Source organism: Streptomyces afghaniensis, from assembly GCF_044327915.1.
Lineage (GTDB): Bacteria > Actinomycetota > Actinomycetes > Streptomycetales > Streptomycetaceae > Streptomyces > Streptomyces afghaniensis.
On the sequence record NZ_JBIRGJ010000006.1, the window covers coordinates 1 to 56703 of the forward strand.

Below are 56703 nucleotides of genomic sequence, written 5' to 3' on the forward strand. Positions count from 1 at the left end.
GGAAGCTAAGCCTTACAGCGCCGATGGTACTGCAGGGGGGACCCTGTGGGAGAGTAGGACGCCGCCGAACAATTATTGGGAAAACCCCCGCATCTTCGGATGCGGGGGTTTTCTGCGTTTAGGGTCGAGCCATGCGCTATGACCTCGTGATCTTCGACAACGACGGTGTCCTCGTCGACAGTGAGCCCATCTCCAACCGGCTCCTGGCCGCCTATCTGACCGAGCTCGGGCACCCCACGTCGTACGAGGACTCCTTGCGTGACTACATGGGCGCCGCCATGCACCGTGTCCACGACCTCGTCGCGGAGCGGACCGGGCGGCGGCTGCCGGTGGACTTCGACGACGTGTTCCACGCTCGGGTCTTCGCGGCCTTCGAGCGCGACTTGAAGCCGGTCGCCGGCGTCGAGGAGGTCCTGCAGAAGCTCGCCGCCGACTCGGTGCCGTACTGCGTGGCGTCGTCCGGGAGCCATGAGCGGATCCGGGTGGGGCACCGGACGACCGGGCTCGACCGGTGGTTCGACGAGGGGCGGATCTTCAGCTCGGAGGATGTGGGGAGGGGGAAGCCGGCTCCCGATCTGTTCCTGTACGCGGCCGAGCGGATGGGGGTCGCGCCGGAGCGGTGTGTGGTCATCGAGGACAGTCCGCTGGGGGTACGGGCGGCGATCGCGGCGGGGATGGACGTGTACGGCTTCACCGCCATGACGCCGATGGAGAGGCTGGCCGGGGCCGGGCGGCTCTTCTCCGACGTGAGGGAACTGACCGAGCTGCTCATGTGAGGTCGTAGAAGCTGAGCCGAATTCATCTTTGGCTGGATCTACCCATGGGTAAGTCTGGGCCCTACGCTCGCGGCCATGACTGATGTGCTGCGGCGCGGCAGGGGCTCGTTGGCGTTCAGCTTCTTGGTGCAGGGGGTCGCCTTCGCTCTGCTCGTGACGCGGATTCCGGCCATCCAGGACCGGTACGGGGTCTCCGACGCGTTGCTGCCGGCGTTCCTGGCCGCTGTGCCGATCCTGGCCGGGGTCGGGAGCGTGACCACCGAGCGGCTGGTGAAGCGGGTGCGGCCGAGCCGGCTGCTGCGCTGGTCCCAACCCGTGGTGCTGCTGGCGCTGCTCGGGGTCGGGGCCGGGGAGCGGATGGTGGAACTGGGCGTCGCGCTCGCGGCGTTCGGGCTGGCCGTCGGGGTGCTGGACGCGTCGATGAACATGCTCGGGGTGAGCCTGCAGCGGTCGTACGGGCGCAGCATCATGCTCAGTTTCCACGCGGCCTACAGCCTGGGCGGGATCGTGGGGGCCTCGCTGGCGTGGGTGGGGGCGCACTGGGATCTGGCGTTGTGGGTGTCCTATCTGCCGGTCGTGGCGGTGCTGCTGCCGGCTGTGCTGGTGGGGAGCCGGTGGTACGTCGACGACGGGGATGCGGCGCCGGCGGTGGAGGAGAAGGCGGCAGGTGAGGGTCAGGCCGTCGTGTTCAAGTGGCTGCTGCCGTTGTGTCTGGTGATGACCGTCGCGTACATCGGGGACTCCACGGTGTCCAACTGGAGTGCGAAGTACCTCCAGGACGTGCTGGGGAGCTCGGAGCAGATGGCGACCGTGCCGTACAACGTGTACATGGTGACCACGCTGCTGGGGAGGGCGATCGGGGATCTCGGGGTGCGGCGGTTCGGGGCCGTCGCCGTCGTACGGGGCGGTGCGCTGGTGGCGGCGGGTGGGTTCGCCGTGGTGGCGGGGGCGCCCGGGGCGTGGGTGGGGATGCTGGGGTTCACTCTGCTGGGGCTCGGGTTGTGTGTGCTGGTGCCGCAGACGTTCGCGGCGGCCGGGCGGTTGTTCCCCGGCGCTTCGGACGCTGCCGTGGCGCGGCTGAATGTCTTCAACTATGTGGGGTTTTTGATCGGTTCGCCGTTGGTCGGTGCGCTCGGGGACGTGTGGAGCTATCGCGGGGCCATGCTCGTGCCGATGGTGTTGGTGCTGGTGACGCTGGTGTACGCCCGGTCGTTCGCTGCTCAACCGGACCGATACGGTGGCGGGCATGAGCGGCCGCGCACAGCTGATGTGGGACGAGGCAGTAACGGGCTATGACTTCGGTCCGGGGCATCCGATGGACCCGGTCCGGCTCGCCCTGACCCGGACACTGGTCGATGCCTTCGGGCTGGACCGTGAGGTGGAGGTGGTCGCCGCCAAGGCGGCCGGGGAGTCGACGCTGCGGCTCGTCCACCGGCAGGACTACATCGAGGCGGTGAAGGCCGCGTCGGCGGATCCGGGGGCGGCGGACCAGTCGTACGGGCTGGGGACGATGGACGATCCGGCCTTCGCCGGGATGCACGAGGTGTCTGCGCTGATCGCCGGGCAGTCGGTGGGGGCCGCGGAGGCCGTGTGGCGCGGCCAGGCGCTGCACGCGGTGAACTTCGCGGGCGGGCTGCACCACGCGATGCCGGGCGGCGCCTCCGGGTTCTGCGTCTACAACGACGCGTCGCTGGCGATCGCCCGGCTGCTGGAGCTGGGGGCCGAGCGGGTGGCCTACATCGACGTCGACGTGCATCACGGGGACGGCGTGCAGGCGGCGTTCTGGGAGGACCCGCGGGTGCTGACGATCTCGCTGCACGAGCATCCGCGGACGCTGTTCCCGCAGACCGGGTGGCCGGAGGAGACGGGCGCCGACAGCGCGGAGGGCTCTGCGGTGAACGTGGCGCTGCCGGCCGGGACGGGGGACGCGGGCTGGCTGCGGGCGTTCCACGCGGTCGTGCCGGAGCTGATCGCCGACTTCCGGCCGCAGGTGCTGGTGACGCAGCATGGGGCCGACACGCACTTCGAGGATCCGCTGGCGCACCTGGCGGTGTCGCTGGACGCGCAGCGGGCGGTGCAGGTGGCCTGTCACGACTTGGCGCACGAGTACGCCGACGGGCGGTGGGTGGCGCTGGGCGGGGGCGGCTACGCCGTGGTGGACGTCGTACCGCGGTCGTGGACGCATCTGGTCGGGATCGCGGCGGGCCGGGCCGTGGCGCCCGAGGCGATGATTCCCGAGGGCTGGCGGCAGGAAGTGTTCGCGAGGACGCGGCAGTTGGCTCCGGCGCGGATGACGGACGGGCGCTGGCCGGTGGCCTTCCCCGGCTGGGAGGAGGGCTACGACCCCGCGGACCGGCTGGACCAGGCGGTGCTGGCGGCTCGGCGGGCGGTGTTCCCGCTGCGGGGGCTGCTGGCCTGACCGGGGCCAGTGGGCACGGGTGCCTGCTAGGCCGAGTGTGCGGTGTTCGCCCGTTCTCGGGACACGTGGGACCCTTGTCGCGCACGATCTCCTCGTGCTGACCCCCGAAGCCCTTCGTGCGCACCTGGTGGGCGCACGCCTCGCCGGGACCGTGGCCACGCCTCGTGAGGAGAGCCTGCGGAGTTACCGGCTGTTCGCCGCCCGGGACCCACGGGTGCTCCTCGGGCTCGATCCCGAGGGGGCCTGGCGTCAGCGGGATGTGCTCGAGCTGATGGCGGACAGGTGTGGGGTTTCGGCCGATTCCCGATGGACTTCCGGCCAGGACGTGATCGATCCGGAGCGCACCCTGGCCGCGTTGGACGCCTTCGCGGAGCGCCTCGCCGAGATCGCCCGGCGCGGCGCACCCGTGCTCCTCGGCACCGGGCACCCTCACCGGCTGCTCGGTTTCTACGCCGCTCTGGCAGACGCGCTGTCGGCGGCGGGGTGTGCCGTCCTCACCCCGGCGCAGGGTCGTCGTGTCGACATAACGACCCGGTTCGGCCTACGCACGTACAACCTCGACTACGTACGAGGAGTCGCGCTGGTGCGGGGACCCGGCACGGAACGCCCCGGTTGTGAGCCCGGCGCACATACGCACTCACCTCTCCCGGTTCGTACCGTGTTGACCGCTGCCGCGGAGGCCGGCGGGCCCCTTCCCGAGCTGGTCATCGGGGACCACGGGTGGGTCTGCGGGGCAGGTCAGCTGGGGTTCGAGGCCATCGGGGCGGCCGATACGGACGATCCCGCCCCGTTCGTCGGTGAGGCGGAGGGGTCCGTCTCCGTCGTCGTTCCACTTGATGACGGTGTGCGGTCTGATTACTACCTGCCGCTTACCCGCTACGTACTCAATCGGGCGTGTCTGTCACAGTAGGCCGCCGATGGGTGCACCTCTTCCCCACTCGCATCACCCGCCCCTACATTGGGGAGTGAGCACGCAGCGACGAAGAGTCACCGGAAGGGGAAGCCGGTGGCCGTCGAGTGCGGAAGGTTCAGGTGTGTCATGGCTGCAGCTGGCGAGAGGCCTCTGAACGAGGTTCAGTTCCTTACCGTGGCGGAAGTCGCCTCGGTGATGCGAGTGTCGAAGATGACCGTGTACCGGTTGGTGCACAGCGGTCATCTGCCCGCGATCCGTGTGGGGCGGTCCTTCCGCGTCCCGGAGCAAGCGGTTCACGAGTACCTCCGCGAGAGTTACGTGGGGGTGGAAACCGCCTGACGGCTGGGGCGGGGTGGTCCCTCACAGGGCACTCGGGATCACCCTGGCCTCCTCGATTACGACCTCAGCGCTCGGGCGGGTAGGCTAGCCCCTCGTAGGTCGTGTGGGCCCATGGCGCCCAAACAACCGAGTGATGAGAAGTGAGCGAGGGTAGTCGTGGGCTCTGTTATCAAGAAGCGGCGCAAGCGGATGGCCAAGAAGAAGCACCGCAAGCTGCTCAAGCGCACGCGCGTTCAGCGTCGCAACAAGAAGTAAGTTCGCGACGCGGACGCCGCGAGAGCGTTGCTGTGGCCCCCCACCCACCGGTGGGGGGCCACACGTGTTCCGGCTCCTGCGTCCGGCTGCTTGTCGTCACTTCGCGCATCGGGCGGTCATCACAGCGCAACACCGAACCGCTAAGTTTGCCTCACGGGGGAACGCGGCGGGGCAAGAGGTTTTCTGGAAGGAAGGCGCGGATCTTGGGCAAGGTCGTGCTCGTGACCGGTGTGGCCCGCCAGCTGGGGGGCCGGTTCGTCCGGCGCATCCAGCGTGACCCCGAGGTGGACCGGGTCGTCGCCGTGGACGCGGTGCCGCCCGAGCACCATCTGGGCGGCGCGGACTTCGTCCAGGCCGACATCCGGCAGCCCGGAATCGCGCGGGTGCTCGCCGAGACGGGCGCCGACACGATCGTCCACCTGGACGTGACGGGCACGCCGCTGGGCAGCGGCAACCGGGCCTCCCTGAAGGAGACCAACGTCATCGGCACCATGCAGCTGCTCGGTGCCTGCCAGAAGTCCCCGAGCGTGCGGCGGCTGGTCGTGAAGTCCAGCACGAACGTCTACGGGTCGGCGCCCCGCGACCCGGCCGTCTTCACCGAGACGACCCCGCCCAAGTCCCTGCCCAGCGGCGGCTTCGCCAAGGACACGGTGGAGGTCGAGGGCTATGTCCGCGGCTTCGCGCGCCGCCGGCCCGACGTGGCGGTGTGCGTGCTGCGGTTCGCCAACATCCTGGGCCCGACCGCGGACACCCCGCTCGCCTCGTACTTCGCGCTGCCGGTCCTGCCGACCGTGTTCGGCTACGACCCGCGGCTTCAGTTCGTGCACGAGGAGGACGTGATCGAGGTGCTGCGGATCGCCTCGCACGAGCCGCGGCGGGGCACGCTCAACAGCGGCACCTTCAACATCGCCGGTGACGGCGTGCTGCTGCTCTCGCAGTGCTCCCGGCGCCTCGGGCGCCCCACCGTGCCGCTGCTGCTGCCGGCCGTCACCTGGGCGGGCTCGCTGGTGCGTACGCTGGGGATGACGGACTTCTCGCCCGAGCAGATCAGGCTGCTCACCCACGGCCGGGTCGTGGCCACGGGCCAGATGCGCGAGACGCTGGGATTCCAGCCCAAGTACACGACCGCGGAGACGTTCGCGGACTTCGCACGCAGCCAAGGTCCCGGACTTCTTCCGCCGGAGGCCCTCGCGGGGGCCGTCGACCGGATCGCCGCGCTGCCCCTCGCGGGCGGCGGCCACCCCCCGACGCAGAGCGCCAACTGAGGAGCGCATCAACGATGGCGGATGCCAAGGTCATTCCGTTCGACGACGACCGGTCCCGCGGGGGCGCCGTGCAGCGTCCGCAGCGGCGCAGGAGTGCCGGGAACCGTCGCCCGGGCACGGATTCCGTGCCGGTACGTGAGGTGCAGCCCCTGCCCACCAGGGCTGTTCCGCAGGATGATGTTCCTGTGACACCTGAGGAACAACAGCCGGAGGGGTCCCAGGGCGGCGAGGGCGGCCTGGAGCGGCGTATCGCGGGCGGCCTGGCCTTCCTGCGCCGCCGCCTCACCGGGGACTACGAGGTCGACGACTTCGGCTACGACGAGGAGCTCACCGACCAGGTCCTGATGTCCCTGCTGCGCCCGCTGTACGAGAAGTACTTCCGGGTCGAGGTGAAGGGCATCGAGAACATCCCGTCCGAGGGCGGCGCCCTGATCGTCGCCAACCACTCCGGGACGTTGCCGATGGACGGCCTGATGATGCAGGTCGCCGTGCACGACAACCACCCGGCCGGCCGGCATCTGCGGCTGCTCGCCGCCGACCTGGTGTTCATGCTGCCGGTGGTCAACGAGCTGGCCCGCAAGCTCGGTCACACCCTGGCCTGCGCCGAGGACGCGTCCCGGCTGCTGGAGCAGGGCGAGCTGGTCGGGGTGATGCCGGAGGGCTTCAAGGGCCTCGGCAAGCCCTTCGCGGACCGCTACAAACTCCAGCGCTTCGGCCGCGGCGGCTTCGTCTCGACGGCCCTGCGCGCCGGTACGCCGATCGTGCCCTGCTCGATCGTGGGGGCCGAGGAGATCTACCCGATGATCGGCAACGCCAAGACGGTCGCGCGGCTGCTGGGTTTCCCGTACTTCCCGATCACGCCGACGTTCCCGTGGCTCGGGCCGCTCGGGGCGGTTCCGCTGCCGACCAAGTGGACGATCCAGTTCGGCGAACCGATCCCCACGGACGGCTATCCGCCGGAGGCGGCCGAGGACCCGATGCTGATGTTCAACCTGACCGACCAGGTCCGGGAGCAGATCCAGCACACGCTGTACAAGCTGCTGGTGCAGCGCCGGTCGGTCTTCTTCTGAGGCACGCGCACCACTGAGGCGGGGCCTACGACGATGGGGGCGCCCCGCATACGAGGGCGCCCCCACTGTCGAACCGCCGGCTAGTCGGCGTCCTCGCTGTCGATGCCCAGCTCGGGCAGTAGGTCGGGCAGGAGCGGCGGGAGCGTCACGTCCGGCTTGGGGACGGACGGGACGCCTTCCGTCGACGGCGAGGTGCTCGCGTCGCTGGACTGCCGCGGCGGGTCGAGCAGGCCGCCGGTGTTGCCGCCGAGCAGGCCGTCCTTGTCGCTGCCGGCCGAGTGGCTGGGGCTGCCGCTGCCGCTGCTGCCCTTGTCGGAGTGGCCGCGGCCGCTGTCGCTGGGCCGGGCCGACCGGTCGGTGGCCGAGGAGCCGCTGGAGGCCGACTCGGAGGCGCCCTGCCGATTGCCGTCGCCGCCGCCGCTCCGGGTCGGGGGCTCGGGCAGCAGGGACCGCAGCGGGGCGACGTCCTGCTCTATGGCGTCGAACACCGACGACACCTGGTCGCTGACGTCCCCGAGCTGGACGGGGAGCTTCTCGCGCAGTTCGCCCCAGGCCTCGCGGTGGGAGCGGGAGAAGGCGGACAGGGCCTTGATGGGCTCCAGGGAGCCCGGGTCGCGCTCGTACGCCTCGCTCAGCAGCCGGTGGCCTTCCGACGCGTCGTGCCGCATGCCGGACAGGGCGCGGCGGATCTCGCCCAGGGACTCGTGGTCGAGCGGGCCGCTGCGGCCCCGCTCCATCAGGCGGCGGGCTTCGCTGAGCCGGGTGGAGGCGTGGTCGAGATAGACCCGGCCGCGCTCGTCGACGCCGTCGGCGAGGCCGAGCTTGACGTCCTCGATGCCGCGCTTGAGGCCGTAGAGCGAGTCGCCTGGCAGGGCGTCGGAGCTGGCGGCGGCGACGCCGCCGAGGGCGCTCGCGGCCACGCCCACGCTGAGCCCGCCCGCGGTGAGGCCCTTGGCGAGGCGGGAACGGGGCCGGAACTTCTTCAGTGGGCTCGCTCGGTGGGCGCCATGGGCCCGGGGGGAGCGCTGCTCGGGGACAGCGCCGTCCGTCGCCCCGCCGCCCGCGCTGCCCTCCTGGAGCATGGCCTCGAACGCGGCCACCAGCTGGGCCCGCTGGACGACCTTGACCTCCGGGTCAAGCTCCGGCTTGGGCAGCGCGTCGAGACCGGAGGCGAGCGCCAGCAGGCGTGCCTGTTCGGTCGGCTCCGCAGCGGCCGGTGCCGGTGCCGGTCCTTCGGACTGCTCGGCCGCCGTGCCCTGCTCGGACTGCTCCTGAAGGGCCTGGGCGAAGGCGTTCGCCCGCCGGTGCGCCGATACGTTCGCGATCACTGGCGGCACCTCCTCTCGTCATGACGGTCGACTCCCCAGGGGGTCCTGAGGGTTGCACACCCTGACCACGACCACACGATCGGGTGATCGGAGCCGGTCAGGGGGTGACCACAGGGAGCCTGCATCCCGCACAACGAGCGGCGCGGCACTTGGGTTACGGACGCCGGATGATCGGATGCCGAAGTCAACGGAGCGTCACGGAACGTGAGTTGGCCGTCGCCGAGTGTGCGGCCGCGTCAGCGGGCGTCTTCCGGGAGGAGCCGGGCGAGCGTGCGGACGGCCCGGTACTGGAGGGTCTTGATGGCGCCCTCGTTCTTGCCCATGACACGGGCGGTCTCGGCGACGGAGAGGCCCTGGAGGAAGCGGAGCGTCACGCACTCCTGCTGCTGGGGGTTGAGCCGCCGTACGGCGTCGAGCAGGGCGGCGTTGGAGAGGGACTCCAGGACGGAGTCCTCGGGGGAGCGCTCGACCTCGTTGGCGTCGAGCATCTCGCCGGTGGTGACTTCGAGGCGGAAGCGGCTGGACTTGAAGTGGTCCGCGACGAGGTTCCGGGCGATGGTGACCAGCCAGGCGCCGAAGTCACGGCCCTGCCAGGTGAACGTGCCGATGCGGCGCAGGGCCCGCAGAAAGGTCTCGCTGGTGAGGTCCTCGGCGGTCGCCTTTCCCCCGACCCGGTAGTAGATGTACCGGTAGACGGTGTCGCTGTATTGGTCGTAGAGACGGCCGAAGGCGTCGGCCTCGCCGGCCTGGGCGCGCTCCACGAGGTCCATCATGCGGGCGCTGTCGCTGTCCGCCGCCGGCCGTCGGGCGGTGGCCGCGCCGGACGGGCGCCCTCGTCTGCCGACCGCGGCGCTGCCGTCGGCCAGTGCATAGCACGGGCCTACGGGCGCGGCGGTGGCGAATGCGGGGCCGGCGTACGCGGTGGGGACGAAGCCGCGCAACAGGTCGAGGACCGTTGCGCGCAGCGTAGCCAGGCCCGAGGCGTCAACCCCGACGTGTGGGTACACGGGACTCCCAGAGGCAGAGCTTCCATCACGTGCAGTGCGGGACCTTTCACCCGTCGTAGCGACGGAGGGGTACCGGATTGCGTCTGAGGAGAATAACGCTTCGTACAGGCCCTGCTACACCGAGTTGCTCAAATCATCGGTTACGTCGCTTCCGTAACCGATTGACGCCGCATCAAGTGCCAGAGAGTGAACGGTTGTTGATCGGAAAGGTTCGGATTGAGGCTGGGTCCAGGGCGTGTTGTGGCCGTGTCCAGCCAAGAGGACTGGATGCGAGGTTGTGGGGGTACGCCAGTTGGATTTACGGGGCTTGTCATCCCGTAAACGAAGGTGTCCCGGATTGATCGGTCGCCTGCCCGGCCGGTCGTCAGCGGCGACGGCGGTGCAGGGCGATGGCCGCCGCCGTGCCGCCGGCCACCGCGCCCACGCCGGCCGCGGCCGGGATGCCGACCTTGGCCGCCTTGCGGCCGGTGCGGTAGTCGCGCAGGCGCCAGTCCAGGTCGCGGGCGTGCTTGCGCAGCTTGGAGTCCGGGTTGATGGCGTAGGGATGGCCGACCAGGGACAGCATCGGGATGTCGTTGTGCGAGTCGCTGTAGGCGGCGCAGCGGGTCAGGTCCAGGCCCTCGGCCGCGGCCAGGGCGCGGACCGCCTCGGCCTTCGCGGGGCCGTGCAGCGGTTCGCCGACCAGCTTGCCCGTGTAGACGCCGTCGACGGACTCGGCGACCGTGCCCAGGGCGCCGGTCAGGCCCAGGCGGCGGGCGATGACCTGGGCGATCTCGACGGGGGCCGCCGTGACGAGCCAGACCTTCTGGCCCGCGTCCAGGTGGGCCTGGGCCAGGGCGCGGGTGCCGGGCCAGATGCGCTCGGCCATGTACTCGTCGTAGATCTCCTCGCCGATCGACTGGAGCTCGGCGACGCGGTGACCCTTGACGATCGACAGGGCCGAGTCGCGGGCCTCCTGCATGTGTTCGGGGTCCTCGACCCCGGCCAGCCGGAACCACGCCTGCTGCCAGGCGAACCGGGCGAGTTCCCGTGTCTCGAAGAACTTCCGTTTGTACAGGCCCCGGCCGAAGTGGAAGAGGGCGGCGCCCTGCATGACGGTGTTGTCCAGGTCGAAGAAGGCGGCGGCCCGGTCGTCGCCGTGGACCGGGAACTGCGGTTCCTCGGTGGTGCCGGCGGCCTCTTGTGAGGACTTGCGGGCAGCCTCCGCCGAGGCCTCGCCTGCCAAAACGCTCCGCGCCGTGGCAGAGCGCCTACGGGGAGTGAGCCATCCGAGAGCGGCCATGGCGTGAGCATAGCCAGTTTGTTCGGGGTTTCCGGAGTCGAGAGGTTTGGAGCCTGTGAACTCTCGGCAAGCGTGTCGTTAAAGAGGTCGTTCCGGACGGACGTGGCCGGCGCGTCGCCGGTGCTTTCGTGAGGGTTCCCCTCGTTCACGGGCGCGCGACAATGGCCGACATGAGTCCCCTCTTTCGTCGCAGGCCCCCTCGGGACCGGCTCGTCACCCTGATCCGCAAGCCCGGCTGTCATCTGTGTGATGACGCACAGGTCGTTGTGGAGAAGGTGTGCGGTGATCTGGGAGTCCCCTGGGAGGCGAAGGACATCACCGAGGATCGGGAACTGCACGACCAGTACTGGGAGCAGATCCCGGTCGTACTGGTGGACGGCAGGCAGCACACGTTCTGGCGCGTCGGTGAGGACCGCCTGCGCAAGGCGCTGACCGACTGATCCCGCTGATCCCGCCAGGTCCGGCAACTGACCGAGCAGTCCAAAGAGGGCCGCCAGGTCGCTTAGGATCGTCGGTGGCTGGTCTCGGGGGCGGGATACACAGAGGAGAGTGTGCGGTTTTGCCCCCAGAAGTAAAGGAACGGTGGTGCGTATGCGCCGGTTCCCCACGAGTGCGCCGGGGGTGCGTGAGCCCGGTCACGTTGGGCGGGCAAAACGGACACCATCTTTGTGCACGCGTTCACAAAGACATAGCCTGCTTTCGACGGGGCGGTCATGTAGGGACGTATGACCGCCTACAGCCCCGCTCTACCCGCAGGAGCACCGTGGCAACTGGCCGAACTCACCGACCGGCGACCCGCAGCCGAGGGATTCCCGAGGCCACCGTCGCCCGGCTTCCGCTGTACCTCCGCGCTCTGACCGCGCTGTCGGAACGCTCGGTGCCCACGGTCTCCTCCGAGGAGCTCGCGGCCGCGGCGGGGGTCAACTCCGCGAAGCTGCGCAAGGACTTCTCCTACCTCGGCTCCTACGGGACCCGGGGCGTCGGCTACGACGTCGAGTATCTCGTCTACCAGATCTCCCGCGAACTGGGCCTCACCCAGGACTGGCCGGTCGTGATCGTCGGTATCGGTAATCTCGGCGCCGCCCTGGCCAACTACGGCGGGTTCGCCTCCCGCGGCTTCCGGGTCGCCGCGCTCATCGACGCCGACCCGGCCATGGCGGGCAAGCCCGTCGCCGGTATCCCCGTGCAGCACTCCGACGACCTGGAGAAGATCATCCAGGACAACGGCGTGTCGATCGGTGTCATCGCCACCCCCGCCGGTGCCGCCCAGGCGGTCTGCGACCGGCTCGTGGCCGCCGGTGTCACCTCCATCCTGAACTTCGCGCCGACCGTGCTGTCCGTGCCCGACGGCGTCGACGTGCGCAAGGTCGACCTCTCCATCGAGCTGCAGATCCTCGCCTTCCACGAGCAGCGCAAGGCCGGCGAGGAGGCCGCCGCCTCCGACGGGGGCGCGCCCACCGCCGCCGCCCGCAGCGACTCCGCCGACCAGGGACCCGACGGGGACATGCCCGCCGTGATGCCGGCATGAGCCTCCTCGTCGTCGGACTCAGCCACCGCAGCGCCCCGGTCAGCGTGCTGGAGCGGGCCTCGCTCAACACGGACGCGCAGACCAAGCTGCTGCAGGACACGGTCGCCGCCGAACCGGCCGCCGAGGCCGCGGTGCTCGCCACCTGCAACCGCATCGAGCTCTACGCCGACGTGGACAAGTTCCACGCCGGTGTCGCCGAGCTGTCCACGCTGCTCGCCCAGCACAGCGGGGTCGGCCTGGAGGAGCTCACTCCCTATCTCTACGTGCACTACGAGGACCGGGCCGTCCACCACCTGTTCTCGGTGGCCTGCGGCCTGGACTCGATGGTCGTCGGCGAGGGACAGATCCTCGGCCAGATCAAGGACTCCCTGGCCCGCGCGCAGGAGCTGAACTCCGCGGGCCGGCTGCTGAACGACCTGTTCCAGCAGGCCCTGAGGGTCGGCAAGCGCGCCCACTCCGAGACCGGCATCGACCGCGCCGGCCAGTCCCTGGTCACCTTCGGCCTGGAGCAGCTGGCCGCGGGCGGCGATGTGGAGACCTGGGCCCGGGGCAAGAAGGCCCTGGTCATCGGTGCCGGGTCGATGTCCTCGCTGGCCGCGGCGACGCTCGCGCGGGCCGGGGTCGCCGAGGTCGTCGTCGCCAACCGCACCTTCGACCGGGCCGAGCGCCTCGCCGAGATTCTCACCGAGGGCGACGACACGGACGTGCTGGCCCGCGCGGTCCCGATGGAATCGGTGCCGGTCGAACTGACACGTGCCGACATCGCCGTCTCCTGCACCGGCGCGACGGGCCTGGTCCTGACGGCCGAGTCGGTCGCCGCCGCGGTGGAGGGCCGTACGACAGCCCCGCCGGCCGCGCCCGGCGGCGACGGACCGCACGCTCCGGGCGGCGGGCCGGGCCGGACGGCGGCCACGGGAACGCAGCGGGGCAACCTGCCGGCCACCGGACTCGGCGGCGAGGACGGCTGCCCGCTGGACCTGCCCGCGGTGCAGGGCACCGCCGGATTCTCCGTGCTGGGCGAGGCGGCCGTGGCCGGTATGGCAGCCGCCGACCTGGAGCAGCACGCGGCGTGGGTGGACAACGGCACGGTGGGCGGCGCCCAGCGCGCGGCCCGGCCGGGGACGGCCGGCCCGCTCGACCCCGCCCCGGACGCCGACGCCATCGCGGCCCTCGCCGCGACCGTGGCCACCGTCGGCCGGATCCCCGAGCGGCGCAGGCCCGAGCCGGCCGACGAGCCGCCGCGGCCCGAGCCCGTGCTCTTCCTGCTCGACCTGGCGATGCCGCGCGACATAGACGCGGCCGCGCACCGGCTGACCGGGGTGCGGCTGGTGGACATCGAGTCGCTGGCGGAGGCATCCGCGGGCGCTCCGATGGCTGCCGATGTGGACCAGGTCCGGCGTATCGTCTCCGACGAGGTCGCGGCCTTCGGGGCAGCACTGCGGGCCGCGCACATCACGCCGACCGTGGTCGCCCTGCGCACCATGGCCGCCGATGTCGTGGCCAGCGAGATCGCCCGCCTGGACGGACGGCTGCCCGGCCTCGACGACAAGCATCGCGCGGAGATCACCCAGACCGTGCGGCGCGTGGTGGACAAGCTGCTCCACGCGCCGACCGTACGGGTCAAGCAACTCGCGGCCGAGCCCGGCGGCGCCGGGTACGCGGACGCGCTGCGGACCCTGTTCGACCTCGACCCGGAGACGGTTGCCGCCGTCTCCCGGGCCGAGGACAGCACAGAGAAAGACCGAGGGCCGGCATGAACGACAAGGCGCTGAGGCTCGGCACCCGGCGGAGCAGGCTCGCCATGGCCCAGTCCGGGCAGGTGGCCGAGGCCGTGAGCCGGGTGACCGGGCGGCCCGTGGAGCTCGTCGAGATCACCACGTACGGCGATGTCTCGCGTGAGCAGCTCGCCCAGATCGGCGGCACGGGTGTGTTCGTGACCGCCCTGCGCGACGCGCTGCTCAAGGGCGAGGTCGACTTCGCGGTGCACTCGCTGAAGGACCTGCCGACCACGCAGCCCGACGAGCTGGTGGTGGCCGCCGTGCCGACCCGGGAGGACCCGCGGGACGTGATCGTCGCCCGGGACGAGCTGAAGTTCACCGACCTGCCGAGCGGGGCCCGCATCGGTACCGGTTCGCCGCGCCGCATGGCCCAGCTCAACGCGTACGCGCGCAGCCACGGCCTGGACATAGCGACCGTCCCGATCCGCGGCAACGTCGACACCCGGATCGGATACGTACGCTCCGGTGAGCTCGACGCGGTCGTGCTGGCCGCCGCCGGACTGAACCGGATCGGCCGGGGTGACGAAGTGACCGACTTCCTGTCGGTCGACACGGTTTTGCCCGCCCCCGGCCAGGGGGCCCTGGCGATCGAGTGTGCCGCGGGCAACGCGGACCTCGTCGCCGCGCTCGCCGAACTCGACGACCCGTTCACGCGGATCGCCGTGACGGCCGAGCGGTCACTGCTCGCCGCCCTGGAGGCCGGTTGCAGCGCCCCTGTGGGCGCGCTGGCCGACCTTCTGGCCGACGGGCAGATTGTCAAGGAAATGCGCCTGCGCGGCGTCGTCGGCACGACCGACGGCACGCGGATGGTGCAGCTGTCCACCACCGGTCCCGTGCCCGAGACACACGACGGGGCAATGGCGCTCGGTCGCGAACTCGCGGCCGAGATGCTCGCCCAGGGCGCGGCCGGTCTGATGGGGGAGCGAGCACATTGAGCCCCACCACCCTTTCCGCCGGTCCTGAACACGGGCACGTCACCTTCCTGGGTGCCGGACCCGGAGATCCGGGACTACTGACTCTGCGCGCCGTGGAGGCGCTGGCGAACGCGGACGTCCTCGTCGCCGAGCACGAGGTGCTCGACGTCGTACGTCAGCACGCCAGGCAGGGCGTCTCCGAAGTGAACACGGATTCGGATCCTTCCCAGGATCCGGCTCCGGGCACAGGAACGCCCCAGCTGACGGTTGTTGACGGTACGTCAACCGCCGCAGCGGCCCCCGCGGTGCGGGATGCCGCACATCTTGTCATGGAGGCCGCGCGGGGCGGCAGGCGGGTCGTGCGTGCGGTGTCCGGGGACCCGGGCCTGGACACGTACGCCGCCGAGGAGATGCTGGCGTGCGCCGCCGCCGGGGTGCCCTTCGAGGTGGTCCCCGGTATCGCGAGCGCCGTCGGTGTCCCCGCGTACGCCGGTGTGCCGCTGCGGGACGCGCAGGGCGCGGACGTGCGGTTCGTCGACGCGCGCACGGCGTCGGACCGGTGCTGGACGGAGGTGGGGGCGTCGGACGGCACGGTCGTGGTGTCCACGACGCTGGACTCCGTAGCGGCGGCGGCCGGCGAGCTCGTCTCCGCGGGCCGCAAGCCGGACACCCCGATGACGGTCACCGTCGCCGGTACGACCACCCGGCAGCGCACCTGGACCGCCACGCTCGGCACGATCGCGCAGACGCTGAAGCAGGCCAAGGTGCTGCCCTCACCCGACGGCGGCCGGCCGGTGATAGCCGTGGTCGGTGAGCGTTCCGCCGCCGCCCAGCGCGACCAGCTCGCGTGGTTCGAGTCCAAGCCGCTGTTCGGCTGGAAGGTGCTCGTGCCGCGCACCAAGGAGCAGGCGGCGTCGCTCTCCGACCAGCTGCGGTCGTACGGGGCCGTGCCGCACGAGGTGCCGACCATCGCCGTCGAGCCGCCGCGCACGCCCCAGCAGATGGAGCGGGCGGTCAAGGGGCTCGTGACGGGCCGCTACGAGTGGATCGCCTTCACCTCGGTGAACGCGGTCAAGGCCGTGCGGGAGAAGTTCGAGGAGTACGGGCTCGACGCGCGTGCCTTCGCGGGCATCAAGGTCGCGGCCGTGGGCGAGCAGACGGCCAAGGCCCTGATCGCGTTCGGCGTGAAGCCGGACCTGGTGCCGAGCGGCGAGCAGTCGGCCGCCGGGCTGCTGGAGGACTGGCCGCCCTACGACCCGGTCTTCGACCCGATCGACCGGGTGTTCCTGCCGCGTGCCGACATCGCCACGGAGACGCTGGTCGCCGGGCTGATCGAGCTGGGCTGGGAGGTCGACGACGTCACCGCCTACCGGACCGTGCGGGCCTCGCCGCCGCCGGCGGAGACGCGCGAGGCGATCAAGGGCGGTGGCTTCGACGCCGTGCTGTTCACGTCGTCGTCGACCGTGCGGAACCTGGTCGGTATCGCCGGCAAGCCGCACAACGTGACCGTGATCGCGTGTATCGGCCCCGCCACCGCCAAGACGGCCGAGGAGCACGGGCTCCGGGTGGATGTCATGGCTCCGGAACCGTCCGTGCACAAGCTGGCGGAGGCCCTGGCCGACTTCGGCGCGAAGCGCAGAGCCGCCGCTGTGGAGGCCGGGGATCCGGTGACGCGGCCGAGCGAGCGGCGGCCGGGAGCCCGGCGGCGGCGTTCGACCACGTAGGCGGATCGACTGTGTTCGCTGCGGCTACGCGGGAGTCACCGCGTGGCCGTAGCGGAGCAGGTTGGACGGGTCGTAGGTGGCCTTGTCGTGGCGCAGGCGGTCGTAGACCTCCGGGGTCCAGGCGCGGGCGCGGTCCTGTTCGTCGCCCGGGGTGCCGTGGATGTTGACCATGGTGCGGCCCGTGCCGTAGGGGGCCATGGCCGTGTAGAGCTGTTGCGTCGCCTGTTCGATGGCCTCGGCGGCGGGTGGCGCGGCCATGATGCCGACCGAGTCGATGAAGTACAGGGCGTCGCGGGCGCAGACGGCGTCCTCGACGGCGGACGGGCGGGACAGCGCGCCGCCCATGTGGCGTATCTCGACCATCAGCAGGGGGTGGTCGGCGCCGGCCGAGGGGCCGGCCTGGTCCAGGAACGTGCGGATGGCGTCGGGGGGCAGGTCGCGCAGGAGCAGGCAGGACTCCCTGCCGGGGAGCGGGTCCTGCGGTTCCATGTGGATGCGGTCCAGGGCCGCGTGGTCCATCACCTCGACCGTGTCGACGGCTACCGGGGCCGCTTGGCGCAGCGGTGCGATCAGGGCCTCGCCCTCGGCCGGGAGGCCGGGCCAGGCGATCGCCACGCGTGCCCAGAAGCCGCCGCGCAGGGGTTCCGGGATCTGGGGGATGGGTGGCAGGCGGAGGATCGTGAACGCGCTGCACATCTGGTCCGGGACGGTACGGGTCCAGTCCGCCCAGGCCTGGAGCAGGGCCTCGGCGTGCTCGCCCCGGCAGTAGATGCCGCCGCCGTAGATGCGGGGGAGGGGGAGCAGTTCGGTGACCAGCGAGGTGACGACGCCCACGTTGCCCTTGCCGCCGCGCAGGGCCCAGAACAGTTCCGGTTCGTGCTGGGGGTCCGTCTCGCGCAGCCGGCCGTCCGGGGTGACGACATGGAAGGAGCGGACCAGGTCGGCCGCGTAGCCGTAGGCACGGCCGAGGACGGGCAGGCCGCCGCCGAGGGTGTAGCCGATGACGCCGGCGTCCGTGGAGGTGCCGCTGAGGCCGGCGAGGCCGTGCGGGGCGGCCGCGGCCATGACGTGGCTCCACTTCGCGCCCGCGGCGATGGTGGCGGTGCGGCTGGCGGGGTCGACCCGCACGTCGGTCAGGCGGGCCGTGTTGATCAGGAGGCCCTTCTCGATGGGGAAGTTGGCGCCGTGGCCGGTGGCCTGGACGGCTACGGGGGTGTCGGTGGCTTTCGCCCAGCGCATGGCCGTGACGATGTCGTCGGGGGAGGCCGCTCCGATGACCACGTCGGGGGTGTGGAGGGCGGCCAGGTTGAAGCCGGTGACCTCGTCGGCGTAGGCGGGGTCGCCCGGACGCAGGACCGGGCCGTGGATTTCCGAGAGGGCGAAGAGGTCGGGCGTGTCGTGGCGGGCGGTCATCGCGTCCTCCGTGGGGGGCGTACGGAGGGACGGCGGCGGCGGGGTGGCAGTTGGCCGTCGAGGTCCTTGTTCCTGTGTTTTCAGGATGGACCTGGGGCATGCCGGGCGCATGCGGGAACGGTGGGCTTCGGGGTGCTCGGTGTTGGGGCCGGGGGCGGGTGGGGTGCGCAGCCCGGCGTTGCGGGGTGCCGCCCGCGCCCACCCGTGCCGCCCTGGGGGTACCTCCCAGGCCCTTAAGGCACTGGGGGAGGCACGATTGCCCGCGGAATGCGGACTTCGGCCGCAGTTCAGTTCCGACAGTGCGTCGGCATCGGGGCGTATGGGGCGGGCGTAGCGTAGGTGGCATGACGACGTACGGATCTTTTCCCGGTACGCGGCCGCGGCGTTTGCGGAGCACTCCCGTCATGCGTCGGATGGTCGCCGAGACCCGGTTGCACCCTGCCGATCTGATTCTTCCGGCCTTCGTGCGTGAGGGCGTCAGTGAGCCGGTGCCGATCGCGGCCATGCCGGGGGTCGTGCAGCACACCCGGGACAGTCTGAAGAAGGCCGCCGCTGAGGCCGTCGCGGCGGGCATCTCCGGGATCATGCTGTTCGGCGTGCCGGAGGAGTCGAAGAAGGACGCGCTGGGGACGCCGGGGACCGACCCGGACGGGATTCTCCAGGTCGCCATCCGGGACGTGCGGGCCGAGGTCGGTGACGATCTGCTCGTCATGTCCGACCTGTGTCTCGACGAGACCACCGATCACGGGCACTGCGGGGTGCTCGACGCCCAGGGGCGGGTCGACAACGACGCGACCCTGGAGCGGTACGCCGAGATGGCCCAGGTGCAGGCCGATGCCGGCGCCCATGTGGTCGGCCCCAGCGGGATGATGGACGGGCAGATCGGCGTCGTCCGGGACGCCCTCGACCAGATCGGGCGGGAGGACGTCGCCATCCTCGCCTACACCGTGAAGTACGCCTCCGCGTTCTACGGGCCGTTCCGGGAGGCCGTCGGCTCGTCCCTGCAGGGGGACCGGAAGACCTATCAGCAGGATCCGGCGAACGTGCGTGAGTCCATGCGGGAACTCGCCCTCGATCTCGAGGAGGGCGCCGACATGGTCATGGTCAAGCCCGCCGGGCCGTACCTGGACATCCTCGCCCGGGTCGCGGACGCCGTGGACGTGCCCGTCGCCGCCTACCAGATCTCGGGCGAGTACTCGATGATCGAGGCCGCCGCCGAGAAGGGCTGGATCGACCGGGATCGCGCGATCATGGAGGCCCTGACCGGTATCCGGCGCGCGGGCGCCCGGAGCATCCTCACCTACTGGGCCACCGAAGTGGCCCAGCGGCTCAAGGGTCAGTAGGACAGGGCCTGCTCCATGTCCCGCAGCCAGTACGTGATCGCGTGTGGTTGATGGGGTGGCGGACCGGCTTGGGCGGGCTTGGGCACCATCAAATCGCCTGGGCCGTTAGGTTGTTGACCGTCGGAGTGGTTGTTGATTGAACCACCTACTCTTCAGGGAGACGTCCATGACCGGTGACGCCCTCAGCCAGGATCCCGCCGAGCTGCAGAGGAGGATCGACAGCAGCAAGGCGCACCCGGCCCGGGTCTACGACGTCTTCCTCGGCGGCAAGGACCACTACCCGGCCGACCGGGACGCGGCCGCCGCCGCGCTCGCCGCCAACCCGCGCGGGTACCTCGACGTACGGCACAACCGCGACTTCCTGCGCCGCGCGGTCACCACGCTGGTGGAGCAGGACGGCATCCGGCAGTTCCTCGACATCGGCACGGGACTGCCGACCGCCGAGAACGTGCACCAGATCGCGCAGCGCATCGCGCCCGACTCGCGGGTCGTGTACGTCGACAACGACCCGGTCGTGCTCGCGCACGCGCGGGCCCTGCTGACGAGCGGGCCCGAGGGGCGTACGGACTACATCGACGCCGATCTGCGGGATCCGGGCCGCATCCTGGAACAGGCCGCCAAGACCCTGGACTTCGACCGGCCGGTCGCGCTCTGCCTGGTCGCCATCCTGCACTTCGTCGCGGACGAGGAGGCGTATCCGCTGGTGCGCGAGCTGCTGGACGCGCTGCCCGTCGGCAGCCGGCTGGTGCTCAGTCACCTCACCGAGGACCTCAACCCCGAGAACATCCGCGCGGTCCAGCGGACGTACACCGAGCGGGGGTTCACCTTCGTGCTGCGCTCCCGGGCGGAGGTGGAGCGGTTCTTCACGGACAACGCCCTGGAGATCGCCGACCCGGGGATCGTCCCGGCGCACCGCTGGCGGCCCGACGGCGCGGCTCCCGTCCCCGAGCAGCCGGAGGATTCCTACCTCGCCGGTCTCGACGACATCGAGAAGGTCCGCTACCGCGACATCAACGACGTCACGGACGCGGACATCAACGTGTACGCGGGGCTGGGAGCCAAGGGCTGAGCAGCGGCTCCCGTGTCCTACCGGACCGCCCCCCTCCGGCGTCCGGATCGCGGAAAGGTGCTTGTAGGCGGCACGCACTTCCCTAGGCTGCGGCGGACAAGCCGTCACCGCAGTCGAAGGAGCCGTGTCATGACCGTCACCGAGCCCGCGCCCGCTCACTCTCCCGTGCCGCCGCTCGCCGCGCGGGCGCGGTCGGTCGGCGGCTCTCCCGTGCGGGACATCCTCGCCGTCACCGCCCGTCCCGAGGTGATCAACTTCGCGGGCGGGCTGCCGGCGCCGGAGCTGTTCGACGCGGCGGGCATCGCGGCCGCGTACCGGGCCGTGCTCGCCGAGGAACCCGCGCGGGCGCTGCAGTACTCCACGACCGAGGGCGAGCCCACGCTGCGGGCCGCGCTCGCCGAGCGCACCACGGCACGCGGACTGCCGACCGCTCCCGACGACCTGCTCGTCACCACCGGCTCCCAGCAGGCCCTCTCGCTCCTCGCCACCGCGCTGCTCGAACCCGGCGACACCGTCCTCGTCGAGAGCCCCTGCTATCTGGCGGCCCTGCAGGCGTTCGGCTTCGCCGGGGCGCGGGTCGTGCCCGTGCCCGGCGACGAGCAGGGCGTCGATCCCGGGGCGCTGGAGGAGCTGGTGGCGCGCGAGCGGCCCAAGCTGCTCTACACCGTGCCCACCTTCCAGAACCCCACCGGCCGCACGCTGCCCGCCGAGCGGCGCGCCGCCGTGGCCGCGGTCGCCGCCCGGCGCGGGCTGTGGATCGTCGAGGACGACCCGTACGGGGAGCTGCGGTACGACGGTGAACGCGTGCCCTGGATCGCCTCCCTCCCGGGCGCCGAGGACCGTACGGTCCTGCTCGGCAGCTTCTCGAAGGTGATGGCGCCCGGTCTGCGGCTGGGCTGGCTGCGTGCGCCCGGTGAGCTGCGGCGCGCCTGTGCCGTCGCCAAGCAGGCCGCCGACCTGCACACACCGACCGTCAACCAGCTCGCCGCGGCCCGCTACCTCGCCGACCACGATCTGGACGCCCACGTCGCACGCGTCGCCGGCGTGTACGGCGAACGCCGGGACGCCATGCTCGCGGCGCTGCCCGGCGCGCTGCCCCAGGGGGCGGTCTGGACCCGGCCCGAGGGCGGCATGTTCCTCTGGGCGCGCCTGCCGGAGCCGTACGACACGACGGCCCTGCTGCCGCAGGTGGTGCGGCATGACGTGGCGTACGTCCCCGGCGCTCCCTTCTACGCCGGCCCGCCCGACCGCACGACCCTGCGGCTGTGCTTCGTGACGCAGACGCCCGAGGAGATCGAGGAAGGGCTGCGGCGGCTGGGCAAGGGGCTTGGGGCCGGTACGCCGGGGGCCTAGGTCCAACGGCGGAGCGGCATCTCCGGCTGCGGGCCGCCGACGCGGTGGGTCGGTGTGATTACGGTGACGTCATGTTCGATTCCATACCGTTCGACCTCGACGTGTATCTCCGGCGGATCGGGTGGGAGGGGGAGCGGCGGGCCGACCCGGCCACGCTGCGCGGTGTGCATCTGGCGCACATGCTCGCCCTCCCGTTCGAGAACCTCGACGCGCTGCGCGGCAGGGCTCCTTCTCTTGATCCGGCCGACCTCATGGCGAAGTTGGTCCACAGCCGGCGCGGCGGCTACTGCTACGAGCACAACACGCTGTTCGCCCGCGCGCTGGAGGCGCTGGGCTTCCGGGTGACCCGGTTAGCCGCGCGGGTGGTCGTCGGCGCCGACAGCATCGCGAGCCGGCCGCGCACCCACATGGCGTTGCTGGCCGAGGGCCCCGGCGAACCGCGGCCGTACCTCGCGGACGTCGGCTTCGGGGCGATCGGCGCGCTGCTGGAGCCGGTGCCGCTGGTCGCGGACGTGGAGTTCGCCGGGGCCGGGCGGCGGCACCGCCTGGTGCACGTGCCGCACGACGGACCACTGGAGATGTGGCTGCTGCAGGTCCACGACCCGGGAAAGGGCGACTGGAGCGGCCAGTACGCCTTCACCCTGGAGCCGTTCGAGGAGCCTGACTTCGACGTCATCAACTGGCACATCGCGACCAACCCGCGCTCGCCGTTCAGCCGGCGCCTCTACGTCCAGCACATCGGCGCCACCCGGCACCTCCTGCTCGACGGCCGGCTTCTCACGGAGACCCGCTCCGACGGCACGGTCACCGAGCGGGAGGTGACCGGTGAGGCGGAGGCGCGGCGGCTGTTGGAGGAGGAGTTCGGCATCACCGCGCCGGAGGGGATGACGCTGCTTTAGAGGACAGGAGCCGACCTGGTGCTTCCACCTGTTCCACGCGGGCGTCGAAGCACTCGCGGCTGCCTCCCGTCGCCGGGCGGAAGCAGGCCCGGACGGTCGTGCCGGGGCGGGCTTTGGTCATGGGTGTGTAGACGTAGGACTGGGCGGCGAGGCCGTCCGCGATCTCGGCTGCGTGTGGACGGCGGCCTCCGTCGGTCCTGTTCAGCTCCAGCCGGTCCCCGATCCGCGTGCTCCACATCCGGGCCCAGCCGGCCGCGCACTTGTCGCTGTAGCGCAGTTCGAGCTGGGCTCCGGTGGACGTGCGGTGCGAGGCGAGAGTGAGCGGGGACGCGCCGCATCTCATGTGCATGGGGCTCTTGCCCTCGCAGGTGGCTCCACGGCAGCGGGGTGCCGGGGCGGACGGGGGCGGCGGTGACGGCCGGGGGTCGTCGGACTGGCCCGCGAGGAGGACCAGGGCCACGGACAGGCCGCCGGCCGCTGTCGCGCACACCGACGCGAGGACGGCCAGGACCGCGCCCCTGCCGCCGGCGGCAGGCGTCGAGGCGTCCGCCTCCGGGGGCGCGGGCGGGTCCGTGGGCGCGGTCGGTGCCGCCCGGCCGCTCCACTCCGACTCCGCCAGTTCCCACAGCGCGAGGCACCGGCCCTCCGGTTCGCCCGCGAGCCGGCACAGCTCCTGCACCGCCTCGCGCGGCGGGAGCGTCCTGCCGTTGAGGTAGCGCTCCCAGGACGACTTGCTGAACGTGGTCTTCGCCGCGAGGGCCGCCAGGCTCAGGCCCGTGCCCGCCCTCAGCTCCCGCAGTGCGCAGGCGAGCCGGTCGCGTTCGGGCGGCAGCGGGCCGGGCGGGGTCCGCGTCATTCCCGCAGGGCCTTCCAGGTGTGCGGGCCGATGATGCCGTCCACGACCAGGTGCGCCCGCTTCTGCAGGTCCCTGACCGCACGTTTCGTGTGCGGGCCGAAGATGCCGTCCACGGCGCCCGGTGAGAGACCCGCCTCGCGCAGCAGACACTGTGCCTCGGCCACCTCCGGTCCGGCGTGGCCCTCGGCCAGGACGGCCTTCATGGTGCGGCTGTTGCCCGCGTACCAGCGGTCCTCGATCCGCTCCGCCCGGCAGGTGTACCGGGGCCGGTCCGACTCCTCGGGCGGCCCCGCTGCCGTCGTGGCGGTGGCGGTGAGGCCGGCCGCCGCCGCGCTGCCCTCGCCGTCCGTGAGCCGTACGGCCAGCAGCACCGAGGCGGCCACGGCCAGCACCAGGGCCACCGATCCGGCTGTGAGCGTGATGCGCAGCGCCCGGCCGTGAGGGCGGGGTGCGCCGGATCCCGGCTCGGTTCCCGGCTCGGTTCCGGGCTCGGTTCCGAGCTTGGTTCCGGGCTCTGCCGGGTCCGCCTCCTTGCCCCACGCCTCGGTGGCGACCTCGTGCAGCGCGAGGAGGCGGGTCGGGTCGTCACCGCCGAGCCGGGCCATCGCCTCGACGGCCTCCCTGGGCGGAAGCGACCTGCCCGCCAGGTAGCGCTCCCAGGACGACGTGCTGTACCCCGTCTTGGCCGCGAGCTGGCGCAGGCTCAGTCCGCTGTGGTCCTTCACCCGGCGTAAGCGCACCACCAACTGCCGCACGCACGGGTCGAGTTCTTCGGGCAGCCCTTTCCAACGCGACATGTTCCCCCCACTCGCGTTCGTGGACCGTGGTCAGCGGTCCCGTCACCGCCGCATTCTGCATCAGCATCCACGCGGTGCCCCATACATCGGTTCCGTTCTCCCCGCAGCCCCCTACCGATTCGGCCACACCTCGCCGGGACCGTCCCGCCGCGTCGTCCCGGCGTACGGCGTCACAGCAGGTCAGCGCGTGGGACGTCCCGTCAGGACGTCACTTCCGCGGCGACTGTGGCGGCTCCGGGTGCCGGGGCCGCAGTCTCGTTGCCACGCAGCACCCAGAGCACTCGCAACCATTCGGAGGGGAACTCATGCGAGCACTCACGAAGACACTCGTCTGTGCCACCACCGCCATCGGGATCGCCGTCGGGGGCGTGGCCACCGCCGGTCCCGGTGTCGCGGCGGAGACGCGGCCGGCGGCCGGCGCCGAGGTCAGCCCGCTCGCGGTCGTCAACCTCGGCCTGACGGCCGGTGAGGCCAAGAAGGTCCAGCGCGTCCTGAAGGAGCACTGGCAGTACAAGGGCAAGATCGACGGGCAGCTCGGCACCGAGAGCTGGAAGGCGTTGCAGCGCTTCCTCAAGAAGAACTACGCCTACAAGGACAAGATCGACGGGAAGGTCGGCCCGAACACGGTGAAGGCGCTGCAGCGCTGGCTGAAGGCCAAGTGGGGGTACAAGGGCAAGATCGACGGCGACCCCGGTGCGGGGACCCGGGCCGCGTTCAAGCGCATGGCGAACGCCTGCCCCAACTGCTGATCCGGCACCGCCGGTTCAGTCGACAGACCGCGGCCCGTCCTCCCCACGGGGGAGAGGACGGGCCGCACCCGTACGCGGGGGCGGGGGCATGGGCCGCACCCGTCAGCGCGAGCGTTCCGCCAGGGTCAGCAGCAGGTGCGCGGACTCCGGGCGCAGGAAGTCGGAGTGGGCGCCCGAGGGATGCAGCCGGGTACGGCGGCTGCCGCGGTAGAGCCAGTCGGCGTCCACGTTGACCAGCCGGTGATCCAGGTCGGTGTGCTCGTAGACCTGGGACGTCGGCAGCAGCTTGGTCGTGAACTGCGCAACCGGTGCCGCACCGGCGCCCGAGTGGCCGATTCCGGGTGCCCTTTCGGCGCGCAGATGCCAGAAGCCCGTGGCCCGGTCCCAGCGCGAGTGCGTCAGGACGAGTGGCCCGCGCAGCGGTGCGCCGGGGTGCCCGTCGCGCGGGAACAGCGTGCCGAAGTGCCGGACGAAGGCGTCACGCGGGGCGGCCATCTGGAAGACCAGCGCGCTGTCCACGGTGAACGGGCGGCGGGGATCGTGCGGTGTGCTCCAGCCGAGCACGGGAGGCTTCTCGGCGGCCCGCTGCACCGCCTCGCACAGGAACCGGCCGCCGAAGGAGTGCCCCACGAGATGCAGGAACTGTCCGTGCTGGTTGGCGAGGACCGGGGGTCCCGTCGGATCGGTGCGTTCGGTGTCGAGGTAGCCGAGCAGGTGGCCGAGGACGTACGGGGCGTGCCCGGTGCCGTCGGCGCTCATCGCGTGGGCCCGGTCGCGGATGCGGCGGTAACCCCTGAGCGTGGGCAGGCTGGAGGACGGCCAGCGCACCACCACGCACCAGGGGCGGTAGCCCTCCTTCAGTCCCGGATAGCGGTCCGGCGCCGCCTCGTACAGGTCCAGGGACTGCCGCAGCAGGCGCTGGGCGGTCCGGGTGGCGCTGCTCGGCGCGGTCTGCCAGCCGTGCACGTACACGTGGATGTCGGTCGCCCAGCGCGGGACGGCCAGGCTCCGCGCCAGATGCTCGGCGACGCGGCCGGCGGGCACGGGCACCGCGCTGCCCGGTGGTGTCAGCCGGCCCTTGTCGTCCAGGTCGATCTCGACGGGCGCGGGCAACCGGGTCCGCGGGCCGGTCACGAGGCGAGCCTCAGCCGGCTGTCGATGCCGCAGTGCAGCGAGTAGGCCAGGGCGAGCGGGTTGCGGAACTCCGAGGCGAAGCGCCGCACCAGCAGCCGGCTTATCTCGCCGGCGGTGTAACGGCCGGTCAGATACAGGTCGAGGAAGGCGTACGCGTACTCGGTCGCGAACTCCTGGGGCATGTCGATCTGCGGGGCCAGGACGCCGTCCGCACCCATGTCGATCAGTTCCTGCCCGAGGTGCTTCAGCCTGCCGGGAGCCGCCGCCCGTGCCGTGCCGCAGGCGTTGAGCAGGACGAACGGCTTGAACCTGGCCCGGGAGTCATGACGGAACCGGCGCCGTTTCCGCGACACCACCGGCCCGTCGATGTGCTCGTCGTCGGAGAGCCGGATGGACAGACCCGGGGTCGACGGGCCGCTCTGCACCATGCGGCCATGGCACCAGAAGTACATGACGTCCTCGTTGAGCACCGGCCCCGCCAGGGCGTGCAGCAGGTCGCTGCCACGGGAGCGCACGATCAGCCGCGAGCGCTGCTCCAGAAGCTTGTGCACCTCACGCGCGCGGCCCACCCGGTCCAGGGAGTCGTCCTTGTTGAGGCTGGTGGTGGCCAGGTCGCGCCGGCCGAGCGGGGCGTGGTCCCAGGGATAGCCGGTGGTGGTCTGCTCGACCTGGTGCCGGTGGCCCAGGAACGCCTCCCAGGGCGTGGCACACGTCGCGGGATCCACGGCGAGCATGGGCCACGGCAGATACAGCTGGGAGTCGAAGCTGATCCGCAGCGTCTCCTTGCCGGCGAGGGCGGTCAGCAGGAACTCGCGGAAGCGGCCGAGGTCGTAACCGCTGCCGTGGAGCAGCACGTCGAGCAGGTCGTACCCCTCGTCGGCCAGCTTCGCCGTCACCGACTCGGCCCGGTCGGCGAGTTCGCTGAGGTCGGCGGTCTCCGCGAAGGGCCGGCTGCCGACCCGCGCCCCGGACTCGTCGCCCTCGCTCCGGTAGTACACCACCAGGTCGTGCCACCGGTTGCGCAGGCGGTCCGCCCGCTCCAGCAGGTCGTCCGGGGAGACCTCCAGCGGTGCCTCGTGCCAGCGCGGGAACGCCGCGGCCGGGGAGGCGTCCGGGGCGCAGGCGAGGATCGTCAGCACCTTCTCGCTGGAGCGGTACAGCTTCACCCGCAGCTCCGCCGGCGGTTCCCCCTCCGGCGGACGCGGTGTGCTCCCGGGCTGCGGCGGCACCCCCGTGAAGCCGTGGGAGGGGTCCCTCAGTACCTCCACGGCCAGATCCTGCGGCATCCGGGTCAGTCCTCCCTGGCACCCTGCACGTGGACAACGGTCTTCAGCTCCTGCAACACCAGCCCAGAGGCGTGGTCGTACAGCGTGAACAGGACGTCGTGGGCGCCCGGCCCGGGGGCGGACAGGGTGAAACGCGTGGGCGCGCCGCCGGGGTCGTACTCGGCCGTGGCCGGGTCGACCGTGGTCGCCGTGGGACAGCTGACGGCCACCAGCAGCCGGGGCGGCACGGCCGCCGCCGTACCGTCCTCCCGCTCGAGCCCGACCTCGATCGTGACGGGCCGGCCGGCGGTCACGTCGTCCGTGAGCAGCGTCAGCCGGGCCCGCCAGGCCGGCCGTGCGGTGCGCAACCGCCAGCGGAGCTCCTCCGTGTCGGGGTGGTCCGGGCCGAACGTCCGCTCCCAGCGCGCCAGCAGCTCCTCGTGCGACGGCGCCGCCTCCGGGTCGTCGGCCTCCAGACATGCGAAGGCCAGCTCGGCCAGGCTCTCCAGGGTGTCCGGATGGTCCGGGCCGAACATCCGGGCGCGTCCGGCGTGCACGGCCTTCAGCAGGGCCACCGCGGCAGCGGGATCACCCGCGTCGGAGAGAGCGTGGGCGAGTTGCGTCGCGAGGGTGGGGAGGAAGCCGCCGAAGCGATCGGCGAACAACTCGACGAGCACGCCCAGGCGGAGGGCCTCGTCGTCGAACTCCTCCTCTTCCTCCGCCGGTCCGCCGGTCGAGGCCGGCCCGCCCTTCCGTGCGGCTGCCTGGTGATGGACACGGACGACGTCATCGACCGTCTCCGGACAACCCAGTCGAGCCCGCAGGAGCGCGGTGCGGCGCAGCAGGTCCCGCAGCACCTCCAGCGCCTGCTCCGGCTCGTCCGCCTGGGCCAGGGCGTGCGCCAGCACCGGCAGCACGGCCAGGGTGCGCCGGTGGCGCGGACCGAAGAGCTCGGTGGCATCGTCGACCAGGCTCCGCGCCCACCGCACGGCGTCGTCCGCCGGACCGGTGTCCGCCGCCAGCCACGCCAGGTTGCCGCGCACCCAGAACGTCGTCTCGTGTTCCTCGGGGAGGACGTCCTCGCACTGCTTCAGCAACTCCTCGAAGACCGCGACAGCGCGATGCGGGTCGCCCGCCTCCCAGCAGGTGTACCCCAGGAGATTGCGGCATCCGAGGGTCTCGGGGTGCTGCGGGCCCCGTATGCGGTCGCTGTCGTCGACCAGCGCCATGGCGTCCCGTACGCTCTGCACGCGCTGGCCGGCCTGGCGCCGCGCCCAGATCAGGCTCCGGCGGGCGGTGAGGACCGAGCTGTGGTCGGGACCGTGTACCCGGGCGTGGTCGTCCACGAGCGATGCCCGCAGCCGCAGCTCGTGTGCGACCTCACCCGCCGTGCTGTGCGCGGAGGCGAGGGTGGCACGCGCGGAGAGCGTCCTGGGGTGGTCCGCGCCCAGGATCCGGGTGGAGTCGGCGACCACGCTCGCGGCGGTCGCGACGGCCCGGCCCGCGGTGGACGACCCCAGCCAGACCCAGGCGATGGAGCGCCGAAGGGCGAGGGTCTCGGGATGCTCGGGACCGAGCAACCGCTCGTGGTCCCGCAGCAGTGCGTCCAGGTCCCGCAGTGCTCCCGCCCGGTCGCCGGAGTACTCCCGCCAGCGGGCCAGCATGGCACGGTCGTCGAAATCCCGCGGGCTGTCGGCCCCGTGGAACCGGGCGAGATCGTTGACCAGGTCCTGGCCGAGCACGACCGCCCGTTCGTGATCGCCCCGCTCGGCGAACGAACTCGCCAGCAGGTACCTGGTCGCCAGCGTCTCGCCGTGATCCGCCCCGTGGAAGCGGGTCCGGTCCTCCACCAGCCCTTCGAACGCGACGATCGCCCGCTGGTACGCGCCGGACCCCATCCAGGCGTACGCCAGCCACGAGCGCGCGTTCAGGGTGGTGACGTGGTCCTTGCCACGTACCCGGGCGCTGTCGGCGACCAGCTGTTCGGCGAGTCGGGCGGCGCGGCAGTAGTCGCCCGACGCACAGTTCGCGCTGATCAGATCGAAGCGGACGTCGAGCACCAGCGGATGGTCGGGCCCGAACAGACGCCTGCGCCCGTCGAGTACGGACTCCAGCGTGCTGAGCGACAACTGGTGCCGCCCGGCCGCCTTCTGCACCAGGCCCAGATCCCGCCTGGCGCGCAGCGTGCGCGGATGAGCGGCCCCCCAGACGCGGGCCCACGCCTCGACGGCTTCCTGGTACAGGGCGATGGCCCGGTCATGCTGCTCGGCAGCCGAGCAGGCGTCCGCCAGGTTCTCCAGCATGAGCAGTGTGTCCGGCGCGTGGTCGCCCAGCAGCCGGCGGCGGTCGGCGAGCAGTCCGGTGAACCCCGCGATCGCGCCCTCGTGGTCGTCGGCGCCCAGCCGGGCCAGCGCCAGGCCGTTGCGGGAGTTCAGCGTCGCCTGCGCATCCGCGCCCAGGACCCGGGTCCGGGCCTCGACCAGTTCTTCGTAGACCGAGATCGCGCGCTGATGCTGTCCCGCCGAGCGGAGGACCCAGGCCCGCCAGCTGTTGGTCTCCAGCGTGTCCGGATGGTCCGCGCCCTGCACGCGGGTCCGGTCGGCCAGGAGTGCGTCGAACACCTCGCCCGCCCGGCCGTATTCACCGGCCGAGCGGCAGGTCGCGCCCAGCCACGACCGCATGCCGAGCGTCAAGGGGTGATCGGGGCCATAGACCCGCTCGTAGACCTCCACGAGCTCGTCGTACAGCTCCAGCGCCCGCGCGTAGCGCTCCTCCTCTGCGAACACCTGGGCGAGGGAGTGGCGGATCGAGAGGACGCCCGGATGGTCCGTGCCCAGGAGCGGCTCCATGTCCCCGAGCAGGTGCTTCAGCTCCGCGACCGCCCGCGGGTGGTCGCCCGCCCACTGGCGGGTGCGGGCCAGGACCTCGCGCGTGGCGAACACCTCGGGGTGCTGCGTGCCGAGGACCCGGCTGCGGTCCCGCAGCACCTCCTCGAACAGCTCGATCGCGGCCCGGAAGTCGGCGGCCTCGCGCAGGGCGAAGGCAAGCTGGGCACGCGCGGTGAGGGTCGCCGGATGATCGCCGCCCTGTACACGGGTGCGGTCCGCGACGAGAGCCCTGTGCTCTCGCACCGAGCGGGAGTGGTCCCCCATGAGCTGCCGGGTGAAAGCCAGCGCTTCCCGTGCGCGCAGTGTGTCCGGGTGGTCAGGGCCCCGCACTCGCGCGTAGTCGGCGATCACCGCCTCGTAGCCCGCGACCGCCCGGGCGTGGTCGGCCCGCTCCCGGTGGGTCTGCGCGATGTCGTCGCGGAAGTCCAGGGTCGCGGGGTGGTCCGGGCCCTGGATACGGGCGCTGTCCGCCGCCAGCGACTCGAACTCCGGCAGCGCCGCGTCCGGTCCGTGCGCCTCGGACAGCTCGGACGCCAGGTCCTTGCGGCTGCGCAGGGTGTCCGGATGGTCCGCGCCCTGCACACGCTCCCGGGCGGCGACCACCTCCCGGTACAGGGCCACCGCCCGGCGCGGATCCCCCGCGGCGGAGTGCGCGGCGGCCAGCCAGCCGCGGCTGGTCAGCGTGTCGGGATGGTCGGGGCCGTGCTCCCGCTGCCGGTCCTCGACCGCCTGCTCGTACAGGGCCAGCGCGGTGCGGTGGTCACCGGCCTCACGGTGGGCGTAGGCGAGATTGGTACGGCTGGCGAGCGTGTCCCGGTGCCCCGTCCCGAGGACACGCTCCCGGTCGGCCACGACCGCCGCGAACTCCTCCACCGCGTCCTGGTACCGGCCCGCGGTCTGGAGCGCGTAGGCCAGGTTGTTGCGGCTGCCGAGCGTGTCCGGGTGCTGCTCGCCCTGGGTCCGGCGGCGGTCCGCCACTACGGCCGTGAGCTCCTCGACCGCGCGCATCACATCGCCCGCCTTGCGGTGCGCGTACGCCAGCCGCTCCCGGGCGGCCAGGGTCTCCCGCGCGGCCGGGCCGCACCGCCGGCGCCGGTCGAGATAGACGTTCTGGCACAGCCGGACCGCCCGCGCCGGGTCTCCGGCCTTCGCGTGCAACTCCGCCAAGCGGTCCCGATGGTCGAGCGTCGCGTCGTCGTCGACGCCGAGCAGCGCCTCGCTGCCCTCGACGGCCCGCGTCATCAGTGGGATCGCCAGGACGTGCTGCTCGCGCGCCACCAGCTCGTCGGCACCCCGCCGGTACATCTCGACCGCCTCGGCGGCAGGTTCCGCGGCCGGTCCCGTCCCGGCGAGCGCCTGGACGTGGATCAGCAGCCGCCGTACGCGCTCGGCCGGGGCGCCGGACAGCTCCGCGGCCAGCGCCCGCTCGGCCAGGTCGCGCGCCTCGGGCACCTCGGGCGGCTCGGCGTGCCGCAGCGTCTGCTGGACGAGGCGGTGCAGGGTGAGGCCCTCGGGGCCGGACGAGATCAGGTGGTAGTCCCGGAGCGCGTCGAGCGCCTCCGCGACCTCGCGCTCGGGCAGGCCCAGATGCCGCAGCACCCCGCGCGGCGTGGCCTCCGGGGCGAACCAGGCCAGCGTGTACAGCAGCGGGACGGCCAGGGGACGACGGGATCGGATGGACTCCAGGCTGGTGCGCCAGATCTGGGCGATGGTCCGGCCCGAGCGGCCCGCCCCGTCGTTGAGTACGGCGTCCGGGACGCGGGCCAGCTTCGCCTGGTAGGCCGCGAAGCCGATGCCGGTCTCCCGCAGGTAGGCGCCCGCCTGCGTGAGAGCCAAAGGCAGATGTCCCAGGTCCTCGGCGAGCCGCGCGGCCTGCTCCCGTCCGGCGGCGGAGCGGTCGCCCCGGCCGGCCGTCGCGCACAGCAGGTCGACGGCCTCCCCGTGGTCCAGCACGTCCAGGCTGACCAGGCGGGCCCCCTCGGGCCAGCCGGTGCGGCACCGGCTCGTGACCAACTGGTGGCCCCGGTCGAGGAGCCGGCCCAGGAACGGGGTGAGGTGCTCGGGCCGCTCCACGTTGTCGTACACCAGGAGCCAGCCGGAGTGCGCCTCCAGCCAGGTCAGCGCCCACTCCGTGCGCTCCTTGGCCGTCGCCCCGCGGGCCCAGTCCGGGTAAAGGCGCAGTGCCAGCTCGCCGAACCCGGAGGCGATCCGCTCCTCGCTCTCGGCGGTGATCCACCACACCAGCCGGTACTCGTCGCTCCGGTGGGCGTAGCGCAGCGCCAGGGCGGTCTTGCCGATCCCGCCGAGACCGCTCACCGCGGTCGCGACCGTCTGCGTGACGACTCCGCCGCCGGACAGCAGGGAGGCGCGTAAGCGGTCCAGGTCGTCGATGCGGCCGACGAAGGGAGCCGACGGCAGCACGGGCAGGTTGTCCAGTCGGGCGGGCGGCTCGATCGTCAGGGCGGCGGCCTTCGCCGCGTCCGGCAGCACCGTCGTGTGCTTTTCGGTGTGCGGATTGCCGCCCGGGCGGAAACGGCCGATGCCCTGCCCCGGTACCGCCAGGTCACGCTCGAGGACGGCAGCCCCGGCGGCCCGCGACTCCTCGGAGATGATCATGAATCCCCCGTGCCCCCCGATCACCCGCTCCGTCTCCGGTGCGTCCTCCGCCCGCGGCGCTGGAGGAATATGCAACTGTACTGGGGTAAAAGGGAGTTGTCACCGGTGTGGGGTGGCGACGCGGACGTCGGCCACCCCACGGGTGTCAGAACTGCGAGGGCGTCAGAGCCGCTCGGGCGTCCGGATCCCCAGCAGGGCCATGCCCTGGTGGAGCGTGCGGGCCGTGATGTCGCAGAGGAACAGGCGGTTCTCGATCTGCTCCGGCGACTCGGCCTTCAGGACCGGGCACTTGTCGTAGAACGTCGTGTACAGCGAAGCCAGCTGGTACAGGTACGCCGTCAGCTTGTGCGGGGCGTACTCCCCGGCCGCCTCCGCCACCGTCGCCGCGAACGAGTCCGCGTGCAGACCCAGCGCACGCTCCGCCTCGTGCAGGTCCAGCTCCGGGTGCGCGACCGGGCGGGCCTCGCCGGCCTTGCGCAGGATCGACCGGATCCGGGCGTAGGCGTACTGGAGATAGACGGACGTGTCGCCGTTCAGCGAGACCATCTGGTCCAGGTCGAACTTGTAGTCGCGGTTCGCCGACGTCGACAGGTCCGCGTACTTCACCGCGCCGATGCCGACCTGCGTGCCCCGCTCGGCGATCTCCTCCTCGGAGAGGTCCTGCGCCTTCTCCCGGACTACCGCCGAGGCACGGTCGATCGCCTCGTCCAGCAGGTCCACCAGCCGGACCGTCTCGCCCTCACGGGTCTTGAACGGCTTGCCGTCCTTGCCGAGGACCGTGCCGAAGGCGAGCTGCACCGCGTGCACGTCCTCGTTCAGCCAGCCCGCCCGGCGGGCCGTCTCGAAGACCATCTTGAAGTGCAGCGACTGGCGGGCGTCCACCACGTACAGCAGCGTGTTCGCCTTGAGGTTGAAGACGCGGTCACGGATGGCCGACAGGTCGGTCGCCGCGTAGCCGTAGCCGCCGTCCGACTTCTGCACGATCAGCGGGACCGGCTTGCCGTCCGGGCCCTTGATGTCGTCGAAGAAGACACAGAGCGCGCCCTCGGAGCGGACCGCGACACCCGACTCCTCCAGCAGGCGGCAGGTTTCCGCGAGCATGTCGTTGTACCCGGACTCGCCGACGATGTCCGGGTCCCGGATCTCCATGTCCAGCTTCTCGAAGACGGAGAAGAAGTAGATCTTCGACTCGTCCACGAACTTCTGCCACATGGCGAGCGTCTGCGGATCGCCCGCCTGGAGGTCCACCACCCGGCGCCGGGCCCGCGTCTTGAACTCCTCGTCGGAGTCGAAGAACTTGCGCGCGGCCTTGTAGAGGCGGTCCAGGTTCGACATCGCCTGCTCGCCGGAGGCCTGGAGGTCTTCGCCGTCGTGGTGGTCCAGCTCGTGGGGGTGCTCCTCCAGGTACTGGATGAGCATGCCGAACTGGGTGCCCCAGTCGCCGATGTGGTGACGCCGGACCACGCTCTCGCCGGTGAACTCCAGCAGCTGCGCAACAGAGTCGCCGATCACCGCGGAGCGCAGGTGACCGACGTGCATCTCCTTCGCCACGTTCGGCTGGGCGTAGTCGATGACCGTGGTGCCCGGGTGCCCGGCGTGCGGCACGCCGAGGCGGCCGGTGTCGTCCGCGTAGCGCGCGGCGAGGTTCCGGATGATCGCCCGGTCGGTGATCGTGATGTTCAGGAAGCCGGGGCCGGAGACCTCGACATCCTTGATCACGTCACCCGACTCGACCCGGGAGACGACCTGCGTCGCCAGCTCCCGCGGGTTCGCCTTCTCCTTCTTCGCGAGGGCCAGGATCCCGTTGGCCTGGAAGTCGGCCCGGTCGCTTCGTCGCAGCAGCGGGTCCGCGGAGCCGGCCTGCGGCAGAGCCGCCGACAGGGCCGCCGCGAGGCGCTGGTGGACGGAGTCGCTGAGGGACGTGACCGAGGCCATAGGAAAGGGTGCCGTTCTCCTCGAGGGAATGGATAGACACGGCCAGTATCCCATGGGGGGTAAAGCCGTTTTTCCCGGCGCGAGGAGGTCTGGGACAATGGTGCGGTCAGCCGTGCGACCGTACCGGCTGCCCGATGCAGAAAGAAGGACGTGCCGATCGTGGCTCAGAGCACCGAGACCACCGACTGGGTCTCCCGTTTCGCGGATGAGGTCATCGAGGAGTCGGAGCGTCGGGCCCCGGGCAAACCCGTCGTCGTCGCGTCCGGCCTCTCGCCGTCCGGCCCCATCCACCTCGGCAACCTGCGCGAGGTCATGACCCCGCACCTCGTCGCCGACGAGATCCGCCGCCGGGGGTACCAGGTGCGGCACCTGATCTCCTGGGACGACTACGACCGGTACCGCAAGGTGCCCAAGGGCATCGCCGGGGTCGACGAGTCCTGGGCCGAGCACATCGGCAAGCCGCTGACGTCCGTCCCGGCGCCGAAGGGCTCCTCCCACCCCAACTGGGCCGAGCACTTCAAGGCCGCGATGGTCGAGTCGCTGGCCGACCTCGGCGTGGAGTTCGACGGGATCAGCCAGACCGCGCAGTACACCTCCGGCGTGTACCGCGAGCAGATCCTGCACGCCATCAAGCACCGCGGCGACATCGACGCGATCCTCGACCAGTACCGGACGAAGAAGGCCCCGGCCAAGAAGCAGCAGGGGCAGAAGCCGGTCGACGAGGCCGAGCTGGAGGCCGCCGAGGGCTCCGGCGCGGCCGCCGAGGACGACGGCAGCTCCGGCTCCGCCGGGTACTTCCCGTACAAGCCGTACTGCGGCAACTGCGAGAAGGACCTCACGACCGTCACGTCCTACGACGACGACTCCACCGAGCTGACCTACGCCTGCACCGCCTGCGGCTTCTCCGAGACGGTCCGGCTGAGCGAGTTCAACCGCGGCAAGCTGGTCTGGAAGGTCGACTGGCCGATGCGGTGGGCGTACGAAGGGGTCGTGTTCGAGCCGAGCGGCGTCGACCACACGTCGCCCGGGTCGTCGTTCCAGGTCGGCGGGCAGATCGTCGGGATCTTCGGCGGCAAGCAGCCGATCGGGCCGATGTACGCGTTCGTCGGGATCTCCGGCATGGCGAAGATGTCGTCCTCGAAGGGCGGCGTGCCCACCCCCGCCGACGCCCTGCAGATCATGGAGCCGCAGCTGCTGCGCTGGCTGTACGCCCGGCGCAGGCCCAACCAGTCCTTCAAGGTCGCCTTCGACCAGGAGATCCAGCGCCTGTACGACGAGTGGGACCGGCTCGACGCCAAGGTCGCCGATGGCAGCGCCCTGCCGGCCGACGTCGCCGCGCACTCGCGTGCGGTGCGCACGGCCGCCGGTGAGCTGCCGCGCACGGCCCGGCCGCTGCCGTACCGGACGCTGGCGTCCGTCGCGGACATCACCGCCGGGCACGAGGACCAGGCGCTGCGGATCCTCAGCGAGCTCGACCCGGAGCAGCCGCTGACCTCGCTCGACGAGGCCCGGCCGCGGTACGACAAGGCCGAGGCCTGGATCAACACGCACGTGCCGGCCGAACAGCGGACGATCGTGCGGGACGAGCCGGACGCGGAGCTGCTGAAGTCGTTGGACGAGGCGTCCCAGCAGTCGCTGCGGCTCCTGCTCGACGGACTGGCCGACCACTGGTCGCTCGACGGGCTGACTCACCTGGTGTACGGCGTGCCCAAGGTGCAGGCCGGGTTCCCGGCCGACGCCACGCCGAAGGAGCTGCCGCCGGAGATCAAGACCGCGCAGCGGTCCTTCTTCGCCCTGCTGTACCACCTGCTGGTGGGGCGGGACACGGGACCGCGGCTGCCCACGCTGTTGCTGGCGGTGGGGCAGGAGCGGGTTCGGGCTCTGCTCGGGGAGTAGTCGCCGGTGTCGAAGGAAGGGGCCCTGTCCGCAGGGCCCCTTCCTTCATGCCGTCATGCGATGTGGTCCTCTTCCAGTTCCGCCGTGTGGCGCTTCTGGAAGCGTTCCGCCAGGGACTTCAGGGCGCTGGGACTCAGCGTCGTCCCGTAGGTCGCCTGGATGTTGTCGCCGAGGGCGCGGGGCGTGGGGTAGCTGCCGTCGATCGACTGACGGAACACCTGGTAGTACGACTCCTCATCCGGCTCGGGAGCGGGCGGGGTGCCGCCGCCGTCGCCCAGTTCCCGGGTGCGGTTGGGGCCCACCGGGATGGGGAAACTGCCGGTGTCCTCAGGGGTGGGCTCCTGCTCGTACTGGGTCTGGTACTGCTCGGCTTCCTGTTGTTCCGCGATCCACCGGGCGTACTGCTCCGCGGGATCGTAGTCGGGGTCGTAGCCGCCCTGGTACTCGACCTCGCGGGGGGTGTTGAACCAGGGGCTCTGGTCCGGCTCCGGGGTGTTGTCCGGTTGCCCGGCGTCCTGGCTGCTCTCGAGTTGAGGGCGCTGCTCGCCGGGAGGTGCCGCTCTCTGCGGGACGGGTGCCGCACCGGCGGCACGACTGCCCGCGGCTGGGTCCGTTTGCGGCGGCGGGGGGATCAAGGCCGGCTCTATGCCCGCCGCTGCCAGGCCCGCCGGGGCCGTTTCCGCGAGAGGGACGCCGTAGCGGGCCAGCCGCAGCGGCATCAGGGACTCCACCGGGGCCTTCCTGCGCCATGCCCGGCCGAAGCGGGAACGCAGCCGGGCCTGGTAGACGAGACGTTCCTGCTCCAGCTTGATGACCTGGTCGTAGGAGCGGAGCTCCCAGAGCTTCATCCGGCGCCAGAGGAGGAACGTCGGAACGGGGGAGAGCAGCCAGCGGGTGAGGCGGACGCCCTCCATGTGCTTGTCCGCCGTGATGTCGGCGATCCGGCCGATCGCGTGCCGGGCCGCCTCGACCGCGACCACGAACAGGATCGGGATCACCGCGTGCATGCCGACACCGAGCGGATCCGGCCAGGCGGCCGCGCCGTTGAAGGCGATCGTCGCCGCCGTCAGGAGCCAGGCCGTCTGGCGCAGCAGCGGGAAGGGGATCCTGATCCAGGTGAGGAGCAGGTCCAGGGCCAGCAGGACGCAGATGCCCGCGTCGATGCCGATCGGGAAGACGTAGGAGAAGTTCCCGAAGCCCTTTTTCAGGGCCAACTCGCGGACGGCCGCGTACGAACCGGCGAAGCCGATACCGGCGATGATCACGGCGCCGGCCACGACCACACCGATGAGAACGCGGTGCATCCGAGTCAGCTGTAGTGGCGCGGCCACCCGTACTCCCCTCCCCTTGCATGTTGTTGCGCGCAACAGGGTGGCACATGTGTGCGGAGGACGGGTGGCCGGTTCCGGTCGGAGACGTTCAGCTCTTCGACGCGGGCTTCTTCGACGGCGACGTCGAGGCTTCCTCGGCCGGCTCCTCGGAGGCCGACTTCGACGGCGACTTGGACGCCGACTTCGACGGGGCCTTGGAAGGCGCCTTGGAGGGGGCGCCGCTCGCCTTGCCGCCGCCCGCGCCGTTCGCGTCGGACACGGCCGCCACCGCCTCCTTGGCGGCCTTCTTCGCGTCCTTCATCAGGTCGTCGGCGCTCGGGCTCTTGTCGCCGGCCAGGCCCGCGCCGTTGTAGTCGAGGGTGACGACGACGTTCTCGACGCGTGCCACGACCGTCTGCTGCTTGAAGGTGCCTTCCTTCTTCTTCAGCTCGTACCGCACGGCCGTCGCCTCGTCGCCGGTCCCGGGCACCGGCTCCGACTTGGTGCTCTTGGCACCCGCCACGGCCTGGGCGTCCTGGACCTGCTTCTCGAAGTACTCCTGGGCCAGCTTGTCGGCCGGGCCGCGGTTGACGTCCGACTCGAAGCGCAGCATCGACACGTTCAGCCAGCGGAACTGCGAGCCCTTGACGCCGTTGTTGTCGAGGCTGTCCCAGGAGCAGCTGCCGCGGGTCGAGATGTCGTCCGACTTGCCTTCCTTGCCGGACTTGCTCTCCGGGACGAGGTCCTTCAGCGTCTTCTTCGACAGCGCCTTGCAGGGCTCCGGGAGCTTGCCGTACGCCGCCGCCTCAACGGTCGGCGACGGGCTCGCGGACGCCGAAGCGGCGGCCTTCGCGGCCTTGTCCGTGCTGTCGCCGGAGCCGGAGTCCGAGGAGCAGCCGGCGGCGACCAGCATCACGGGGACGGCGGCCGCGCAGACAAGGACGCGGTTGACTCGCTTCGCTCGCTGATCTCGCTGGTCTCGCTGTGCTCGTCGCTGCATGGTTCCTTCACTCATGACGCTCGTGGTTCCTGCGGTCGGAACGGGTCCGAGTGGTCACGGTACGCGGTGAGGCGGCGGTGTGTTCTTCCTTCGGGTGCTTTGCGGGTGCGCGTGAAGGGGGCGTGAAGGGGCCTCAGTCGCTCAGCGAATCGGCCAGCTGCGAGGCCAGTTTCCGGGCCTTGTCCTGCATTTCCTTGCTGTCCGGGACGACGCCGACGGTGGCCGGCTGCTCGGCGTACTCGATGGTCACGATGACGTTGGACGTGCGGAATGCCACAGTCACCGTCCGCTGCTTGGCCGTCGAACCGGAGCTGCTCAGCTCGTCGTCGAGGAAGGCCTCGTCGCCGACGTCCTCCAGGACGCGGGGCTGGAGGTCGGTCGGGGTGGCGGAGGCGGACGCCGAGGACGAGGAGGTACCGGACGGGGACGGGGAGCCGCTCGGCGCGGGCGTGGCACCGCCGGCCGGGGTGCTGCCCGGAGTGCTGCCCGGGGTCGCCGACTCGGTGGCGGTCGGCTCGGGCAGGTGGGCCGCCGCCTCCTTCTCCGCGAAGAGCTGCTCGGCCTGGCTGTCGTCGCTGACCGCGTTGTCGTAGGAGACGACCCGTTCGAAGTCGACGAGCAGATGGTCGGTGGCCTGCTGCGCGTCGACCTTCCACTGGCAGCCGACCTTGCGGTCGGTGTCGTACGTGACCGTCGCCTCGCCCTCGTAGGCCTGCTCGCGCTGTTCCCCGTCGGTGATCTGCCGGATACCGGGCAGGAGTTCGTCGAGGGAGCTCTGGCCGACGGCGCCGCAGGGCTCGGGCAGCGTGCGGTACCGGCCCGGCTCGGCGGCGGCCGAAGCCGTGCCCGTGTCGCCCGGGTTGGAGTCGTCCGTCGGGCCGCCGTCGCCGGAGCCGCCGGTGCAGCCGGCCAGCAGGGCCGCGAGGAGCGCGGCGATACCGGGTGCGTACGCCTTCCGTTGCACGTGGTGGCTCCTCTCGACGCGGATATTGGCTTGCCGCCTCGGGGCAGCCGATGAACACAATGTGTATCGCACGCACTGCCGTGGACGCCGGTCCGAATTCCCTTTCGTCGACCTTGGCTCCGGTATTTGCTGTTGAGGACTTCTGTTCGTTTACGGGGGATTGAGGACGCTATGTCGTATGTAGAGATACCTGGTGCGAAGGTACCGATCCGGATGTGGACCGACCCGGCCACGGTCGAGGGCTCCGCACTCCAGCAGCTCCAGAACGTCGCCACGCTGCCCTGGATCAAGGGCCTGGCCGTCATGCCCGACGTGCACTACGGCAAGGGCGCGACGGTCGGCTCGGTCATCGCCATGAAGGGCGCGGTGTGCCCGGCGGCGGTGGGTGTCGACATCGGCTGCGGAATGTCGGCGGTGAAGACGTCCCTGACGGTGAACGACCTGCCCGGGGATCTGTCCCGGCTGCGGTCGCGGATCGAGCAGGTCATTCCGGTGGGGCGGGGGATGCACGACGATCCCGTCGACCCCGGGCGGTTCCACGGGTTGGCCACTGCCGGGTGGGAGGACTTCTGGGGGCGGTTCGACGGGGTGGCGGAGGCGGTCAAGTTCCGTCAGGAACGTGCCACGAAGCAGATGGGAACGCTCGGTGGGGGTAATCATTTCGTCGAAGTCTGCACGGACACGGCCGGTTCTGTCTGGTTGATGCTCCACTCCGGTTCCCGCAACATCGGCAAGGAGCTGGCCGAGCATCACATCGGCGTGGCCCAGAAACTCCCGCACAACCAGGGCCTGGTCGACCGCGACCTCGCCGTGTTCGTCGCGGACACCCCGCAGATGGCGGCGTACCGCAACGACCTGTTCTGGGCGCAGGAGTACGCGAAGTACAACCGTTCGATCATGATGGCGCTTCTGAAGGACGTGGTCCGCAAGGAGTTCAAGAAGGCGAAGCCGGCCTTCGAGCCGGAGATCAGCGCGCACCACAACTACGTCGCCGAGGAGCGCTACGACGGGATGGACCTGCTCGTGACCCGCAAGGGCGCGATCCGGGCCGGTTCCGGCGACTACGGGATCATCCCCGGCTCCATGGGCACGGGTTCGTACATCGTGAAGGGCCTCGGCAACGACAAGTCCTTCAACTCCGCCTCGCACGGCGCGGGCCGGCGCATGAGCCGTAACGCGGCCAAGCGCCGGTTCTCGACGAAGGACCTGGAGGAGCAGACCCGGGGCGTGGAGTGCCGCAAGGACTCCGGCGTCGTGGACGAGATCCCGGGCGCCTACAAGCCGATCGAGCAGGTCATCGACCAGCAGCGGGACCTGGTGGAGGTCGTGGCGAAGCTCAAGCAGGTCGTCTGCGTGAAGGGCTGACGACCGGCCGGCTCTACGCCTCCCGGTGCACCTTCGTGTTCGACGCCTGGGCGCGGGGGCGGAGGATCAGGAGGTCGACGTTGACGTGGGCGGGGCGGGTGACCGCCCAGGTGATGGTGTCGGCGACGTCGTCGGCCGTGAGGGGCTCGGCGACGCCCTCGTAGACCCTGGCGGCCTTCTCCTCGTCGCCGCCGAAGCGGGTCAGGGCGAACTCGTCCGTCTTGACCATGCCGGGGGCGATCTCGATGACACGGACCGGTTGGCCGACGATCTCCAGGCGCAGGGTCTCGGCGAGGACGTGCGCGCCGTGCTTGGCGGCGACGTAGCCCGCGCCGCCCTCGTAAGTGCCGTGGCCCGCGGTGGAGGAGACGACCACGACCGTGCCGTCGCCGCTCTCGATCAGCTTGGGCAGCAGGGCCTGGGTGAGGTTGAGCGTGCCGATGACGTTCGTCTCGTACATCTGGCGCCAGTCGGCCGGGTCGCCGGTGGCGACCGGGTCGGCGCCGAGCGCGCCGCCCGCGTTGTTGACCAGCACGCCGATCGTCTTGAAGGCCGTGGCGAACTCGTCGACCGCCGCGCGGTCGGTGACGTCGAGGGCGTAGGCCGTGGCCTGGTGGCCGGCCTTGGTGATCTCTTCCGCCAGCGCCTCGATGCGGTCCTTGCGGCGGGCGGTGAGGACGACGCGGTAGCCCGCGGCGGCGAGCTGCCGGGCCGTGGCGGCGCCGATTCCGCTGCTCGCACCGGTGACGACGGCGATGCGGGAGGCTGCGGACGGGGCGGCGGTGGCCATGGGAGCTCCTCGGACGTGGTGTGCGGTGTCGGGCCGGCGTCGGCCTCAGGGCTCCGGCCAGGATAGGCGGGCCCCGCGGTGGGAGAATGAGGGCGGGTGATCCCCTGACACCACCGGAGGTGGATCATGGGCGAGGCACGTGAGGTCATGGACCGGCTCACCGACGCGGTCACCACGCATGCCGATCTGAAGGTCATCAGCGAGCTGTACGCCGAGGACGCGGTCGCCTTCACGCCCGACGAGGGCGAGTTGCGCGGGCGCGACAGCATCGTCGAGTACTGGCGGACGATGACGGAGGCGCTCCCCGAGGCGACGTTCCAGTCGCTGCATTCCTACGAGGTCGGTGACACGGCCATCGACGAGGGGATCTTCAGCGGGCGCAACACCGGGCCGCTGGAGCTGCCCAACGGTGAGACGCTGCCGCCGACGCAGAAGGAGATCAGGATCCGCGGGGTGGACATCGCCACCGTGAAGGACGGCCGGATCGTCGACTACCGCCTGTACTTCGACGAGATGGACTTCCTGGGGCAGCTGGGGCTGCTGCCCGACGAGCCGTTCTGAGTCCCCCGGCCCGGAGGCCGGTCAGTTTCCCCGCGGGGCGTACATGATCACCGCCATGCCCGCGAGGCAGATCAGTGCGCCCGTGATGTCCCAGCGGTCGGGTCGGTAGCCGTCCGCGACCACGCCCCACAGGATCGAACCGGCGACGAAGATCCCGCCGTACGCGGCGAGGACGCGGCCGAAGTGGGCGTCGGGCTGGAACGTGGCGACGAAACCGTACGCGCCGAGCGCGAGGACGCCGCCGGCCGCCCACAGCCAGCCCCTGTTCTCGCGCACGCCCTGCCAGACCAGCCACGCGCCGCCGATCTCGAAGAGGGCGGCGACGACGAAGAGGGCGGCGGAGCGGAGCACGAGCATGACGGTCAGCTTCGCACGCGCCCCGGCCTCCGCCTCGGCGGGACTTTGCGGACACGACCTAGGGCCTGTCGTTTGGATCAGGTCGCAGGAAAGCGACCGTGCTGTTCAGCGCCGGTGAGCGGGGTCTGGTGCGTGCAGCTGCAAGGCGGAGGAGGGCGTCGACGCGGAGCGTCGGCAACCGACGACAACGCGGCAGATGCGCGTGCCAGACCCCGCGTCTGCGGCGTGATCCAAACGACAGGCCCTAACGCCCGGCTCGGGCTCCGGCGGCGTACGCCGTCGGGGATACTCCCACCGTCGTCGTGAAGTCGCGTACCAGATGGGCCTGGTCGGCGTAGCCGAGGTCGGCGGCGAGGGCGGCCCAGTCGACGCTGCTGCGGCTGCCGGCCTGCTCCAGGGCCTCGTGGATGCGGTAGCGGAGGATGACCCACTTGGGGCTGACGCCGACATGGGTCGAGAAGAGCCGTTGCAGCGCCCGTACCGACAGTCCTCGCTCGTGGGCGAAGTCGCCGACGCGGCGTACGGTGCGGTCCGCCTGGATGCGTCGGACGAGGTCGATCGCGAGGTCTGCCTGCGGATCCGGGGCGCAGGGCAGGGAGAGCAGGAAGGCATCGAGGGCGGCCACCCGGGCGCGGTCGTCCGCGGGGGTGACGACCGAGCGGGCGGTGTCGCCGGTGGCCTGCGGGAACACCTCCTGGACGGGCAGCGTGCGGCCCGTCCACCGGGAAACCGGCACCTCGGGGGCGTACGGCCGGAAGCCGCCGGGCCGGAACTTCGCCCCGCAGACCCGGCCCCGACCCGACAGCTTCCTGGTGTACAGCCCGAGCGCGACGCCGGTGACCTCGCCGTAGGGCGCGTCCTTCTCGTCGGCCCCGTCCCACTGGAAGGTGAGGTTGACGGCGGGGTGCGGGACGATGTGGGAGGCGTAGGGCGCGGGCAGGTCCCAGTCGATGAGCCAGTACCACTCGACGTACCGGCGCAGCGGCTCGGCGGGCTCGTGGCGGCGGAATCGGACGTGGTTCAGCAGCCCGGACGGGTCGACGATCCCGCGGGTGTCGTGGCGGGGTGCCTCCATGGCCGGATCGTACGTCGCGTTTCTTCAAGAGGGGCGGCCCCGGATGTCCCTACGGTCGCTGTATGGACACCAAGCGCAGTGAAGCGAAGAGCCACGCCCTGGGCGATCTTCTGGCGGTGGCGCGTGAGCGGGCCGTGCCCGTGGTCCGGGCGGTTCCCGACGAGGCGCTCTCCGCCCCCACGCCGTGTGCCGACTACGACGTGAAGGCCCTGGTCAACCACCTCTTCCAGGTGGTCGTGGAGTTCCAGAAACTGGCCGCCAAGGGCGAGTCGGACTTCTCCACGACGCCCGACCGGGTCGGTGCGGGGCCGGACTGGAGGGAGCGGTTCGCCGAGGAGACGGACAGGCTGGTGGCGGCCTGGTCGGCGCCCGGTGCCGAGGAGGGCACGGCAGGGGCGTGGCGGATGCCCGCGCGGCTGGTCGGGGGGATGGCGTTGCTCGACCTGACCGTGCACGCGTGGGACCTGGCCCGGGCCACGGGCCAGGAGTACCGGGCGGACGACGAGCTGGAACCGGTCCTGGAGCAGCTCGCCGGCACGGTCGCCGAGCTGGCCCCGACGGCCCGGTCGACCGGTGTGTTCGCGGAGCCGGTGCCGGTGGCGGAGGGTGCGTCGGCCTTCGAGCGGCTGCTCGGGCAGACCGGCAGGGACCCGTACCGGACGTGACGACCTGCCTGCTGTCCCCCCAGGTACGGTTGAAGGGTAAACAACCTGGAGGGTGAGCGACCATGCAGTTCGGGATCTTCAGCGTCGGCGACGTCACGCCCGACCCGACCACGGGCCGGACGCCGACAGAACGCGAGCGCATCAAGGCCATGGTCGCCATCGCGCTGAAGGCCGAGGAGGCCGGCCTCGACGTCTTCGCCACCGGCGAGCACCACAACCCGCCGTTCGTGCCGTCGTCCCCGACCACGATGCTCGGCCACATCGCGGCCCGCACCGAGCGGCTGATCCTCTCCACCGCCACCACCCTCATCACCACCAACGACCCGGTGAAGATCGCCGAGGACTTCGCGATGCTCCAGCACCTGGCCGACGGCCGGGTGGACCTCATGCTGGGCCGCGGCAACACCGCCCCCGTCTACCCCTGGTTCGGGCAGGACATCCGGCAGGGCATCCCGCTCGCGATCGAGAACTACGCCCTCCTCCACCGGCTGTGGCGCGAGGAGGCCGTCGACTGGGAGGGGAAGTTCCGTACGCCGTTGCAGGGCTTCACCGCCACGCCCCGCCCGCTGGACGGCGTACCGCCGTTCGTCTGGCACGGGTCGATCCGCTCGCCCGAGATCGCCGAGCAGGCCGCGTACTACGGCGACGGCTTCTTCCACAACAACATCTTCTGGCCGGCCGAGCACACCAAGCGCATGGTCGAGCTGTACCGGACGCGGTACGCGCACCACGGGCACGGCACGCCCGAGCAGGCGATCGTCGGGCTCGGCGGGCATGTGTTCATGCGGCGCAACTCGCAGGACGCCGTGCGCGAATTCCGGCCGTACTTCGACGTCGCTCCGGTGTACGGGCACGGGCCGTCGCTGGAGGACTTCATGGCGCAGACGCCGCTGACCGTCGGCTCCCCGCAGCAGGTCATCGAGAAGACGCTGGCCTTCCGCGACTATGCCGGTGACTACCAGCGCCAGCTGTTCCTGGTCGACCACGCGGGGCTGCCGCTGAAGACCGTGCTGGAGCAGATCGACCTGCTGGGCGAGGAGGTCGTACCGGTGCTGCGCAAGGAGTTCGCCGTGGACCGCCCGGCGGACGTGCCGGACGCGCCGACGCACGCCGCCCGGCTCGCCGGGCCCTGAAGGCTCGCCCCGACCTGAGGGTGAGAGGACTGTAGGCACCCGGGTCGTGGTTGCGTGACCCCTGGTGAGAGAGCAGTAAGAAGGACGCTCCGGCGCAGCTCATCCGGTCCCGTGGCCCCGGCGGCGGGGCACACTGGACGCGTGTCCCAAACAGTGCTGCTCGCCGAAGACGACCGCGCCATCCGCCACGCCCTGGAGCGCGCCCTGACCCTGGAGGGTTACCAGGTCATGGCGGTCGCCGACGGTGTCGAGGCGCTGGCGCAGGCCCACCGCAACCGACCGGACGTCCTCGTCCTGGACGTGATGATGCCCGGCATCGACGGGCTCCAGGTGTGCCGCGTGCTGCGCGCCGAGGGCGACCGCACGCCGATCCTGATGCTGACCGCCCTCGTGGAGACCGCCGACCGGATCGCCGGCCTGGACGCGGGCGCCGACGACTACGTGGTGAAGCCCTTCGACGTGGAGGAGGTCTTCGCCCGGCTGCGCGCCCTGCTGCGCCGCACCAGCCCGGTGGGCGTCGGCGGCGCCCCCCTGGCCGAGGCGCCCCGGCCGGTCCCCGAGCGGTTCATCGAGGCGGCCGGCATCCGCATGGACCCGCAGGCACGCCGGGCCTGGCGGGGCGCCCGCGAGCTGGAGCTGACCCGCACCGAGTTCGAACTGCTGGAACTGCTGGTGCGCAACACGGGCATCGTCCTCGACCACTCGACGATCTACGACCGCATCTGGGGCTACGACTTCGGCCCCGGCTCGAAGAACCTCGCCGTCTACGTCGGCTATCTGCGCCGCAAGCTCGACGAGCCGGACGCGCCGCAGCTGATCCACACGGTGCGTGGCGTGGGTTACGTGCTGCGGGAGGACTGAGTGGGCCGCCTCGGCCGGATGCTGGGCGGGCGGCGGCCGAAGCTGGTCTCGCTGCGCACCACGTTCGCCGTGTCGTTCGCGGCGGTGACGGCGGCCGTGACGATCCTGGTCGGCATCCTGTCGTACAGCGCCGCCGCCCGGCTCGTGCGGGTGGACCAGCAGACCGTGTTCGACGAGGTCGTGCAGGACCTGCGCGACGAGGTGCGGCAGAACCACATGACGCCCGGCGACTTCTCGTCCGCCGCTCCGGGCCACGACCTGGTCCGGCCCGCCCGTACCGACGTGCAGGTCCTCGGCCCGGACGGCCATGTCGTCGACCCGGGCAGCCCCGGACTGCCGGTCACCGGCGCCGACGTACGGATCGCCGGGGCCGCGACGTCCGGGCGGGTGGCCGAGCACAAGGACGTCGACGTGGGCGACGACGTCTACCGTGTCGCGACCGTCTCCCTCGGCGGCGGCCGGGGCGCGGTGCAGGTCGCGCAGGAGTTCAGCGACGTCGAGGACCTGCTGCGGGCGCTCCAGCGGCGGACGCTCCTGCTGATGGCCGCCGTGGTGATCGCGGCCGGCCTGTTCGGCTGGTGGCTGGCGCGGCGGATCACCCGCCGCCTGGTCGTCCTGACCGACGCCGCCGAGGACGTCGCCCGCACCCGCCGGCTCGGCATCCAGGTGCCCGTCGCCGGTCACGACGAGGTGGGCCGGCTGGGCCGGGCCTTCGACCGCATGCTGGGGCGGCTCGCCCAGTCCGAGGAGGACCAGCGCCGCCTGGTCCAGGACGCGGGCCATGAGCTCCGTACGCCCCTGACCTCCCTGCGCACGAACATCTCCCTGCTCCGCCGGATCGACGAACTCCCGCCCGGGACCCGTGAGGAACTGGTCGCCGATCTGGGACAGGAGGCCCGCGAGCTGACCGACCTGGTCAACGAGCTCGTCGACCTCGCGGCCGGGCAGTCCGACACCGAGCCGCCGCAGCGGGTGAACGTCGCCGACATCGCGGAGGAGGTGGCGGGCCTCGCCCGGCGCCGCAGCGGCCGGCGGATCCTGCTCCGCGCGAGCGGCGACACCACCACCGACGGGCGGCCCGGGATGCTGACCCGGGCGCTGTCCAACCTCGTCGAGAACGCGGTCAAGTTCGACCAGCGCGGCACGGCCCCCATCGAGGTCGTCGTGGCCGGGCCCGCCCGGCCGGGCACGATCCGCGTGGAGGTCCTCGACCGCGGCCCCGGCATCGCCGACAAGGACCTCGACCGCGTCTTCGACCGCTTCTACCGCGCCGCCGACGCCCGCTCCCTGCCGGGTTCCGGCCTGGGCCTGTCCATCGTCCGGGAGGTGGCACTCGCCCACGGGGGAGCGCCGTTCGCGTTCCGCCGGGAGGGGGGCGGGACGGTGATCGGGTTCACGGTGGGCGGGGGGCTCGACTGACACCGGCCGGCTCCGCGTGACGCCGGAGACGGGCTCCGCCTCCCGGCGCGTCGGTCACCTGGCAGGATCCCGCCGCAGGGTGCGACACAGGTGAAACCGCCCACCATGCGTGAGACGCACCCCCGGCGTCCCAGAGAACAGCTCGTGCCCCTTGTCGTGATCCCCGGCCTCGGCGGCCTCCTGGTGGGCCTCGACGCTCGTCCACTCGGTGTAGAGCAGCACCCGGCTGCCGTCGGCACTGTGCAGGAAGTGCGCGGAGATCGCCCCGGGGTGGCCGCCTTCGCGCGGCTGGGCCTCGATCACCGCGTCGGTGAAGGCGCGCTGCCGCTCAGGGCCGTCGACATCGAAGGCGGCGGTGATCAGACACCCCGGGACGCGCGTCTCGTGCTTCTCGACGAGGCTGCGGTAGAGCCGGTAGCGGGGCGGACCGGCCGGCGGGACCGCAGTGTCGTCGGTCCACTGGGCGAGCGTCAGCACCGTCTGCCCGTCCGTACTGAGGAACCAGCTGACGGCGGCCGGCCCGGCGGGTGAGGCCCTCAGCGAGTCGAACTCGGCGTCCACGAGCGCCTGTTGCTGGTCCAGTCCGTCGGCGTACCGCGTGCCGATCACCAACGTGCCGGGGACGGTCAGGTCCGGGAAAGGGGCTGAGGGCACGGACGGAACTCCTTCGTGGACGGGGAGCGGAACCGTGATCGTGCCCGAGGGCGGCAGGGAGCCGTCAACTGCTTTACAGCGCCAGCCACACCGCCTGATCCGGTTCCAGCCGACCGTTCTTCAGCGGGCCGCCGGCCAGGAGGAGCCCGGAGTGTGCGGGCAGTTCGTACGGCTCGGCGGAGAGGTTGACCGCGCACACGAAGCCCGGCTCGCGGCTGAAGGCCAGCACCCCCTCCGGGGCGTCCAGCCAGGTCATCGTGCCGTCGCCCAGGGCGGGGTGCTCGCGGCGGATGCGCAGCGCCGTGCGGTAGAGCTCCAGCATGGAGGCCGGGTCGCCGGTCTGGGCCTCGACGCCGAGTCCGGCCCAGTCGGCGGGCTGGGGCAGCCAGGGTTCGGCCGTGGTGCCGGCGGGGCTGAAGCCGTAGGGGGCCACCCGGCCCGACCAGGGGATGGGCACGCGGCAGCCGTCACGGCCGCGGTCGGTGTGGCCCGAGCGCTCCCAGATCGGGTCCTGGAGGGCGGATTCGGGCAGGTCCTCGACTTCGGGGAGGCCGAGTTCCTCGCCCTGGTAGACGTAGGCGCCGCCGGGCAGGGCGAGCATGAGGAGGGCGGCGGCCCGGGCGCGGCGGGTGCCCAGGTCCAGGTCCAGAGGGCCTTCGGCGCGGTAGGTCTCGTTGGCGACCCAGCGGCGGACGGGGCTCGGGCGGCCGTAGCGACTGGGGTGGCGTACGACGTCGTGGTTGGACAGGACCCAGGTCGCCGGCGCCCCCACCGAACCGAGCATGGCGAGCGAGTCGTCGATGACCGTGCGCAGCTCCTTCGGCTCCCACATGGACATCAGGAAGTCGAAGTTGAACGCGGTGTGCAGGCCGTCCCGGCGGACGTAGGCGGCGAGCCGTTCGGGGGTGTCCGCCCACGCCTCGGCGACGAAGCACCGGTCGCCGGGGAACTCGTCGGCGACCTTGCGCCAGGCACGGTATATCTCGTGGACCTCGTCGCGGTCCCAGTGCGGGTGGTCTACGTGCTGCCGGGCCTGCCCGTCGACCGGATCCTGGCGGGGCGGCAGGTCGGGGAGCTCCGGGTGCTTGATCAGGCCGTGGGCGACGTCGATGCGGAAGCCGTCGACGCCCCGGCTGAACCAGAACCGCAGGATCGACTCGAACTCCGCCCGCACCTCGGGGTGCTGCCAGTTGAGGTCGGGCTGCTCGGGAGCGAACAGGTGCAGGTACCAGTCGCCGTCGGGCAGCCGGGTCCAGGCGGGGCCCCCGAAGCTGGACACCCAGTCGTTGGGCGGCTCGGAGCCGTCGGGGCCGCGCCCGGGCCGGAAGACGTAGCGGCCGCGCTCCGGACTGCCCGGCCGGGCGGCCAGCGCCGCCCGGAACCAGGCGTGCTGGTCGGAGGTGTGGTTGGGCACGATGTCGGGGATGACGCGGATGCCGTGCTCGTGCGCCTCGGCGATGAGCCGCTCCGCCTCGGCCACCGTGCCGAACAGCGGGTCGATCTCGCGGAAGTCGGCCACGTCGTAACCGTGGTCGGCCATCGGCGACTTGTACCACGGGTTGATCCAGATGGCGTCCACGCCGAGGGACTTCAGATACGGCAGCCGGGAGCGGATGCCGGCGATGTCGCCGACACCGTCGCCGTCGCCGTCGGCGAAGCTGCGGATGTAGACCTGGTAGATGACGGCACTGCGCCACCAGGGTGCGGTGGGGGACACGTGGCTCCTTGTGGAAGACGGGAGGTTACTTCGCCGCGCCGGCCGTGAGCCCGGCGACGATGCGGCGCTGGAAGACCAGCACCATGACCACCAGCGGGACCGTGACGAGGACGCCCGCGGCCATCTGGCTGCCGAACGGGGTCTCGTACGTCGTCGCGCCGGTGAACTTCGAGATGGCGACCGGTGCGGTCTGCATGCCGGGCTTGTTGGTCATCGACAGGGCGATGAGGAACTCGTTCCAGGCCGCGATGAACGTGATGATCGCGGTGGTGAAGATGCCCGGCGCCGCCAGCGGGATGATGACCTTGCGGAATGCCTGGCCGCGGGTGCAGCCGTCGACCATGGCGGCGTGCTCCAGTTCGTCGGGCATCTGCCGGAAGAACGTGGTCAGGTTCCACACCGCCAGCGGCAGCGCGAAGGACATGCTCGGCACGATCATCGCCTGGTAGGTGTTGATCCAGCCGATGTCCGTGAACAGCTTCAGCAGCGGCACCACGATCGACACCACCGGGAACATCGAGGTGGCGATGATCAGGGTCAGGATCAGCCGCTTGAAACGGAACTCCAGCCGGGCCATCGCATACGCCGTGAAGGTCGCCAGCAGCAGGGCCAGGACGGTGGTGATGCCCGCCACGACCAGGCTGTTGAGCAGCGCGCGGCCGAACCCCTGCGCGGGGTCGAACACCGCACGGTAGTTCTCCAGCGACACCACGGACGGGAAGAGCGACGTGTCGAAGATGTCCGAGGAGCGGCGCAGGCTGGAGACCAGCATCCAGTAGAAGGGGGCCATGCAGTAGGCCACGACCGCGATGACACCCGCGTACAGCAGGCCGCTGCGCCACTTCGCCGTGAAGGTCGTCGTCATGCCGTCACCTCCGTACGGCGGCGCAGGGCAGCCGGGATGCGGCTGCCTTTCCGCTTACGGCCGCCCGCGCCGGCGTCACCGATCAGGTCGGCCCCGAGCAGCCGTACGAAGGCCAGGGCGACGAGGAAGACGTAGAGGAAGAGAAGCACCGAGTACGCGGAGGCCGGTCCGAAGCGGACGTTGGACGCCTCGTTCTGCGCGAGCATCGACAGGGTCTCCACCGAGTGCTTCTGGGCGCCGATGAGGATGTACGGCAGGTCGAACATCCGCAGCGCGTCCATGCAGCGGAACAGCATCGCCACCAGCAGTGCGGGCTTCACCAGAGGCAGCGTGATGTGCCAGAACTGGCGCGGCGGGCTCGCCCCGTCGATGCGGGCGGCCTCGTACACCTCCTTGCCGATGACCTGCAGCCCGGCCAGGACCAGCAGTCCGATGAAGGGCGCCGTCTTCCACACCTCGGCGACGATGACCGCGACCTTGGCCTGGAAGCCCTCGGTGGTCCACAGGACCTGACGGCCGATCAGCGCGTTGGCGATGCCGTCGCTGTTGAAGATCCACCGCCACAGCAGCCCGGAGATGGCCGTGGGCACCGCCCAGGGGATGAGGATGCCCGCCCGGACCAGGCCGCGGCCCCGGAACGCCTTGTGCATGATCAGGGCCATCGCCACCCCGATCAGCGTCTCGAGGGCGACCGTGACGACGGTGAAGAAGGTGGTGTTCCAGAAGGCGTTCCAGAACCGCTCCCCGGCCTCGCCGAAGATGTCGGCATAGTTGCGCAGCCCGACGAACGGCTCGGTGGCGCTGATGAACCCGGTGGCCGGGTCCAGGCCCTTCGCCCCGTACAGCGACTCGTTCAGTGCCATGAGCGTCGGGTAGAGCACGACGATCGTCAGCACCAGCAGCGTCGGGGAGACCAGCAGGGCGGCCATGCGTGCCGAGCCGGCGGTCGCGCGGGACTGCTTCTTCCGCGTACGGCGGCTCGCCGGCTCGTCGGGCTTCCGGTTCACCGCCGGCGCCGTGGGCGGGATCCTGGTGTCGGCCATGAGCCCGCCCCTCACTGCCCGGTGGACTTCTGCAGGGCTTCCTGCAGGTCCTTCAGCGCCTGGGCGCTGCTCTTGCTCCCGGTCAGGGCGGCGTACGCCTCCTGCTGGACCGCCGAGGTCACGTCGCCGTACTGCACGACGCGCGGTCGGGGCACGGCGCGCAGGATGGACTCCTTGAGCACCGGCAGGTACGGGAACTGCTCGACCAGCGCCTTGTCGTCGTAGAGGGAGGCGTACGGCGGGGCGAGGGAGGCGTCCTTGAGGAGGGTGGCCGTGCTCTCCTCGCTGCTGAAGAACTTCATGAAGTCCAGGGCCGTGGCCTTGTTCTTCGCGAAGGACGACAGGGCCAGGTTGTGGCCGCCGAGGCTGGAGGAGCCGGGGCCGTCCAGGCCGGGCAGCGGGGCGACGGCGTACTTGCCCTTGAGGTCGCTCTTGCCGGCCAGGGAGTACACGTACGGCCAGTTGCGATGGAAGATCAGCTTGCCGGACTGGAACGCCTGGCGGCCGTCCTCCTCCAGGTAGGTGATGCCCTCCTTGGGGATCGTCCCGTCCTTGACGGAGCCGGCCAGGAAGTCCAGGCCCTTCTTCGCCGCCGCCGTGTCGACGTCCGGCTTGCCGTTCGCGTCGGTGACGACGCCGCCCGCGGAGTTCACGGCCTCGGAGAAGTTGACCGTCAGGCCCTCGTACTTCTGGAACTGCCCGGCGTAGCAGGACATGCCTTTGGCCTCGGGCAGCTTCTTCACCTTGGCGCAGTCGTCCTTCAACTCGGCCCACGTGGCGGGCGGTTGGGTGATCCCGGCCTTCTTCAGCAGGTCGGTGCGGTAGTACAGCATTCCGCCGTCGGAGCTGGCCGGGACCGCGTACAGGCCGTCGCGGTACTTGGCCGTCTCCACGACCGGCTTCAGCATCTTGTCGAGCGGGAACCGCTGCTCGGGCAGCTTGTCGATCCACTGGTGGGCGGCGAACTCCGACGTCCACACGACGTCGAGGGAGAGCACCGTATAGGCGTCGGACTTCGTCTCCGCGTTCTGGATCATCTGCTGGCGCTGCGCGTCCGCGTCCGTCGGCAGCTGGATGAAGGTGACCTTCTCCTTCGGGTGCAGCTTGTTCCAGCGGTCGAGCATCGGCTGGACCGAGCCGGTGGTGTCCTTGCCCGCCACGTACGTGATGGGGCCGCGGCCCTCGAACGACGGTGGTCCGGCCTGCCCGGAGCCGCTGCCGCAGGCGGTGAGGAGCAGCCCGGTGGCAGCGAGCGCGGCCGCTCTGGTGGTGGTTCTGGTCGTCACTGTCTCTCCTGGTCGTGCGGAACCGGGTCACGGCTTGTGAGACTGCGTTGTCACGGAGTCTGATTGATAAATATGCAGGTGAAAGCCCCAATGGCGACCTTGCTGAGAAGGTTCCGGGGGGCATCCGGACAACGCTTGCAAGCTAGGGGCGAGCAATCTCGAAGTCAATGCGTTACGTGGGAGTAATCCGCTGACTGCTCGGCACGCATGCCCATGAAAGCGCTGTCTCGATCCCGGCCAGGAGAGCGAATCCCTGTGCTACCGTCCGCTCATGCCTCCAGCTCAACGGCACCCCACGATGGCCGACGTCGCCGAACGGGCCGGGGTCTCCACATCCACCGTCTCGCGCACGCTGCGCGGCCTGTCCACGGTCTCGCCGGAGGTGCGGGCCCGCGTCGAGAAGGCCGCGCGCGAGCTGAACTTCGCCGTGTCCCGGCAGGCGGCAAGCCTCGTCACGGGCCGGACCGGGACGGTGGCGGTGCTGGTCCCGACGCTCAACTCCTGGTTCATGGGATCCGCGCTGTCCAGCCTGGCCCCGCTGCTGCGGGCGGCCGGCATGCAGCTGAACGTCTACGAGATCCCCGACCTGGCCGAGCGCACCGCGTTCTTCGAGCACCTCCCGGCACGCCGCAACGCCGACGCGCTCCTGGTGTTCTCCTTCGACCTCACCGACGAGGAGACCGCGCGGCTGGACGACCTCGGCATGCCGGTGATCTACGTCAGCCAGCACGTGGAGGGACGCCCGAGCATCTACGTCGACGACGTGGCCGGCGCCCTGCACGGCACCCGGCACCTGCTCAACCTCGGCCACCGCCGGATCGCCTTCGTCCAGACCGCGGGCGCGAGCGGCTTCTCCTTCAGCTCCAACGAACGGCTGCTGGGCTACCAGCAGGCGCTCACCGAGGCGGGGGTCCCGCTCGACGACGACCTGGTCGTGTCCACGCGGGTCGGCGACAAGCGCGCCGCCGCCGAGGTGCTCGGCATGCTGCTGAGCCTGCGCGAGCCGCCCACCGCCGTCTTCGCCGAGCAGGACGAGGTCGCCGTCGCCCTCATCTGGAACCTGCGCAAGACGCAGATCGCCGTACCCGAGCGGATCTCCGTCCTCGGCTTCGACGACCAGCCGCTGGCCGACTGGTTCGACCTGTCCACGGTCGCCCAGTCACCGTCGGACATGGGGCGGGAGGCCGGGGAGCTGGCGCTGAAGCTCATCGACGACTCCGGTGCCGACCACGAGCGGCATGTCGTACTGCCGACGTATGTGATCCCGCGGGCCACGACCGCGCCGGTGGCCAGGTCCTGGGGCGAGGGGGAGCGGGCCGGCGAGCAGGTGCGCGAGTGACGTGCGCACCTGGGAAGAACCGGCTGATCAATCCCTGAGGGCGAAGAACCGCATCGGGGAGTTCGCCTCGAAGCCGATGCGCGGATACACGGGCGCTCCGGCGGCGGTGGCGTGCAAGGTCGCCCGGGTCAGCCCGGTGGCCCGGCCGCCCTCGTGCAGGGCCTTCCGCGTCACCGCTTCGCCGTAGCCCCGGCGCTCCCACGCCGGATCGGTCGCGACGAGCAGCACGAAAAGGCGGCCGTCGGCCTCGACGGTGGCGGCGCAGGTGACGGGAGTACCGTCGGCGCGCACGCCCAGGTAGGCGTACACCTGGCTCTTCCACAGCGAGGAGCGGCCGAGACCGTCACGGCCGTCCTCCAACGGGAAGCCGTAGGCACGCGAGTTGATGTCGGCGAAGGCGCGCAGCTGGTCGTCCGTGGCCACGCGTACGAACGTCAGCTCGGGATGAGTGGGTTCGGGAAGGGGCAGCAGATCCCCCGCCATGCCCGTCCCGGCGAAGGCGTGCACGAGCCCGGCTCGCTCGGCGGCGTCTCCGAGTCCCGCGCGTGCCTCGTCATCCAGCAGATCCTCGAAGACCCACAGGAAACCGGGGTGCTTCTTCGCCCGCATGACCTCCACGACCTCGTCCAGCCGCTGCTTCAGCAGCCCGGCGGTGGTGCCGGGTTCGGTCAGCGTGACGCAGTTCCAGAAGGCGAACCGGCAGTCGGCCCAGCGGACGGCGATCCCCGGCAGGTCGCGGACGTCCGCGTGGGGATCACGGTCGAGCGCCATGACCCGCCACACCGTGGCGAGCTGCTCCACCGATTCGATCGAGTCCGCGAGATCGCGCATGACATTCCCCCCAAGTCGGCAGCGGAGCACGGGAGTTGCCCGGCCCAGTACACGTACTGCCCCTCCGGGGGCCGCCTCATCCCGCCGTACGACAGGTCGGCATCTTCCGACGTCCTTTGGCCGGGCTTCCGGGCCAGGCAGGAACGGAGATCGTCTCGGTCGAAGGGGCGCCCGGTGAGGAGCAGGGTGCGAGCGTAGCCGTGGGTCCGCGACCAAGCGGTCGGCCTGCTGTCCAGCGGGGATCGGGCCGACCTCCATGCCGCCGCGGTCACGATGACTCGGCTTCCGAGGGAAGTTGCTGCCGACGTCGACGCCAACCTCATGGGGACGCACGGCCATGTCGGTGTCCGCCAGGCCAGCGCGGTGCTGTGCCTACGGCACCCGGCCCGATACCGGGACACGGCCGTGCGGCTGGCCGAGGACAGCGAGTACCGGGTCCGGCGGACACTGGCGGAAGCGGCGGCCCAGGCTGACCCCGAAGCATCCGAACTGGCCGCAGAGATCCTGGAGATCCTCGCCCAGGACCCTCGGCACAGCGTCCGCGTCGCGGCCCGCCCCGGCTGACGCGGGGGCCCCGAAGGATCACGGCGGTCAGCCGTGGTCCCTTCCAGGCCTGGTCGATTCACCCGGCCGTGGCAGGGCGTGGTTCGCCGTGGA

The 56703-nt window shown here is 71.3% G+C and carries 50 protein-coding genes and 1 rRNA gene (1 of these 51 only partly in view); 28 read left to right on the forward strand and 23 right to left on the reverse strand.

Annotated elements, in window-relative coordinates; genetic code table 11:
• From rrf to ACH4G3_RS22465, 9 genes are all read left to right on the forward strand, one after another.
• A 5S ribosomal RNA gene (rrf, locus tag ACH4G3_RS42405) occupies positions 1 to 70 on the forward strand; the annotation flags it as partial.
• Between the two features lie 61 nt (positions 71 to 131).
• Positions 132 to 776, forward strand: coding sequence for an HAD family hydrolase (locus ACH4G3_RS22430; protein WP_397626195.1), 645 nt, complete (start codon positions 132 to 134; stop codon positions 774 to 776).
• A 75-nt stretch (positions 777 to 851) separates the two neighbouring features.
• A complete protein-coding gene (locus ACH4G3_RS22435) occupies positions 852 to 2072 on the forward strand; it encodes an MFS transporter (RefSeq protein ID WP_397626196.1) in 1221 nt (406 codons plus the stop codon).
• Positions 2023 to 3195 (forward strand): acetoin utilization protein AcuC, encoded by a 1173-nt coding sequence (locus tag ACH4G3_RS22440; RefSeq protein ID WP_397626197.1) that lies wholly within the window; start codon positions 2023 to 2025, stop codon positions 3193 to 3195. Before ACH4G3_RS22435 ends, ACH4G3_RS22440 begins: the two co-directional genes overlap by 50 nt.
• 94 nt (positions 3196 to 3289) lie before the next feature.
• Complete coding sequence (locus ACH4G3_RS22445; RefSeq protein ID WP_397626198.1) at positions 3290 to 4105, forward strand: phosphatase; 816 nt, start codon at positions 3290 to 3292, stop codon at positions 4103 to 4105.
• 129 nt (positions 4106 to 4234) lie between these two features.
• The gene (locus ACH4G3_RS22450; protein ID WP_004984898.1) at positions 4235 to 4447 is read left to right on the forward strand and encodes a helix-turn-helix domain-containing protein; all 213 of its coding nucleotides are present in this window, start codon (positions 4235 to 4237) and stop codon (positions 4445 to 4447) included.
• Between the two features lie 156 nt (positions 4448 to 4603).
• Positions 4604 to 4702, forward strand: coding sequence for a 30S ribosomal protein bS22 (locus ACH4G3_RS22455; RefSeq protein WP_003948845.1), 99 nt, complete (start codon positions 4604 to 4606; stop codon positions 4700 to 4702).
• Positions 4703 to 4905: 203 nt separating this feature from the next.
• On the forward strand, positions 4906 to 5967 hold the full coding sequence (locus ACH4G3_RS22460) for an NAD-dependent epimerase/dehydratase family protein (protein WP_397626199.1): 1062 nt from the start codon (positions 4906 to 4908) through the stop codon (positions 5965 to 5967).
• A gap of 14 nt (positions 5968 to 5981) precedes the next feature.
• A complete protein-coding gene (locus ACH4G3_RS22465; RefSeq protein WP_397626200.1) occupies positions 5982 to 7037 on the forward strand; it encodes a lysophospholipid acyltransferase family protein in 1056 nt (351 codons plus the stop codon).
• Positions 7038 to 7117: 80 nt separating this feature from the next.
• On the opposite strand, the gene ACH4G3_RS22470 is transcribed toward ACH4G3_RS22465, so the two are convergent.
• The 3 genes from ACH4G3_RS22470 to ACH4G3_RS22480 all read right to left on the reverse strand — a co-directional run bounded on the left by ACH4G3_RS22470 (position 7118) and on the right by ACH4G3_RS22480 (position 10654).
• Complete coding sequence (locus ACH4G3_RS22470) at positions 7118 to 8365, reverse strand: DUF5667 domain-containing protein (protein ID WP_397626201.1); 1248 nt, start codon at positions 8363 to 8365, stop codon at positions 7118 to 7120.
• Positions 8366 to 8601: 236 nt separating this feature from the next.
• A complete protein-coding gene (locus ACH4G3_RS22475) occupies positions 8602 to 9372 on the reverse strand; it encodes an ECF subfamily RNA polymerase sigma factor, BldN family (protein WP_037671603.1) in 771 nt (256 codons plus the stop codon).
• A gap of 364 nt (positions 9373 to 9736) precedes the next feature.
• Entirely contained in the window at positions 9737 to 10654 is a 918-nt protein-coding gene (locus ACH4G3_RS22480) for an HAD family hydrolase (protein ID WP_397626202.1), read from the reverse strand.
• A gap of 170 nt (positions 10655 to 10824) precedes the next feature.
• On the opposite strand from ACH4G3_RS22480, the gene ACH4G3_RS22485 reads away from it, so the two are divergent.
• The 5 genes from ACH4G3_RS22485 to ACH4G3_RS22505 all read left to right on the forward strand — a co-directional run bounded on the left by ACH4G3_RS22485 (position 10825) and on the right by ACH4G3_RS22505 (position 16598).
• Complete coding sequence (locus tag ACH4G3_RS22485; protein ID WP_037671606.1) at positions 10825 to 11094, forward strand: glutaredoxin family protein; 270 nt, start codon at positions 10825 to 10827, stop codon at positions 11092 to 11094.
• Positions 11095 to 11417: 323 nt separating this feature from the next.
• On the forward strand, positions 11418 to 12182 hold the full coding sequence (locus ACH4G3_RS22490) for a redox-sensing transcriptional repressor Rex (protein WP_392110137.1): 765 nt from the start codon (positions 11418 to 11420) through the stop codon (positions 12180 to 12182).
• Positions 12179 to 13939: a glutamyl-tRNA reductase gene (locus tag ACH4G3_RS22495; protein WP_397626203.1), complete on the forward strand. Its 1761-nt coding sequence runs from the start codon at positions 12179 to 12181 to the stop codon at positions 13937 to 13939. The genes ACH4G3_RS22490 and ACH4G3_RS22495 overlap by 4 nt, the downstream gene beginning before the upstream one ends.
• Positions 13936 to 14895, forward strand: a complete 960-nt coding sequence (hemC, locus tag ACH4G3_RS22500) for a hydroxymethylbilane synthase (protein WP_397626204.1) — start codon at positions 13936 to 13938, stop codon at positions 14893 to 14895. The genes ACH4G3_RS22495 and hemC overlap by 4 nt, the downstream gene beginning before the upstream one ends.
• Positions 14892 to 16598: a bifunctional uroporphyrinogen-III C-methyltransferase/uroporphyrinogen-III synthase gene (locus ACH4G3_RS22505; RefSeq protein WP_020275178.1), complete on the forward strand. Its 1707-nt coding sequence runs from the start codon at positions 14892 to 14894 to the stop codon at positions 16596 to 16598. Before hemC ends, ACH4G3_RS22505 begins: the two co-directional genes overlap by 4 nt.
• Positions 16599 to 16622: 24 nt before the next feature.
• Here ACH4G3_RS22505 and ACH4G3_RS22510 read toward each other — a convergent pair whose 3' ends face one another.
• Positions 16623 to 18011, reverse strand: a complete 1389-nt coding sequence (locus tag ACH4G3_RS22510; RefSeq protein ID WP_397626205.1) for an FAD-binding oxidoreductase — start codon at positions 18009 to 18011, stop codon at positions 16623 to 16625.
• A 344-nt stretch (positions 18012 to 18355) separates the two neighbouring features.
• On the opposite strand from ACH4G3_RS22510, the gene hemB reads away from it, so the two are divergent.
• The 4 genes from hemB (at position 18356) to ACH4G3_RS22530 (ending at position 22675) form a co-directional block, all read left to right on the forward strand.
• The gene (gene hemB, locus ACH4G3_RS22515; protein WP_397626206.1) at positions 18356 to 19354 is read left to right on the forward strand and encodes a porphobilinogen synthase; all 999 of its coding nucleotides are present in this window, start codon (positions 18356 to 18358) and stop codon (positions 19352 to 19354) included.
• Positions 19355 to 19520: 166 nt separating this feature from the next.
• Positions 19521 to 20423: an SAM-dependent methyltransferase gene (locus tag ACH4G3_RS22520; protein WP_397626207.1), complete on the forward strand. Its 903-nt coding sequence runs from the start codon at positions 19521 to 19523 to the stop codon at positions 20421 to 20423.
• A gap of 129 nt (positions 20424 to 20552) precedes the next feature.
• Positions 20553 to 21776 carry an aminotransferase-like domain-containing protein gene (locus ACH4G3_RS22525; RefSeq protein ID WP_397626208.1) on the forward strand — a complete coding sequence of 408 codons (1224 nt, stop codon included), beginning with the start codon at positions 20553 to 20555 and terminating at the stop codon, positions 21774 to 21776.
• Positions 21777 to 21847: 71 nt separating this feature from the next.
• Positions 21848 to 22675, forward strand: a complete 828-nt coding sequence (locus ACH4G3_RS22530) for an arylamine N-acetyltransferase family protein (RefSeq protein ID WP_397626209.1) — start codon at positions 21848 to 21850, stop codon at positions 22673 to 22675.
• On the opposite strand, the gene ACH4G3_RS22535 is transcribed toward ACH4G3_RS22530, so the two are convergent.
• Complete coding sequence (locus ACH4G3_RS22535) at positions 22644 to 23531, reverse strand: helix-turn-helix domain-containing protein (RefSeq protein ID WP_397626210.1); 888 nt, start codon at positions 23529 to 23531, stop codon at positions 22644 to 22646. The two genes, ACH4G3_RS22530 and ACH4G3_RS22535, sit on opposite strands and share 32 nt — an antisense overlap.
• On the reverse strand, positions 23528 to 24328 hold the full coding sequence (locus ACH4G3_RS22540) for a peptidoglycan-binding protein (protein ID WP_397626211.1): 801 nt from the start codon (positions 24326 to 24328) through the stop codon (positions 23528 to 23530). The genes ACH4G3_RS22535 and ACH4G3_RS22540 overlap by 4 nt, the downstream gene beginning before the upstream one ends.
• A gap of 305 nt (positions 24329 to 24633) precedes the next feature.
• Here ACH4G3_RS22540 and ACH4G3_RS22545 point away from each other — a divergent pair, with 305 nt between their 5' ends.
• Positions 24634 to 25077 (forward strand): peptidoglycan-binding domain-containing protein, encoded by a 444-nt coding sequence (locus ACH4G3_RS22545; RefSeq protein WP_397626212.1) that lies wholly within the window; start codon positions 24634 to 24636, stop codon positions 25075 to 25077.
• Positions 25078 to 25179: 102 nt separating this feature from the next.
• Here the strand turns inward: ACH4G3_RS22545 and ACH4G3_RS22550 are convergent, their stop codons facing one another.
• The 4 genes from ACH4G3_RS22550 to argS all read right to left on the reverse strand — a co-directional run bounded on the left by ACH4G3_RS22550 (position 25180) and on the right by argS (position 34915).
• Positions 25180 to 26211, reverse strand: a complete 1032-nt coding sequence (locus tag ACH4G3_RS22550) for a hypothetical protein (protein ID WP_397626213.1) — start codon at positions 26209 to 26211, stop codon at positions 25180 to 25182.
• On the reverse strand, positions 26208 to 27497 hold the full coding sequence (locus tag ACH4G3_RS22555; protein ID WP_397626214.1) for a CHAT domain-containing protein: 1290 nt from the start codon (positions 27495 to 27497) through the stop codon (positions 26208 to 26210). Before ACH4G3_RS22555 ends, ACH4G3_RS22550 begins: the two co-directional genes overlap by 4 nt.
• 5 nt (positions 27498 to 27502) lie before the next feature.
• The gene (fxsT, locus tag ACH4G3_RS22560; RefSeq protein WP_397626215.1) at positions 27503 to 32980 is read right to left on the reverse strand and encodes an FxSxx-COOH system tetratricopeptide repeat protein; all 5478 of its coding nucleotides are present in this window, start codon (positions 32978 to 32980) and stop codon (positions 27503 to 27505) included.
• A 162-nt stretch (positions 32981 to 33142) separates the two neighbouring features.
• On the reverse strand, positions 33143 to 34915 hold the full coding sequence (argS, locus tag ACH4G3_RS22565) for an arginine--tRNA ligase (RefSeq protein ID WP_397626216.1): 1773 nt from the start codon (positions 34913 to 34915) through the stop codon (positions 33143 to 33145).
• 150 nt (positions 34916 to 35065) lie between these two features.
• On the opposite strand from argS, the gene lysS reads away from it, so the two are divergent.
• Positions 35066 to 36811: a lysine--tRNA ligase gene (gene lysS / locus ACH4G3_RS22570; RefSeq protein WP_397626217.1), complete on the forward strand. Its 1746-nt coding sequence runs from the start codon at positions 35066 to 35068 to the stop codon at positions 36809 to 36811.
• Between the two features lie 53 nt (positions 36812 to 36864).
• Here the strand turns inward: lysS and ACH4G3_RS22575 are convergent, their stop codons facing one another.
• From ACH4G3_RS22575 to ACH4G3_RS22585, 3 genes are all read right to left on the reverse strand, one after another.
• A complete protein-coding gene (locus ACH4G3_RS22575; protein WP_397626218.1) occupies positions 36865 to 38115 on the reverse strand; it encodes a DUF2637 domain-containing protein in 1251 nt (416 codons plus the stop codon).
• Positions 38116 to 38230: 115 nt separating this feature from the next.
• Entirely contained in the window at positions 38231 to 39136 is a 906-nt protein-coding gene (locus ACH4G3_RS22580) for a DUF3558 family protein (RefSeq protein WP_397626219.1), read from the reverse strand.
• A 118-nt stretch (positions 39137 to 39254) separates the two neighbouring features.
• Positions 39255 to 40085 carry a DUF3558 domain-containing protein gene (locus ACH4G3_RS22585; protein ID WP_397626220.1) on the reverse strand — a complete coding sequence of 277 codons (831 nt, stop codon included), beginning with the start codon at positions 40083 to 40085 and terminating at the stop codon, positions 39255 to 39257.
• Positions 40086 to 40256: 171 nt separating this feature from the next.
• Between ACH4G3_RS22585 and ACH4G3_RS22590 the strand changes: the two genes are divergently transcribed.
• Positions 40257 to 41450 carry an RtcB family protein gene (locus ACH4G3_RS22590; RefSeq protein WP_397626221.1) on the forward strand — a complete coding sequence of 398 codons (1194 nt, stop codon included), beginning with the start codon at positions 40257 to 40259 and terminating at the stop codon, positions 41448 to 41450.
• Positions 41451 to 41463: 13 nt separating this feature from the next.
• Here the strand turns inward: ACH4G3_RS22590 and ACH4G3_RS22595 are convergent, their stop codons facing one another.
• The gene (locus ACH4G3_RS22595; protein ID WP_397626222.1) at positions 41464 to 42240 is read right to left on the reverse strand and encodes an SDR family NAD(P)-dependent oxidoreductase; all 777 of its coding nucleotides are present in this window, start codon (positions 42238 to 42240) and stop codon (positions 41464 to 41466) included.
• 126 nt (positions 42241 to 42366) lie between these two features.
• On the opposite strand from ACH4G3_RS22595, the gene ACH4G3_RS22600 reads away from it, so the two are divergent.
• A complete protein-coding gene (locus ACH4G3_RS22600; RefSeq protein WP_020272805.1) occupies positions 42367 to 42801 on the forward strand; it encodes an ester cyclase in 435 nt (144 codons plus the stop codon).
• 21 nt (positions 42802 to 42822) lie between these two features.
• On the opposite strand, the gene ACH4G3_RS22605 is transcribed toward ACH4G3_RS22600, so the two are convergent.
• The gene (locus tag ACH4G3_RS22605) at positions 42823 to 43158 is read right to left on the reverse strand and encodes a YnfA family protein (RefSeq protein WP_020272806.1); all 336 of its coding nucleotides are present in this window, start codon (positions 43156 to 43158) and stop codon (positions 42823 to 42825) included.
• A 244-nt stretch (positions 43159 to 43402) separates the two neighbouring features.
• Positions 43403 to 44233: a DUF6597 domain-containing transcriptional factor gene (locus ACH4G3_RS22610; protein ID WP_397626223.1), complete on the reverse strand. Its 831-nt coding sequence runs from the start codon at positions 44231 to 44233 to the stop codon at positions 43403 to 43405.
• Between the two features lie 62 nt (positions 44234 to 44295).
• On the opposite strand from ACH4G3_RS22610, the gene ACH4G3_RS22615 reads away from it, so the two are divergent.
• From ACH4G3_RS22615 to ACH4G3_RS22630, 4 genes are all read left to right on the forward strand, one after another.
• On the forward strand, positions 44296 to 44898 hold the full coding sequence (locus tag ACH4G3_RS22615) for a TIGR03086 family metal-binding protein (RefSeq protein WP_397626224.1): 603 nt from the start codon (positions 44296 to 44298) through the stop codon (positions 44896 to 44898).
• A gap of 62 nt (positions 44899 to 44960) precedes the next feature.
• A complete protein-coding gene (locus tag ACH4G3_RS22620; RefSeq protein ID WP_397626225.1) occupies positions 44961 to 46031 on the forward strand; it encodes an LLM class flavin-dependent oxidoreductase in 1071 nt (356 codons plus the stop codon).
• A gap of 153 nt (positions 46032 to 46184) precedes the next feature.
• Positions 46185 to 46892 carry a response regulator transcription factor gene (locus ACH4G3_RS22625; protein WP_397626708.1) on the forward strand — a complete coding sequence of 236 codons (708 nt, stop codon included), beginning with the start codon at positions 46185 to 46187 and terminating at the stop codon, positions 46890 to 46892.
• On the forward strand, positions 46893 to 48311 hold the full coding sequence (locus ACH4G3_RS22630) for a sensor histidine kinase (protein ID WP_397626226.1): 1419 nt from the start codon (positions 46893 to 46895) through the stop codon (positions 48309 to 48311).
• A gap of 54 nt (positions 48312 to 48365) precedes the next feature.
• On the opposite strand, the gene ACH4G3_RS22635 is transcribed toward ACH4G3_RS22630, so the two are convergent.
• The 5 genes from ACH4G3_RS22635 to ACH4G3_RS22655 form a co-directional block, all read right to left on the reverse strand.
• Complete coding sequence (locus ACH4G3_RS22635) at positions 48366 to 48965, reverse strand: antibiotic biosynthesis monooxygenase family protein (protein ID WP_397626227.1); 600 nt, start codon at positions 48963 to 48965, stop codon at positions 48366 to 48368.
• A gap of 73 nt (positions 48966 to 49038) precedes the next feature.
• The gene (locus ACH4G3_RS22640) at positions 49039 to 50682 is read right to left on the reverse strand and encodes a glycoside hydrolase family 13 protein (RefSeq protein WP_397626228.1); all 1644 of its coding nucleotides are present in this window, start codon (positions 50680 to 50682) and stop codon (positions 49039 to 49041) included.
• A 25-nt stretch (positions 50683 to 50707) separates the two neighbouring features.
• The gene (locus ACH4G3_RS22645) at positions 50708 to 51547 is read right to left on the reverse strand and encodes a carbohydrate ABC transporter permease (RefSeq protein WP_397626229.1); all 840 of its coding nucleotides are present in this window, start codon (positions 51545 to 51547) and stop codon (positions 50708 to 50710) included.
• A complete protein-coding gene (locus tag ACH4G3_RS22650; RefSeq protein ID WP_397626230.1) occupies positions 51544 to 52590 on the reverse strand; it encodes a carbohydrate ABC transporter permease in 1047 nt (348 codons plus the stop codon). The genes ACH4G3_RS22645 and ACH4G3_RS22650 overlap by 4 nt, the downstream gene beginning before the upstream one ends.
• An 11-nt stretch (positions 52591 to 52601) precedes the next feature.
• Positions 52602 to 53876: an ABC transporter substrate-binding protein gene (locus ACH4G3_RS22655; RefSeq protein WP_397626231.1), complete on the reverse strand. Its 1275-nt coding sequence runs from the start codon at positions 53874 to 53876 to the stop codon at positions 52602 to 52604.
• Between the two features lie 298 nt (positions 53877 to 54174).
• Between ACH4G3_RS22655 and ACH4G3_RS22660 the strand changes: the two genes are divergently transcribed.
• Positions 54175 to 55215, forward strand: a complete 1041-nt coding sequence (locus ACH4G3_RS22660) for a LacI family DNA-binding transcriptional regulator (protein ID WP_397626709.1) — start codon at positions 54175 to 54177, stop codon at positions 55213 to 55215.
• Between the two features lie 27 nt (positions 55216 to 55242).
• Here the strand turns inward: ACH4G3_RS22660 and ACH4G3_RS22665 are convergent, their stop codons facing one another.
• Entirely contained in the window at positions 55243 to 56046 is an 804-nt protein-coding gene (locus tag ACH4G3_RS22665; protein WP_397626232.1) for a GNAT family N-acetyltransferase, read from the reverse strand.
• A gap of 273 nt (positions 56047 to 56319) precedes the next feature.
• Here ACH4G3_RS22665 and ACH4G3_RS22670 point away from each other — a divergent pair, with 273 nt between their 5' ends.
• Entirely contained in the window at positions 56320 to 56610 is a 291-nt protein-coding gene (locus ACH4G3_RS22670; protein ID WP_397626233.1) for a hypothetical protein, read from the forward strand.
• Between the two features lie 58 nt (positions 56611 to 56668).
• Here the strand turns inward: ACH4G3_RS22670 and ACH4G3_RS22675 are convergent, their stop codons facing one another.
• On the reverse strand, positions 56669 to 56703 hold the 3' portion of the coding sequence (locus ACH4G3_RS22675; RefSeq protein ID WP_397626234.1) for a phosphorothioated DNA-binding restriction endonuclease. It continues 859 nt past the right edge of the window; the window shows 35 of its 894 coding nt (coding positions 860–894); its start codon lies beyond the right edge, outside the window; the stop codon is at positions 56669 to 56671.

Bases quoted from the DNA above. Each gene is read 5' to 3' on its own strand.
- ACH4G3_RS22610 (WP_397626223.1), bottom strand. From the start codon at position 44,233: ATGGAGGCACCCCGCCACGACACCCGCGGGATCGTCGACCCGTCCGGG.
- ACH4G3_RS22485 (WP_037671606.1), top strand. From the start codon at position 10,825: ATGAGTCCCCTCTTTCGTCGCAGGCCCCCTCGGGACCGGCTCGTCACC.
- fxsT (WP_397626215.1), bottom strand. From the start codon at position 32,980: ATGATCATCTCCGAGGAGTCGCGGGCCGCCGGGGCTGCCGTCCTCGAG.
- ACH4G3_RS22440 (WP_397626197.1), top strand. From the start codon at position 2,023: ATGAGCGGCCGCGCACAGCTGATGTGGGACGAGGCAGTAACGGGCTAT.
- ACH4G3_RS22590 (WP_397626221.1), top strand. From the start codon at position 40,257: ATGTCGTATGTAGAGATACCTGGTGCGAAGGTACCGATCCGGATGTGG.
- ACH4G3_RS22525 (WP_397626208.1), top strand. From the start codon at position 20,553: ATGACCGTCACCGAGCCCGCGCCCGCTCACTCTCCCGTGCCGCCGCTC.
- ACH4G3_RS22555 (WP_397626214.1), bottom strand. From the start codon at position 27,497: ATGCCGCAGGATCTGGCCGTGGAGGTACTGAGGGACCCCTCCCACGGC.
- ACH4G3_RS22595 (WP_397626222.1), bottom strand. From the start codon at position 42,240: ATGGCCACCGCCGCCCCGTCCGCAGCCTCCCGCATCGCCGTCGTCACC.
- ACH4G3_RS22600 (WP_020272805.1), top strand. From the start codon at position 42,367: ATGGGCGAGGCACGTGAGGTCATGGACCGGCTCACCGACGCGGTCACC.
- ACH4G3_RS22615 (WP_397626224.1), top strand. From the start codon at position 44,296: ATGGACACCAAGCGCAGTGAAGCGAAGAGCCACGCCCTGGGCGATCTT.
- ACH4G3_RS22575 (WP_397626218.1), bottom strand. From the start codon at position 38,115: ATGCACCGCGTTCTCATCGGTGTGGTCGTGGCCGGCGCCGTGATCATC.
- hemC (WP_397626204.1), top strand. From the start codon at position 13,936: ATGAACGACAAGGCGCTGAGGCTCGGCACCCGGCGGAGCAGGCTCGCC.
- ACH4G3_RS22650 (WP_397626230.1), bottom strand. From the start codon at position 52,590: ATGGCCGACACCAGGATCCCGCCCACGGCGCCGGCGGTGAACCGGAAG.
- ACH4G3_RS22520 (WP_397626207.1), top strand. From the start codon at position 19,521: ATGACCGGTGACGCCCTCAGCCAGGATCCCGCCGAGCTGCAGAGGAGG.
- ACH4G3_RS22430 (WP_397626195.1), top strand. From the start codon at position 132: ATGCGCTATGACCTCGTGATCTTCGACAACGACGGTGTCCTCGTCGAC.
- ACH4G3_RS22665 (WP_397626232.1), bottom strand. From the start codon at position 56,046: ATGCGCGATCTCGCGGACTCGATCGAATCGGTGGAGCAGCTCGCCACG.
- ACH4G3_RS22450 (WP_004984898.1), top strand. From the start codon at position 4,235: ATGGCTGCAGCTGGCGAGAGGCCTCTGAACGAGGTTCAGTTCCTTACC.
- ACH4G3_RS22620 (WP_397626225.1), top strand. From the start codon at position 44,961: ATGCAGTTCGGGATCTTCAGCGTCGGCGACGTCACGCCCGACCCGACC.
- ACH4G3_RS22465 (WP_397626200.1), top strand. From the start codon at position 5,982: ATGGCGGATGCCAAGGTCATTCCGTTCGACGACGACCGGTCCCGCGGG.
- argS (WP_397626216.1), bottom strand. From the start codon at position 34,915: ATGGCCTCGGTCACGTCCCTCAGCGACTCCGTCCACCAGCGCCTCGCG.
- ACH4G3_RS22480 (WP_397626202.1), bottom strand. From the start codon at position 10,654: ATGGCCGCTCTCGGATGGCTCACTCCCCGTAGGCGCTCTGCCACGGCG.
- ACH4G3_RS22535 (WP_397626210.1), bottom strand. From the start codon at position 23,531: ATGACGCGGACCCCGCCCGGCCCGCTGCCGCCCGAACGCGACCGGCTC.
- hemB (WP_397626206.1), top strand. From the start codon at position 18,356: ATGACGACGTACGGATCTTTTCCCGGTACGCGGCCGCGGCGTTTGCGG.
- ACH4G3_RS22435 (WP_397626196.1), top strand. From the start codon at position 852: ATGACTGATGTGCTGCGGCGCGGCAGGGGCTCGTTGGCGTTCAGCTTC.
- ACH4G3_RS22530 (WP_397626209.1), top strand. From the start codon at position 21,848: ATGTTCGATTCCATACCGTTCGACCTCGACGTGTATCTCCGGCGGATC.
- ACH4G3_RS22660 (WP_397626709.1), top strand. From the start codon at position 54,175: ATGGCCGACGTCGCCGAACGGGCCGGGGTCTCCACATCCACCGTCTCG.
- ACH4G3_RS22510 (WP_397626205.1), bottom strand. From the start codon at position 18,011: ATGACCGCCCGCCACGACACGCCCGACCTCTTCGCCCTCTCGGAAATC.
- ACH4G3_RS22545 (WP_397626212.1), top strand. From the start codon at position 24,634: ATGCGAGCACTCACGAAGACACTCGTCTGTGCCACCACCGCCATCGGG.
- ACH4G3_RS22670 (WP_397626233.1), top strand. From the start codon at position 56,320: ATGACTCGGCTTCCGAGGGAAGTTGCTGCCGACGTCGACGCCAACCTC.
- ACH4G3_RS22540 (WP_397626211.1), bottom strand. From the start codon at position 24,328: ATGTCGCGTTGGAAAGGGCTGCCCGAAGAACTCGACCCGTGCGTGCGG.
- ACH4G3_RS22580 (WP_397626219.1), bottom strand. From the start codon at position 39,136: ATGAGTGAAGGAACCATGCAGCGACGAGCACAGCGAGACCAGCGAGAT.
- ACH4G3_RS22645 (WP_397626229.1), bottom strand. From the start codon at position 51,547: ATGACGACGACCTTCACGGCGAAGTGGCGCAGCGGCCTGCTGTACGCG.
- ACH4G3_RS22495 (WP_397626203.1), top strand. From the start codon at position 12,179: ATGAGCCTCCTCGTCGTCGGACTCAGCCACCGCAGCGCCCCGGTCAGC.
- ACH4G3_RS22605 (WP_020272806.1), bottom strand. From the start codon at position 43,158: ATGCTCGTGCTCCGCTCCGCCGCCCTCTTCGTCGTCGCCGCCCTCTTC.